Source organism: Variovorax sp. RCC_210, assembly GCF_041355175.1.
Taxonomy (GTDB): Bacteria; Pseudomonadota; Gammaproteobacteria; order Burkholderiales; family Burkholderiaceae_C; genus Variovorax.
Map to the genome: position 1 here is coordinate 55488 of NZ_JBFUPJ010000022.1, position 54839 is coordinate 110326.

The window sequence follows — 54839 nt, forward strand, 5'->3', positions numbered from 1 at the left end:
CGATGTGTTCCAGTCCGCGGCTCTGGGCCTCGTGGGCGCAGAGCTGCATGCAGGACCGCACGGCCATGGCCACCAGGGCCGGCAGGCGGCCTGGCGAGAGTTCGGCCGGCGTGCGGCAGTCGTCGATGGCGTGGCGCAGCAGCGCGTCCGGTGACGGCGCGTGGCCGGCGCCATGGGTTCGAAGGACGATGCGCGTGTTGCGCAGGCCGGCGGTGTGGCGGATGAAATCCGCGAGCGCCAGTGTCGGTGCCAGCGCGGCATCGACGGCGGCACCGCTTGTTTCCACGCCGAGGATGACGACGGCCAGGTCGGGCGCATCGAGCACCTGCACGCGTGCCTCCTCGTTCGAGCGCGCATGCGCGAGCACCACGGGCCGTCCGAACAACGCAAGCCCCTGCAACGCGCCGCGCGCTTCGGCGTGCACGCGCTCGTCCTCGTCCACCACCAGCACGCGCCAGTCGGGCGCGCGGCCGTGCAAGCGCCGGCCCGTCTCTGCCTCGGGTCTCATGCGGCCTGGGCGTGCGCGGTGGCGGGTGCGCCGTGCGCCCCATGACCTGGGGCCTGGCTCGCAGCGATCGCCACCTGGTTGCGTCCGCCGCGCTTGGCCACGTACAGCGCCTCGTCGGCCAGGCCGTAGGCGTCGTCGAAGTTGCCGCCGCAGGGCATCCAGCTCACGCCGAAGCTGGCGGTCACGCTGCTGCGGTCGGGCAGGTCGAAGGCGTAGGCCTCGATGGCGCGGCGCAGCGCGTGCGCCACCTGGCCGCTGGCGCTGCCGTCCTGCCCCGGCAGCACCACGGTGAACTCCTCGCCGCCGACGCGGCCGATCTGCGCGGCGTGCGGCACCTCGGCCTTCAGGCAGTTCACCACGCCCTGGATCACGCGGTCGCCCATGGGGTGGCCGAAGCTGTCGTTGATGCGCTTGAAGTGGTCGATGTCCAGCACGATCAGCGCGAGGTCGTGGCGCACGAAGTGGCGGTTCACCAGCTCGATGATGGCGGCCCGGTTGAGCACGTCGGTCAGCGAGTCGTGCGTGGCGCGGTACTCCAGCTGGGCGGCCAGGTCCTGCAGGCGCAGGTTGAGCTGGTTCATTTCCAGCTCGGCCCGGTCGCTGCGCCGCACCAGCCGCCGCGTTTCGCGCAGCAGCCGCTCGTACACGGCCAGCAGGTCGCCCAGCGCCTGGCGGCAGGGCACCGCCGGCGCGGTGGCGCACATGCCATGGGCGCCACTGGCTCCATATGCGACTTCATGGGCGTCGTACGCCGCGCGCGCGGCTTGCAGCGCCTGGTGCTCGGCATCGAACAGGTCGGGCAGCGGGGCGGTGTCCATGTCAGCTCGCCTTCACGGGGTGGCTGGCGAAGTCGATCGCGGGAAAGTCCTCGCTCAGCTCCTGGCCGAACTCGAGGATGGTGTCGTCCTCTTCGTCGTGGTACCAGTTCAGCGCCACCTTGTTGCCCGCTTCCACGGCGTCGTTCAGCGCCGCGATCAGGTTGAACAGCATCTTGGTGCTGGAGCTGTTGAAGTAGGCCAGCGCGATGTGCACGTCGATCTGGCTGCCGCTTTGCTGCGCCAGGTAGTCCTTCAGCCTGGCGATCACTTCGCCGTAGAAGGCGGCGGCGTTCTCGGGGTAGGACTCGCCTCGCAGGCTGAGCGTGCGGGTGTCGAACCTGAAGTCCACCTGGGGGGAACTGGGCGTCGGGGCGATGTAGAGGTTTTCCATCTGTGATCTCGATTCGTTGCCGGGCCTGCGCGGGGTCAGATCGCCGCCTTCAGGTAGAACACCGAAGCGCCGCCGGCGCTGTCGGCAGCGTCGAAGTCGAACTCCAGCGGCTCGCGGGCGTCGCGAGCGACCGTGAGGAGTCCCATGCCCGCGCCTTTGCTGCCTTCGGGCGTTTCCTCGCGCAGCGTCTGGCGGTAGGCCTGCTTGATTTCTTCCAGCGTCATGCTGCGCAGCGTCTCCAGCTTCATGCGCAGCGCGTCCGCGATGTCGGGCGCCACCGGGTTCGCGCACAGCAGCAGAAAGCCGCCGTCGCTCTCGCGGCGGATGCACACCGAGCCGTGGCGCAGCTCGCCGCTTTCAAGGCTGGCCGCGGTGAGCGTGTCGGCCGAGTAATGAATGATGTTCTGCGCCATTTCCACGAACGACGAGAACAGCTTGCGCCGCGTGGGGCCGGCCACGCCGGCCACCTCCAGCTGCAGCTTCACGGCGTCGGACATGGCGGCCACGATGTGCTGCGAGAAGTAGCCCACGTAGTAGAAGATGACCTGGTGCTGGCGCGCCAGGTTGAAGAAGGAGCCGTACTTGTCGGCGAGAGGGGGGCAGGGCATGGGCGGGTTCCCGTGTCGTGGCGGTCGGGCTTCAGTTGGGTTCGGGCGGGTTCGGTTCGGGCGGTTCGGCGGTTCAGGTGCGGAAGCAGAAGAAGGTCAGGTCGTCGCGGCGGTGGTGCTCGCCCTGCCAGGCCTGCAGCGCGTCGAGCACGGCCTGGTTGACCTGCGCGGGGCTGCGCTCGCGCTGCTCCAGCAGCAGCTCGCGCACGCGGCGCTTGCCCATGGCGATGGCACGCGGGCCGCCGACCTGGTCGATGAGCCCGTCGGTGCTGACGAACACCAGCGTGCCCGCGGGCAGCAGCAGCTCCTGGTTGTGCCAGCTGAAGTCGAACTCGCTGTCCATGTAGCCCACGCCCTTGCGCTGGCCTTCGACCAGCTCCACGGCCTCGGCACCGGGGCGCAGCACGAACAGCGACAGCCGCGCGCCCGCGAACACCAGCCGGCCCTGCGCGGGCTCGAACCAGAAGCAGGCGGCGTCCATGCCGTCGTCGGAGCCGGGCGTTTCGTCGTGCCCGTCCATCTGCCCGAGCATCTGCTTGATGCTGCGATTCACGCTGCCCAGCAGCCGCGCCGGGTCGCGCGCGCCATGCTGCTCGATGGCCTGGGTCAGGCTCGACGACGCGATCAGCGTCATGAACGCGCCCGGCACGCCGTGGCCCGTGCAGTCGGCCACGGTGGCGAACCAGCCGTCTTCGGCGGTGCTGAACTGGTAGAAGTCGCCGCCCACCACGTCGCGCGGTTCCCACACCAGGTGGGCCTCGGGGCAGGCGCGGGCCAGCGCGTCGAGCGAGCTGCGCAGGGTCGAGCGCTGGATCACGCTGGCGTACTCGATGCTGTGCATCACCTGGCGGTTGCGCGAGGCCTGCAGGTCGGCCACTGCGCGCATGAGCTGCAGGCCGTTGCCCACGCCCGCGAACTCGCCGTCGCGCGTGATGATGAAGCCGTCGGACAGCGCCTTCTCGCCGTACGCCACGGTCTTGAAGGTCAGGGCTTCCAGGTCGAGCGCGGCGTCGACCACCAGCGGGTCCTTGTCCATGAAGGCGATGCAGCTCTTGCGGCCGTACAGCTCCACGCGAAACGGCTTGCTCATCTGCGACAGGAAGATGTTGCGGTTGATCAGCCCGATGGGCTGGCCCGCCTCGACCACCGGCAGGCTCACCAGTTCGCGGTGCCGGTTGAAGACGTCCATGACCTTCTCGTTCGTTTCCTCGGTCGTCATGCACGGCACGGCCGTGCACAGGTCGGCGGCGCAGGGTTGACGGAAACGGGGCCGAAAATCGCTCAAATACTCGGAGGTTTCGGGCATGGAAGCAGCAACTGCAGAATAAATGTGTACTTATGTTATGTTTTTAACGTTTCGTATCCATGACAAAGCAGTGACGAAGTCAGGTCCTTGCGGGGCCCTGCGCAAAAAGCCATAAACCGCCCGCGCACCCGGTCTTTGACGGAAGGGCAAAGTGCCTGCACCCCGCCCCCGCCGGACGCTTTTTACTCAAGGTATCCGGGCGCGGACCCAAGATCCAAGCCCCCCTCCCGCAAAGCACCTCCATGAAGAAGATCGGATTCCTGTCGTTCGGCCACTGGACGCCGTCGCCCCAGTCACAGACACGCTCTGCGGCCGACGCGCTGCTGCAGTCCATCGAACTGGCCGTGGCGGCCGAGGAGCTGGGCGCGGACGGCGCCTACTTTCGCGTGCACCACTTCGCCCGGCAGCTCGCCGCGCCGTTCCCCTTGCTGGCCGCCATCGGCGCCAAAACTCGCCGCATAGAGATCGGCACGGGCGTGATCGACATGCGCTACGAGAACCCGCTGTACATGGCCGAGGACGCGGGCGCGGCCGACCTGATCGCCGGCGGCCGCCTGCAGCTCGGCCTGAGCCGGGGCTCGCCGGAGCAGGTGATCGAGGGCTGGCGGTACTTCGGCTACGCGCCCGACGAAGGCCGCACGCACGCCGACATGGCGCGCGAGCACACGCTGGCGTTCCTGGACGTGCTGCGCGGCGAAGGTTTCGCCGAACCCAACCCGCGGCCGATGTTCGCCAACCCGCCCGGCCTGCTGCGCGTGGAGCCGCATGCCGAAGGCCTGCGCGAGCGCATCTGGTGGGGTTCCAGCTCGGACGCGACGGCGGTCTGGGCCGCGAAGCTGGGCCTGAACCTGCAAAGCTCGACGCTCAAGACCGACGAGACCGGCGAGCCCTTTCATGTGCAGCAGGCGCGCCAGATCCGCGCCTACCGCGCGGCCTGGAAAGAAGCCGGCCACGCGCGCACGCCGCGCGTGTCGGTCAGCCGCAGCATCTTCGCGCTGGTGAACGACCAGGACCGCATGTACTTCGGGCGCAGCGGCCAGGAGGGCGACACGGTCGGCTTCATCGACGAGCAGACGCAGGCGATCTTCGGGCGCAGCTATGCGGCCGCGCCGGAGCTGCTGGTGAAGCAGCTGGCGCAGGACGAGGCCATCGCCGAGGCGGACACGCTGCTGCTCACCGTGCCCAACCAGCTCGGCGTGGCGTACAACGCGCACGTCATCGAGACCATCCTGACCCAGGTGGCGCCGGCGCTGGGCTGGCGTTGACCCGACTTCTCTGGCTCGCCTTGCGAGCCGCCACGATTCGTGGCACAAGCTGACGTCCTATGTGTTCCTATTCCTAAAGAGGTAAACAACCGTGTGTGATCTGAACGACCAGGAAGAACTCAAGAAGTACACCCGCCGCGACTTCGGCACGTGGGCCGCATCCGCCGGCCTGCTGACCGCGCTGCCCGGCGTGGCCAATGCCGTGGCCGTGGCCGAGCGCGAGGTGAGCATCACCACGCCGGACGGCACCTGCGACGCCTACTTCGTCGCGCCCACGGCGGGCGCGGCACCCGGCGTGCTGGTGTGGCCCGACGTGTTCGGCCTGCGTCCCGCCTTCAGGCAAATGGGCCGGCGGCTGGCCGAGTCGGGCTACAGCGTGCTGGTGGTGAACCCCTTCTACCGGCAAAAGAAGGCGCCCACCGCGGCGCAAGGCGGCCAGACGCCCATCGCCGAGGTGATGCCGCTGATGCAGGCGCTGACGCCGGCCATGCACCTGAGCGACGGCAAGACCTTCGTGGCCTGGCTCGATGCGCAGAAAGAGGTCGACAAGGCGCGCAAGCTGGGCACCACCGGCTACTGCATGGGCGGCCCGATCGCGGTGCGCACCGCCACCGTGGCCCCCGGCCGCGTGGGCGCGGTCGGCACCTTCCACGGCGCCGCCATGGTTACCGCGGCGCCCGACAGCCCGCACCGCCTGGTCGCGCAGACGCAGGCGCGCTACCTGATCGCCGTGGCCGAGAACGACGACACCAAGGATCCGCAGGCCAAGGCCACGCTGCGCGCCGCGTTCGACAGCGCCAAGCTGCAGGCCGAGGTGGAGGTGTACCCGGCCGCGCACGGCTGGTGCCCGCCGGACACGCAGGTCTACGACGCCGCCCAGTCCGAACGCGCATGGGCGCGGCTGCTGGCCACGTTCGGCACGGCACTGGCCTGATCGCGGGCCGCGGCGGCAAGCCGCTCAGCCGTTGCTTGCCGCCGCCACCGCCACCACCTGCGCCACCACCCGGCGCACCTCGCTCGGCAGAAAGGGCTTCTCGATCACCGGGCGCCCGCTGGCCGACACGAACTCGTTCAGCACCGCCGACAGCGTGTCGCCAGTGACGAACACCACGCGCCCGGCCTGGTCTGGCCAGCGCCGCTCGATCTCCCTGTACAGCGCCCGGCCGTCGAGGTCGGGCATGCGCATGTCCGTGAGGATCGCGTCGTAGGGCTCCTGCGCCATGTGGCGCAGCGCGTCCCGCGCCGTGCGCACCGCCACCACGCGGTGCCGGGTGCCCGCGAGGATCTGCGCCAGCGTCTCGCGCACCTCCGTCTCGTCGTCGACGATCAGGATCTTGTGGCGGCGCATGCTCGCCTTGGCCTTCACAGGCGCCGGGGCCACGGCTCCGGCCCCGGCCGCCGTCTCGTGCGGGTCGCCCACGGACAGCGCCATGTCGAACACCGCGCCGCCGCCCGGCGGGCTGTCGACGGTGAGTTCGCCGCCGTGCGCCTCCACGATGCCCAGGCTCACCGCCAGGCCCACGCCGGTGCCGATGCCCGTGGGCTTGGTGGTGAAGTAGGGCTCGAACACGCGGGTGCGCAGCGCGGGCGGAATGCCGGGGCCGTTGTCCGACACCGTCACGCGCACCCTGTTCGCCGTGGCGTCGTGGCGCGTGCGCAGCCGGATGCGGCGCGGCGGCGGCTGGTCTTGCAGCGCCTGCTGCGCGTTGATGAGCAGGTTCAGCAGCACTTGGTGGATCTGGTCGGCGTCCGCGAGGATCGGCGGCAGGTCCCCGGCCTCGTCGAGCACCACCTCGACACCGCTGGTGCGCATGGCGTAGGCCGTCATGTCGAGCGCCGCGGCCACCACCTCGTGCAGCGCCACCGGCCCGCGTTCGGGCGGCTGCTGGCGCGCCATGCCGAGAAAGCTGCGCACGATGCGCGCGCAGCGCTCGGCCGCCACGCGGATCTTGGCCGCCATGGCCCGGGTGTTGGCATCGCCCTGTTCCTCCAGCAGCACCGCGCGCGCCACCACCACGGCCAGCGGGTTGTTGAGCTCGTGCGCCACGCCGGCCAGCAGCGAGCCCAGCGCGGCCAGCTTCTCGCGCTGGTGCAGGGCCTCGCGCTGGCGCGCCAGCTCTTCGGCCGAGCGCTTCTTCTCGGTGATGTCCGTCGAGATGCCGCACACCGCATACGCGTTGCCGTTGGCGTCGTGCAGCGGGAACTTGATGGAAATGTAGGTGTGCAGCCCGTCGTCCAGCGGCGCGGTTTCCTCGAACTCGACGAGCGCGTTGCGCTCCAGCACCGCGAGGTCGTTGCTGCGCGAGTCGCCCGCGCTGGCCTGCGGCAGCAGCTCGGCCTCGGTGCGCCCGAGCACCTCGGCCTGCGGCAGGTGGAACAGGTGCTCCCACTGCCGGTTGACGAACAGGAAGCGGCCGCTGGTGTCCTTCACCGACACCACCGAGGTGGTGTTGTTCAAGATCTGCTGCAGCCGCGCCTCGCTGTTCTGCAGGGCCTGCTGCACGCGCGCGCGTTCCGCGATGTCGTGGCGCAGCCGGTTCTGCGTGCTCGCGACTTTTTCGGCCATCGCGTCGAAGGCGCGGCTCAGCCGGCCCAGCTCGTCGTTGCCGCGCAAGCGGCTGCGCGCCGACAGGTTGCCTGCGGCCAGTTGCTCCGCCGCATGCACCAGGCGCGCGGTGCGCCGCGTCAGCAGGAAATGAAACACCAGCCACATGGCCAGCGCCAGCGCGGTCACGCAGCCGGCCCAGTACAGCGACTGCTGCACCACCTGCGCGCGCGCCTCGGCCTTGGGGCCTGCGAGGTCGTAGGCCAGGAACAGGCTGCCGCGCTGCGAGGGGCGCAGCTCTTCGCGCTCGCGGCTGCCCATCAGGATGCCGGCGTAGGCCAGCAGCTCTTTGCCCGTGGCGTCGGTCGTCACGCGAGCGCGGTGCTCGCGCATGGCGCCCGCGGCCTGCACGAAGTCGAACTCCGGCAGCACCTCGGCCACCGGCCGGCCCAGCCACGCGCGCCGCGTGGCGGCGACGACCACGTTGCGCTCGTCGGTCATGGCCGCGAGCACGATGTCGTGGTTGTGCGCGAGCACCGCGATCTCGTGCTGCGCCGCGACCAGGTCGCCGCGCAGCGACAGGTATTCGAGCGTGCTCTGCAGGCGCGACATTTCCTGCGCGATGCGTTCGCGGCTGCGGTCTTCGGTGGCGCGCTCGGCCTGCGGCACGTGGTACAGGAGGATGAAGGTGCTCAGCATGGCCGCGAACCCCAGCAGGATCAGCGGCACCGTCACCTTGAGCGACGTCGACAGGCGCAACTTCACGGCGGCAGGCTCTGCAGCGGCGCGGGCGCCAGCACGTCCTCGATCTTCAAGGGGGAGGGCAGCAGCCTGGCCTGCAGCATCAGGTCCATCAGGCGGCGCCCGGTGGGCACCAGCTCGGGCGCGCTGCCGCCGAGCATCCTCAGGTTTTCGTCGCGCGACGGAATGTGCAGCCCGCGCAGCGCGGCCAGGTACTGCTCGCCCGTGGTCTGCTGGCGAATGCCCATGCGACGGGCCGCGTCGGCGGGGTCGCGCTGCAGGTAGTCGATGGCCTTGAACCAGCCCGCGAGCAGCGTCTGCGTGGTCTTCGGGTGCTTGTCGAGCACGCTCTGGCGCACCGCGATCAGGTCGACGATCTCGCCCGGAATGCGCGTGCTGTCGAACAGCGTGGCGGCGCCGTGCGCGAGCATCTGCGCGCGGTACGGGTCGAAGGTGACTGCCGCGTCCACCTGGCCCTTTTCGAAAGCGCCGGGCTGCTCGTTGGACTCCATCTGCACCACCGTGACGTCGCTCGCCTGCATGCCGTTCAGCGCGAGCGCGCGGCTGAGCACGAAGGCGCCCAGCGCGCCGCTTTCCACCGCCACGCGCTTGCCGCGCAGGTCGGTCATCGAGGCCGTGCCGGGCCGCCCCACGATGGCGTCGGCGCCGTGCGACACATCGACCACCAGGATGGCGCGCGGCGCCATGCCTTCGGCCGCGAGCCCGAAGAGCTCGTCCAGGCTGATGACCATGCCGTCGATGGCCTGGTTGCGGAACGCGCGCAGCACCTCGCTGGCCGAGGGGTACTCCAGCAGCTGCACCGACTTGGCCGGCAGGTGCCCGAGGTCGCGCGCGAGGTACAGCGGCTCGCTGCCGATCCACACGTTGGTGCCGATGCGCAGCGGCGATTCGGGCTCGCGCGAGCAGCCGGGCAGCACCAGCAGCACGGCCATCGCGATGGCCAGCAGCAGCGTGAGCAGCTTGTCGGCAAGGGTTTTCAAACGGGGGGTCATGCAGGCCTCGTTCGGGTGTCATCGTCCGTCGGGAATGAAGACGTAGCCCGCATTGCGCAGCGTGCGGATGTACTTCGGATGCTCCGGGTCGGGCTCGACCTTCTTGCGCAGCCGCATGATGCGCAGGTCCACGCTGCGGTCGAAGGGCGCCAGGTCGCGCTGGCCGTGCGAGCTCAGGATGCGTTCGCGCGACAGCGGCCGGTTCGGGTGCTCGGCCAGCGCCTTGAGCAGGTCGAACTCCAGCGGCGACATCGGCACCTCGGTGCCCGTGTCGTCGCTCAGGCGGTGGGCCGCCAGGTCGAGCACGCAGCGCCCGATGCGCACGCGCTGCGCGCCCAGCTCCGCGCGCCGCGCGGGCGCGGTGCGGCGCAGCACGCTCTTCACGCGCGCCAGCAGCTCGCGCGGGTCGAAGGGCTTGGGCACGTAGTCGTCGGCGCCCATCTCCAGCCCGACGACGCGGTCGGTCACGGTGTCGGCCGAGGTGAGCATCACGATGGCCACGTGCGCGTAGCGCTCGCGCAGGTGGCGCGCCAGGCTCAGCCCGTCTTCGCCGGGCATGTGGATGTCGACCAGCGCCAGGTCGACCAGGTGCTCGGCCGCCAGCGCCCGCGCGGCGTCGGCGTTGGCGGCGCCGAGGGCGCGGTAGCCGTGGGAGACGAAGTACTCCTCGATGACTTCGCGGATCTCCTGCTCGTCGTCGACGACCAGGATGTTCGCCTTCGGGGTCATGAACCCTCCTCTTGCTCGCTCGCGCTCCCTGGCCACCGCGAAGCGTAGACCGGCAGGCCCGCCAAGGCCCTGCCGCACGTGAAACAAACGAAACAAGAAGGGCGCGCCGCTGAAGCAAAACGAACGCACGTGCTTTTCAGAATCCATTGCATCCCAGCCGCGTTGCGCTGGTACGCACCGGAGTCCACACATCGTGAGTTCGCAACTCTTTGCTTTGGCCATCTGCGTGTGGCCGTGGGTCAAGTCGGCATGGCGGTCGGGCGAGGCGCCATGGGGGCCGTTCGCACTGCTCGCCAACGCCCTGCGGAATACGTTGCGCCGGGTTTCACATCGTCACATTCATTGAAGGAGCACACCATGCAATCGCTGTCTTACCTCTCGCTGGACAACCAACGCCAGCCCCTGCCGCAGGCCGCGGCCGATGCCTTCGCGGCGCAGGTCGGCGGCGGCGTGCTGCGCCGCGGCGACGCGGGCTACGACGACGCCCGCAAGGTCTGGAACGCCACGGTCGACCGGCACCCCGCGCTCATTGCGCGCTGCCTCACGGTGGCCGACGTGCAGGCGGCCGTGCGCTTCGGCGCCGCGCACCGCATGCTGCTGAGCGTGCGCGGCGGCGGCCACCACATCGCCGGCAACGCGGTGGCGAACGAGGGGCTGATGCTCGACCTGTCGGGCATGTCGGGCGTGCGCATCGACGCCGCCGCGCGCACCGCGCAGGTCGGCCCCGGCGCGCTGCTGGGCGACCTCGACCGCGCGGCGCAGGCCCATGGGCTGGCCGTGCCGCTGGGCATCAACTCGACCACCGGCGTGGCGGGTCTCACGCTCGGCGGCGGCTTCGGCTGGCTCACGCGCCGCCACGGCATGACCATCGACAACCTGATCGGCGCCACCGTGGTCACGGCCGACGGCGCCGTGCACGAGGTGTCGGCCAGCGCGGAGCCCGAGCTGTTCTGGGCCCTGCGCGGCGGTGGCGGCAACTTCGGCGTGGTGACCTCGTTCACGCTGCGGCTGCACCCGGTCGGGCCCGAGGTGTATGCGGGGCTCGTGGTGTACCCGTTCGCGCAGGCGCGCCAGGTGCTGCGCGCGTGGCGCGACTTCAGCGAGGGCGCGCCCGACGAGCTGAGCGTGTGGGCGGTGATGCGCAAGGCGCCGCCGCTGCCGTTTCTTGCCGAGTCAGTGCACGGCACCGAGGTGGTCATCTTGCCGCTGGTGTACTGCGGCGATGTCGCGAAGGGCGAGCAGGTGGCGGCACCGGTGACGCGCTTCGGCACCCCGCTGGCCGTGGCGCTGGGGCCCACGCCGTACGCGGCTTTTCAGACCGCGTTCGATCCGCTGCTGGCACCGGGCGGGCGCAACTACTGGAAGTCGAACAACTTCGCCGCGCTGAGCGACGCGGCGCTCGACGCGGTCATCGCTTCGGCCTCGCGCTTGCCGGGCCCGGAGTGCGAGGTGTTCCTGGCGCAATTGGGTGGCGCGATGTCGCGCGTCGCGCCCACGGCCACCGCCTTCGTGGGGCGCGACGCGCGCTTCATCATGAACGTGCATGGCCGCTGGTCCGATGCGAAGGACGACCAGCGCGTGCGTGAATGGGCACGCCAGGCCTTCGAAGACGCCGCGCCGCACGCCACCGGCAGCGGCTACGTCAACTTCCTGACGGAGGACGAAGGCGAGCGCGTGGCCGCGAGCTACGGCGCCAACTACCCGCGGCTGCAGGCGCTGAAGCGGCGCTACGACGCGGGCAACCTGTTTCGCATGAACCTGAACATCGTGCCGGTGGTCGAGGCCGAAGCCGGTGCGCTGGGGGAGGGCGCGTCATGAGTGCGGCATCCACATCGGCATCCTTGCAGGCAGCGTTCCAGGTGGGTGAGGCCAGCCCGACCCCCACCCCGACCCCCACCCTGTACCTCACCGGCGCCACGCCCGCGGCGCTGGCCGCCTACGACAGCGCGCTCGCCGCCGTGCTCGCCTGGCGCAGCGGCGCCGGGGCCCTGCTGGAGCAGGCGCTGGCGCAGGCGCCCGGCTTCGTCATGGCGCATGTGCTGCAGGCCTACACGCTGCTGTGCAGCCGCGACCGGCGGCGCGTGCAGGCGGCGCGGCCCGTGCTGCATCGCGCGGCGGGGCTCGCCGCCAACGAGCGGGAGGCCGCGCACCTCGCGGCCATCGCGAGCGTGCTGGCGGACAACTACGACTTCGCGCGCGAGACGCTCGGCGAGCTGCTGCAGCAAGACCCGCGCGACGCGCTCGCCGTGCACGCGGCCCATGCGCTCGACTACCTCACCGGCGACGCCGAGCGCATGAACACCCGGGTGGCGAGCCTGCTGCCGGCCTGGTCGCCCACCGTGCCCGGCTACCACGCGGTGCTGTCGATGCACGCCTTCGGCCTGGTCGAATGCGGCGACAGCGAGGGCGCCGAGCGCGACGCCCGCGCGGCGCTGGCGCTGAACCCGCAGGACGCGCGGGCGCACCACGTGATGGCCCACGTCTTCGAGATGACCGGGCGCGCCGACGAAGGCCTGCGCTGGCTGCACGAGCACCGCGCCTGCTGGGCCGACCACAGCGCGGTGGCCACGCACTGCTGGTGGCACCTGGCGCTGTTCCTCATCGAACGCGGCCAGGCCGCGGCGGCACTCGACGTGTACGACCAGCGCGTGCGCGCGGACCGCTCGGGCGCCATCGCCGACCTCATCGATGCCTCGGCGTTGCTGTGGCGGCTGCAACTGCGCGGCCACGACGCCGGCGCGCGCTGGGAAGAGCTCTGCGACGCGTGGGAGGCGCACATCGCCGACGGCTTCTGCAGCTTCACCGACGTGCACGCGATGCTGGCCTTCGTGGGCGCGCGCGACTGGGCCCGCGCGCGGAGCCTGGAGCGCGCGCTGGCCGTCAGCGAAACGCGGCCCACGCGCCACGGCAAGACCACGCGGCAGCTCGGCCTGCCGGCCTGTCGCGCGCTGGTGGCGTTCGGCCACGGCGACCATGCGCGCGCCATCGGCCTGCTGGCCGGCCTGCCGGCGCTGGCGCACCGCCTGGGCGGCAGCCATGCGCAGCGCGACGTGCTGCACCTGACGCTGCTGCAGGCCGTGGAGCGCGTTCGCCGGCCGGTGCGCCGGTCGGTGGAGCGCATCCACACGGTGCCGTCGCCCGGCAGCCGTTTCGCAGGTTCGCCAATGCACGCGGCTGCGCCCGCGTCCGCGTCTGTGTCCGCATCTGCATCCGCTTCCGGAGGTTGACATGTACCACTTGCTGAGCTGTCTCTACGACGCCGTTCACCACGCCTGCACGCCGCGCTGGCCCGCGCTGGCATGGCGCCGCCTTGCCGATGCGCTGCGGGAGCGTCACCGCCGCGCCGTGGCGCGCCGCGAGCTGCGTGCCATCGACGAGCGCACGCTGCAGGACATCGGGCTGTCGCACCGCGCGGCGGCCGAGTGGCCTCGGCCGCGCGATGTGTGGTGAGGCGTGGCGAGGTTGGGCCATGGCACGCATGCACTTCATCGCGCCCGCCGGTACGCGGCCGCCCGGAAAGCGGCGTTCCGGTGGGTTGTGGATCACCTTCGCCGCTGCCATGGCGGCGGTGGCGGGCGCGGTCGTGATCGTCGCGATACCGCAGCCGCTGGCCTCGGCGATGCCTGCGCCGCTCCCGGCATTTGCCAGCACCGCGCAGCGATAGCACCGCAGTGCCGCGCACGCCCGAAGGTCAAGGCGCCCGGTCGCGCACGTACACGATGGCTTCGGCCCGCGTGTGCACGCCCAGCTTGTCGAAGATGCTCGAGAGCTGGTTGCGCACCGTTTTCTCGCTCTTGTGCAGCTGCCGTGCGATGGCATGGTTGTCCAGGCCCACGGCCACCAGGCGAAGCACCTCGCGCTCGGCCGGCGTCAGCGCTTCATCACCGGCGTCGGCGCCGCCACCCACATCGGCCGGGTCGGTGCCCAGGAAGGCACGCAGTTCGGCGAGGAAGGTGGCCCACGCCGGTTCAGTGTCCAGCAGCACGTGGTTGTCGCTGTCCAGCGGCACGAAGCGCGCCCCCGGCACCAGCGCCGCCAGACGCAGCCCCTCGTCGAAGGGCACGCGCGCATCGCCGCGCGCATGCAGCACCAGCGTGGGCACCCGCACCTGGCGCGCCAGCGCGGTCACGTCGATGCGGTGGAAGGCCTCGAGCGTGCGCGCGGCGTTCTCGGGGCTCGCCGTGAGCCGCTCGAGCTCGTTCCACCACTGGTGCTGCGTGGGCGTTCCGCCCGGGATGAACTGGTTGGTGAACACCTGTCGGAAGGCGGCATTGTTGCGCCCCCAGCCCAGCCGGATCAGGTTGACCAGGGTTTCGGCCTCCAGGCGCTCCGCATCGGCAGCATCGCCGGTGCTGCCGGTGCCGCGCCGTAGCGCGCCGCGCGCGTAGGCGCCGGGCAGCACCAGGTGCGACACCTTCTCGGGGTGGCGCACCGTGAAGGCAATGGCCACCGCGCCGCCCTGCGACATGCCGATCAGCGAAAAGCGGCGCAGCCCCAGGCTGTCGACCACGGCTTCCAAATCGCCGACCCACGCGTCCAGCGAGAAATCGGTCACCGCGCTGTCCGACAGGCCGCAGCCGCGCTGGTCGTAGCGGATGTACCGGTGGTCGCGCGAGAGCTCGGCCAGCCACGGCCGCCAGACCGGGCTGTGCAGGTCATGCTCGACGTGGCTCAGCCAGTGCGCGCAGCGCACCAGCGGCGCGCCCGCGCCGATGGAGGCGATCGCGATGCGGGTGCCGTCGGCCGCGGTGCAGAAGCGCAGGCTCTGGCGGGGGAGCGAAGGTGAACCGGATGCACCGGGCATGCCCGATTGTCCTGCGGCTGGGCCACGAGTCCCAGCCCGCGGCGCGGGGGATTTGTCACAGCCGAAGACATGGGACAAGCGCCCCATGCGCAGCGGCCCGCGTGGGTGGATTCTTCGTGCACGTCGATCCGACGGACCCACGCCAAAGGAACTGCCATGCAAAACCATCCTGCTGCCCTCGACGTGTCCCGCTACGCCAAGACCATCGAAGTTTCCAAGCGCATCCGCTGGGACATCGACCGCGACGTGATCCGGGGCCGCACCTTCGACCTGTCGCACACCTTCCTGCCCGACGGACTGTCGCTGGCCGACGAACTGCCCTTTCTGAGCCCGGCGCAGCACCGCTTCATGAGCCAGGTGCAGGGCCGCACCTACGCCAACATGTTCGGGCTGGTCGAGCGCTTCATCGGCGCCAAGATGCTGGAGGTGAGCCGCGACCACTGGCTGGGCGACCAGACCGCGCTCGAAGCCATCGTGCGCTTCACCGACGAGGAGCTCAAGCACCAGGCGCTCTTCAGGCGCATCGAGCAGCTGGTGGCGCGCGACATGCCGGCGGGCTACACGTTCGGCGTGTCGCCCAACGACGTGGCCGCGTTCGTGCTGGGCAAGTGCACCTGGGCCGTACTGGCGCTCACGTGCCACATCGAGCTGTTCTCGCAGGCGCACTACCGCGCCAGCATCGAGGCGGCCGAGGGCCTGTCGCCGCTGTTCAAGGACGTGTTCCTGTTCCATTGGCGCGAAGAGTCGCAGCACGCCATCATCGACGAGCTCGAATGGGAGCGCGAGGACGCCAAACTCGCGTTGCAGGCGCAGCGCGACGCTGCGGTGGACGACCTGATCGCGCTCGTCGGCGGCGTCGACGGCATCCTGCAAGGGCAGGCCAAGGCGGACGCGGCTTACTTTTTGCAGGCCAGCGGAATGGCCCAGGACGGCACGCACGCGGAGCAGGTGAGCGCCACGTTGTTGAAGGCCTACCGCTGGCAATACATCGTCTCCGGCACGCTGGAGCCGCGCTTCCAGAAGCTGCTGGGCAAGCTGGTCAGCGAGGCGCAGATGGTGCGCATCCAGGCCGCGCTCGCGCCGCTGGGCTATGCGGTGCCGGCGCATGGGGTGGCTGGCGCGGTGCCTGCCGAGATGCCTGCCGACATGCCTGCCGACATGCCTGCCGAGTGAAAGCCGATACACGTTCTTACGCGCACGGCGTCCGATGGAGCCGATACGTCAGCGTACCGTAGGCATTGGCAGATACAGTCGGCGGGCGCTGCGCCTGCATCGGGGTGCGCGCACAGCTTGACCGGAAGATTTGAGGTGGTGGGTGGGTAGTGCTTGGAATTTTGAGGCGCACATGGGCGCGGAGACCCTGCAGGGTCGCGAGCCCGGTGCGTCACCGCTCGCGCCGGGCATCGCCCGCGTGCGCAGCGCGACCGGTGGCAGCGGCGTGACCGAGCCCTACCCGGTGCACGAGGCATTTTTGGTCGTGCTCCGGCTGCAGCCCTACCGTGTGGCGGACCTGTGGGCCGACAACCGACGGGTGCCCCACGACGCCGTGAGCGCGGGCACCTTGTCGATCTACGACCTCGACCGCTTGTGGGTCGCGAACATGGATGCGCCGTTCGACTGCCTGCAGCTCCACGTGTCGCAAGACAGCGTCGACCGGGTCGCGGACGAGACCGGACGGCGCGCGGGGCAGCGCCTGCACTGCCCGCCGGAACACAGCGTCGTCGATCCGGTCGTGCAGCGCCTGGGCCTCGCGATGGCGCCGGCGCTGGAGCGGCCCGGCGAGTTTCCGCGGCTCTTCACCGACCACCTGACGCTGGCCATCCACGCGCACCTGGTCGGCCGCTACGCCACGGGCGCGTCGCAAAGGCGCGTGGCGAACGTGCAGCAGCTCGCGCCCTGGCAGAAGCGCCGCGCCATCGACTTCCTGGGCGCCAAGCTGGCGAAGGACGTGTCCATCGAGGATGTGGCGCGCGAGTGCAGGCTGTCGCGCAGCCACTTCATCCGGGCGTTCAAGGCCAGCATGGGGCTGCCGCCGCACCAGTGGGTGCTTCTGCAACGGATTGAACGCGCGAAGCAGCTGATGCAGGTCACGGCGATGACGCTGGCGGACATTGCCGTCGAGGTGGGGTTCAGCGACCAGAGCCACCTGACCCGGCGCTTTCGCCAGGAGGTGGGGACGACGCCTGGGGCTTGGAAAAGGTCGCGGTAGGTTGCAGCTTCGAAGGACCGTGTCGACATGGCTTTTCTACCAAGCGCTCAAGCGGTTTCCTGCGACGAGAACTGTTGTAGAAGGCAAGGTTCAGCCTTGGAGCCAACTCATGCCGGCCAACTGTTTTGCAGCACGCGCACAACGGTGCCCGGTCGGTTCTCCATCAAGCACTCAACGGCCCGAAGCAATGCGAAATTCATCCACCTTCCTGTTCGCCGCACTTTCGCTTCTTCATCTGAGCGCCATCGCTGAACCGAGCCTGTGCACGCCGGGTGAAACCACCGAGTGGTCCTGCACGGCGAAGAGAAAAACCTACGCGCTGTGCGCGTCCAAGGACCTTGGTGCCGAGACGGGCTACATGCAGTACCGCGCTGGCAGAGGCTCGAAGACGGAGTTCGTGTTCCCCGAGCGACGAGAGCATCCGAAGGGAAACTTTCGCCTTGTCCTGCAAGCGAAGGGCGTCATGTTCAGTTTCTCGAATGCCGGCTATGAATACGCCATCTATGAGCCGCTGGCAGGGGCTACCCATATCGACGTCACCAACAGCCAAGGAGCCCATGCAGCGGACGTGACGTGCGATTCGGCCACCGATACGCTGACGTTGACCACCACGATGCAGCGCTTCGAACGCCTGGGCATCTATCGATGAGCGAGCCGGCAAGCCGGAAACCTTCTGCCGCCCGACCGCACCGCCGACAAATCAGCGCCGCGGTGCGCGGGGGCGCTTCGCAGTGACCGCCGGCGCTGCCGTGGAAGCGCCGTCATGTGGGGACGGCAGCGGCGACGGCGAGGGCAACGGCAGCGGCGGCGGCTCGCCGGTGGCCAGCCACCCGTCGTAGAAGGCGATCTTGCCGTCGATGAGTTCCAGCGCCTGCCGCCACTGCGCGATGGTCGCCTCGGTCCGCGCGCGGTGGGCCTCCAGCAGCTCCTTCCTCTGGCGCAGGCTGCTGCGGCCTTGGCGCACCAGCGCGGTGTACTCGCGCATCTCGGCGATCGACATGCCGGTGCGGCGCAGCCGGTCCATCAGCTCCAGCCAGCCCAGGTGCATCGGGTGGTACACGCGCCGCCCGGCGGCGTCGCGCGACACACCGGGCATCAGCCCCTGCGATTCGTACCAGCGGATGGTATGCACGCTGCGCGCGCTGCGTGCAGCCAGCTCGCCGATGCGCAGGCCGCCGTTGCTCATGTGCCCGACCTTGCGGGCGGCGTCAGCACCGCCTCGGCGAGTGCGGTGTCCATGTACTCGGTCAGCTCCTTCAGCTTGCCGTCTTCGAGGCGGCAGACATAGCAATACTGGTTGTGGTACGGCTGCCCCGCCTTGGTGGTGACGCGGCCCTGGCACTCGACCACCACATGGTCGCCCTCGGCGATGAAGCGCTGCGCGGTGTTGGTGTAGCGGTCGGCGAACTGCGCCATGAGCGGCCCGAGCAGGTCATCGAGCACGGCCTGCTTGCCGCGGTAGCTGCCGCGCCACGGGCCGGTGCTTTTGAAGCGCCAGCAGAAGTCGTCTGCCATCGCGTCCACCAGCGGCCGGCCGTTGCCTGTCGCCAGTTCGGAAAAGATCGCTTGCATGAGTGCTTTGTTTGCTTGCATGGTTCGGCTCCAGAACTGAAAAGTGATTGGAGTCGCGATTGGGCGAGCTAGAGTGCACTCGACGTCAAGTGGCGGGTGCGCCACAGTCGTGGGCGGCAGTGACGCGGCCGCCCTGACTTGTCGACCGTGTTCCTGCGCAAGGCATCCGACCCCGCGGCGTGATCGCCTGCACCGCACCCCTCGGCCACACCCCTCGGCCACACCCCTCAGCCACGCGCCTGAATCATCTTCCACCCATTGCCCGAAGGATCGCGAAACCCCGCGTCCACCGTCCCGTAGCGCTCCACCGGCTCCTGCGTGAACTCCACGCCCAGCGCCTGCAGGCGCGCATGCGCCGCGCGGCAGTCGCTCACGCTCAGCACCAGCGGCGGCATGGCGCCCTTGGCGACGATGGCGCGCACGGCCTGCGCGGTGGCCTCGTCGAGCACGGGCGGCCCGGGCTTGAACAGCCCGAGCTGGAAGCCCGGCTGCTCCGGGTGCTGCACCGTGAGCCAGCGGTAGTCGCCGTTGCCCACGTCGGTGTGCACGCGGAAGCCGAGTTTGTCTACGTAGAAGGCGAGTGCTTCGTCCTGGTCGCGGACGTACAAGCCGACGGTTTCAATGCCCTGTGTCATGGAATCTCCTGTGGTTCGGGCTCGTTTGTACCGTCGGCGGCCTGGCGCCGCTTCTCCGAAACTGCGGTGGCCAGTTGCGGGCGCCGTGCGGCGTTGACCACGCACACGGGCACGCGGCCGAGTTGGTGCGCGGTCGCCCGCCCGCGCGCGCGCACGGCGCTCGGGCTGTCGCCGGTGATGTCGCGAAAGGTGCGCCCGAAGGTGCCCAGGCTGGCCCAGCCGGTGTCGAAGGCGATGTCGGTGATGGGCATGTCGGTTTCGCGCAGCAGCGTCATCGCGCGTTCGATGCGCCGGGTGAGCAGGTAGCGGTGCGGGGGCGTGCCGAAGGCCTGCTTGAACGAGCGCGCGAAATGCGCCTGCGACACGCCGCTGACCTGCGCGAGCCGCTGCACGGGCCACTCTTCGTGCGACGCGGCGTCCATGCGGTCTTTGGCGCGCAGCAGGCGGCGCAGCAGTTCGGGGTCCTGTTCGGGCGTGGCATCGCTCATGCGCGGATTATGGAACGGTGATGCGCGGGAACGGCTGCGGCCCCAGGCGCCGCTGTCGCCGCTTTCCTCGCGTCACGCCAGGCCGTCCACCAGCAGCGCCTGCAGCACGAAACGCCTGTTGTCCCCCTGCGCCACCTCGTCGCCCAGCGCCTGCGCCATGCGCGCCGACGGATGCGCGTCGGCCGCGACGTCGTCGTACACGGGCACACCCGCGGCCTGCGCAAGCTGCCGCACCAGCGCGGCCGGCATGCCCTGGCAGACCACCGCGTCGTAGAGCCGGCCGAGCATGCGGCCGGTGTGCTGCACCTCGTGCGGCCTGTGGTCGTTCGAAGCACCTGAGTCGGCCGAATTACCGGAGGGGCTCCAGCGCACCGTCGCCATCTGCGCGCCCAGCTCGCCCGCGGCGCGCAGCAGCGGCGCGGGGTCTTGCGCGCTCGCGGCGCCGCACAGCAGGCCGATGTTCTTGCCGCGCAGCAGCCGCGGCAGCGCGCCCGCGCGTGCAAGCTGCCGCAGGCGCAGCGCGAGCGCCACCAGTTCGGCTTCACCCGGCTGGGGCAGCAGCTGGGGCTGGTGAGGCGGCGTTTGCAAGGAAGCGTGATCGGAAGGCGGGAGCATGGCGCGGCGGTGGTGTGACGCCGGCAAGGCTAGTGCGCCGCTGCGTGCGCGGCTTGATGCGCATCAAGGCCCGGTCGCGGCGCCCGCGTTGATACACGCCGGACACAAAGCATTCACCGAGCGTTACCGGCCGATGCCGAGCGTTGTCACTGCGTTGCCTCGCGCTTCCTAGCATCGGTTCATCGACGGACGCGGCACCAGCCGCGCACCCGTCCCGCCCCAGCTACAACGGTTTTTCCCAGGAGTTCCAGATGCGCGATGTCGCCACCACAGAAAGTGCCACCGAAAGCACCACCGACACGCTCAAGCGGCTGGCCGGGCAACTGCAGCCGCAGCGCCGCCTGGTGCGCACCGGCGACGTGGTCTACCAGGCCGGCGAGCGCTTCGACAACCTGTACATCCTGAACTCGGGGTTCTACAAGATCGTGAACCTCACGGCCGACGGCCGCGAGCAGGTGGTGGGCCTGAAGTTTCGCGGCGACTGGCTCGGCTTCGAGGGCATTGCCGGTGGCTGCTACGGCTGCGACGCGGTGGCCATGGACACGGGCGAGGTCTGGGTGGTGCCGTACGACGCGCTCATGGCCGCCTGCCGCGTGCACCCGGGGTTGATGCAGGTACTGCATGCCGCCATGAGCCGCGAGATTGCCAACGACCGCGACTCGCTGATGTCGGTGTGCACGCTGCCGGCCGATGCGCGCGTGGCCGACTTTCTGCGCTACTGGGCCGAGTCGCTGGCCGAGCGCGGCATGCGCACCGACCAGATCACGCTGCGCATGACACGCGCCGAAATCGGCAACTACCTGGGCATGACGCTGGAGAGCGTGAGCCGCGCGCTGTCGCGCCTGGCGCGCGACAAGGTCATCGGCTTTGCCGAGAAGGGCCGGCGCGACGTGCAGATTCCGGATGTGGGGGCGCTGTCGGCCTTCGTGCAGCGCTGCCTGGCACCGGTGCCGGTGCCGGTGGCCGTGCCGGCTCCGGCGATGCTGCAGTAAGGCCCGCGGGCGTTCAGCCCAGCAGCCGAGCGATGGCGCGCGCCAGCTCGGCGCGCGTGTAGGGCTTGGGCAGCAGCTCCCAGCTCGCGGGCATGTCACGGTCGGCGTCCAGCAGCTCCGACGAGAAGCCCGACATCAGCAGGATCGCCAGGCGCGGAAAGAGCTGCTGCGCCTCGGTCGCCAGCTGCGTGCCGCGCATGCCGGCGCCCAGCGCGATGTCGCTCAGCAGCAGGTCGAAGGGCGCAGAGGCTCCATGGGCCTGGGCCTCGGCCCGCATGCTTGCCAGTGCCTGCTCGCCGTTGGCGGCGGCCTCCACCGTGCACCCGAGCGTGACCAGGAAGGTGTGCGCCACCTTGCGCACCTCGGCGTCGTCTTCGACCAGCATCACGCGCAACCCCGGGGGAAGGGGCGCGTCGGCGCGTTCGTCTTCCGCTGCGGGTGACGCGGCGCGGCCGCTGTCCTCGAACCGTGGGAGATAGAGCGTCACCGTCGTGCCCGCGCCCGGCTGGCTCTCGATGGCGATGGCCCCCTTCGACTGCTTCACGAAGCCGTACACCGTGCTCAGGCCCAGCCCCGTGCCGCGACCGGCTTCCTTGGTGGTGAAGAAGGGCTCGAAGGCGCGCTCCTTCACGTCGTCGGCCATGCCGCAGCCGGTGTCGGTGATCGACAGGGCGATGAAGCTGCCCTGCATCTGGGCATGCATCTGGGCCTGCACCGCGGCCGGCAAGGCCCCGCACTCTTCCGCGCGAAAGTGCAGCGTGCCGCCCTCGGGCATGGCGTCGCGCGCGTTGATGGCAATGTTCAGCAGTGCCGACTCCAGCTGCACCGGGTCGGCCAGCACCGGCGGGCAGTTAGCCGCGGTGTCGATGGCGATGTGGATGCGCTGGTCGAGCGTGCGGCGCAGCATGTCGGCCAGCGAATGGAGCAGGGCGCGAGTGTCGACCACGTCGGGCTGCAGCATCTGCCGGCGCGAGAACGCCAGCAGCTTGCCCGTGAGCTCCGCGCCGCGCCGGCTCGCGCGCAGGGCCGCCGCCACCAGCTGCTGCGCGTGCGCGTCCTGCGCCAGCGCGGGCAGTTCCTCGAGCACCTGCAGGTTGCCCTGGATCACGGTAAGCAGGTTGTTGAAATCGTGCGCGATGCCGCCGGTGAGCTGGCCGACGCTCTCCAGCCGCTGCGCGTGGGCCAGCGCCTCTTCGGTCTGCACGCGCTGCAGGCTGGTGGCCAGCAGGTTCGACAGCGACTCCAGAAAACGCAGCTCCTCGTCGCCGAAGCGCCGCGCCTCGCGCGAGCGCACCGACAGCATGCCGATCACGCGGCCCCGGTCCGACAGCGGCACCGCCAGCGCGCTGACCAGCCCCGCGTCCAGGTAGTGCGGCGGCACGGCGAAGCGGCGCTCCTCGCGGTAGTCGGCAATCACCACCGGGCGGCCTTGCGACAGCACATAGCCGGGCGGCGTGTCGGGGCGGTTGGCAATGTGCGCGCCAATCTCCTCGCCCGCCACGTTGCCCACGCCACTGGCCACCCGAAACGCCAGGCCGTTGTCTTCCAGCAGCAGCACCATCGCCACCTCGACCTGCAGGCCCGCGGCGGCAATGCGCGGCACCTGCTCGAGCACCACGTTCAGGTCGCGCGTGTCCACGGCCAGCCGGCCCAGTTGCGCCAGGTGGTCGCTGTAGCGCGCGCGTTGCAGCGCCTGCTTCACGCGCGGGTAGGCGCCGATGTCGCGAATGGCGGCCACCACGAAAGGCAGGCCGTGGTCCTGCAGCGGGCTGAGGGCAATCTCGACCATCACCTCGCTGCCGTCCTTGCGCTTGGCCACCAGCTCCATGTCGGTGCCCATGGGGCGTGGGCGCGGCGCGCGGCCGTAGGCCTCGCGGTAGGCGGCATGGCGCGGGCGGATGCTGTCGGGCACCAGCACGTCGACGTTCAGGCCCGCGAGCTCGCCCGCGTCGTAGCCCAGCAGCGCCGCGGCCGACGGGTTGGCCAGCACGATGGCGCCGGCCTGGTCGACCAGCAGCAGCGCGTCGGGGTAGGCGATGAACAGCGAGCGGAACACGCTGCCTTCCTCGATGCCCGAGGGCAGCGAAAGCGCGGCCAGGTGGCGCGCCGCGTCAGCCATGGGACACCGGCGGCACCAGGATGTAGCCCGCGCCCCGTACCGACTTGATGAGCTGCGGCGCGTCCGCATCGGCCTCGATCTTCTTGCGCAGCCGGCCGACCTGCACGTCGATGGTGCGGTCGAAGGGGGCGGCCTCGCGACCGCGCGTCTGCTCGAGCAGGAAGTCGCGCGACAGCACGCGCCCCGGATGCCGCGCGAAGGCGCGCAGCAGGTCGAACTCGCCGCCGGTCAGCGGCACTTCGTGGCCCTGCGGGTCGGTGAGGCGGCGCGCGGCGGTGTCGAGCAGCCAGTCGGCGAAGCGCAGCTTCTCGGCGGCGCTTCCAGGCGTGGCGTGCACGGCGGGGGAGGCCGCGGCCATCGACGGCTCGGGCGCCATGCGCCGCAGCACCGCCTTCACGCGCGCCACCAGTTCGCGCAGGTCGAAGGGCTTGGTCACGTAGTCGTCGGCACCCACCTCGAGGCCGACCACCTTGTCGACCGGGTCGCCCCGGCCGGTGACGATGACCAGCCCGCAGCGCCAGCTTTCGCGCATGCGCCGCGCGATGGAAAAGCCGTCCTCGCCGGGCAGGCCCAGGTCGAGCAGCACCAGGTCGGCCGGGTCGCTGGCCATGAGCGACATGAGCGCGCGGCCGCTGTGCAGCTGGGTCACGCGAAAGCCGTGGCTCTGCAGGTAGGTGGCCAGGAGTTGCGTGATGTCGACTTCATCGTCGAGCACCGCGATGTGGGGTGCGGGTTTCATGCGAGCAGGGGGAGCAATCCGGAATCCGGGGGAGCGTAGCACGCGTGCCTCCGGAAACATGCCGGCGGCGGTGCCCCGAAAGCTGCTCGCCCCACCGCAGCCGTGTTGCGTTTGCCTCGCTTGATGTGGCGCAAGGGCGCGGCCCGGTGCGCTTCGGAAAATGACCGTTTTCGTCATTCAGAAGCCCTAGAGGCACGCATGCATTCACTGCTTTTTTCCGGAGTCCTGGACCTTCCCTGGTGGGGCTGCGTGCTCGTCGCGCTGGCGCTCACGCACGTCACCATCGCGTCGGTCACCATCTTCCTGCACCGCCACCAGGCGCACCGCGCGCTCGAGCTGCACCCGGCCGTGAGCCACTTCTTTCGGTTCTGGCTCTGGCTCACAACCGGCATGGTGACCAAGCAATGGGCCGCGGTGCACCGCAAGCACCACGCCAAGTGCGAGACGCCCGACGACCCGCACAGCCCGCAGGTGTACGGCCTGCGCCGCGTGCTGTGGGGCGGCGTAGCGCTGTATGCACGCGAGGCGTCCAACAAGGAAACGCTGGCGCGCTACGGCCACGGCACGCCCGACGACTGGATCGAGCGCCGGCTGTACACCCGCCACCAGGTGCTGGGCATCGTGCTGATGGGCGTGATCGACATGGCGCTGTTCGGCGTGCTGCCGGGCGCGCTCATGCTGCTCACGCAGATCGCGTGGATTCCGTTCTGGGCCGCCGGCGTGGTCAACGGCATCGGCCACTACTGGGGGTACCGCAACTGGCCCGCGGCGGACGCCAGCACCAACCTGTTTCCCATCGGCATCGTCATCGGCGGCGAAGAGCTGCACAACAACCACCACGCGTTTCCCACGTCGGCCAAGCTGTCGAGCAAGTGGTACGAGTTCGACATCGGCTGGCTCTACATCCGCACGTTGCAGGCGCTGGGCCTGGCCCGGGTGAAGCACCTGGCGCCCCGCCCGCGCATGGTGGCGCCGCGCGACACCATCGACCTGGACACGGTGCAGGCCGTCATCCGCCATCACTACGACGTGCTCTCCAGCTACACGCGCTCGCTGAAGACGACCTGCGCGCGCGAGTTCGGCCGCCTGCGCGACCAGTCGCCGCAGCAGGCGCGCGCATTGCGCGGCGTGAAGCGCTGGCTGGGCAAGGACGAGCGCGCGCTCGGCGAGCCGGGCCAGGCACAGCTGCTGGCGGCGCTGAGCGCCTCGCACGCGCTGGCCACCATGTACGCCATGCGCCGCGAACTCACCGTGCTGTGGGCCCGCTCGGGCGCCACTGGCGAGCAGCTGGTGCACCGCCTGCAGGACTGGTGCGAGCGGGCGGAAGACAGCGGCATCGCCGCGCTGGCGGATTTTTCAGCGCGGCTGCGGTCCTACGCCTGAGGCGGCTGTGTGGGTGGTGTCACGGTGCGTCGATGCCGCCGCCTTCATCGCCTTCATCCGCTGGCCGGGTGCCTTGCCGCGCACGTGCGCGCTGCACCAGCAGCCCGATCAGCAACGCCGCCGCCGCTGAACTCGCCAGCCCGCCGGAGTTGGCGAGCAACTGCGCCAGGCTGTCGACCGTTTCCACGCTGACCTGCTGCGCGTGGTGCACGAGCGCCACCACGTCGGCCGAATGAATGCCCTGCAGGTCGTCCATGCGCACGCTGAGCTCCTGGCCCGCGTTGCGAAAGCGCATCTTCGCGAAGATGCCATTGGCAATGGCCACCAAGGACAGCACGCCCAGCGGACGCAGCAGCGTTTCCACGAGGCGGCGCCGCTCGGCGCTCGGGGCGGCTTCGTAGACCTGCGCCACCAGGGTGGGAATGGTCATCTCGGACGCGAGATCCGCGGGGGAGGGAGACGACGGGATCGAGGTCTTGGCAGCGGAGGTCCTGCGGCCTTCGGCTTGCGATGCATTGGATGCCATGCGTGTTCTTCCTTTGCGTCATGCGGCCCGGCGGCGCTGATTCAAAAAAAGATCGACACGAAATGAATTTGCATGTCAGCCACCGGGAACCCCGATGGTGAAACCGCCGTGCCCGTGCCTTGATGAACGCACGGTAAAGCCGGCGTGACTTTACGCAACGGAAGGTGGCACGTTCCGGTTAGCGAAATGGCCGCAATGCCATCACAAGCCGGGGCGGAACCTTGCCGTTCATGTCGAACGGCAGTCGTTCGGTCTTGAGGATGGCGCGCCGTGCGGCCTCGTCCCATGCCGGATAACCGCTGGGCTTTTCGAGAACCACGCGGATGATGTAGCCGTCGGGCATCAGCTCTACATTGAATTCCGCGGCGGGATTGCCCTGGATGCCGTCGGTGGCGAAGGTCACATGCGGGCGCACGGCGGCTGCGATGCGCGCGGCATAGTTGTTGGGGTCGCCGGGAGCATTTCCGGGCGTGGTGTTCGCGGCGCCATTGCTTCCCAGCCGGTAGTCGATGGGCACCATGACGCTGGCGGGCGCAGCCCTGCCGCTGCGGGTGCGGGCCGGTGTGAACTGCATTCGCAGCACCGCAGTGGTGGCCGCATCGTCGAGCACCGCATAGCCTGAACTTCCCGCAACGGTCACGAAGGCGGGGATGCCGTCCGCACCGACCCTCGCGCGCAGCAGAACCTTGCCTTCGTAGCCACCTCGGCGTGCGGCGTCGGGGTATTCGACCGGCGGCGCAGCGACATAGCTCGCCTGCGTGTGGATGGGGTCGCGCTCGCGCGCATCGTCGGCCTCCATGGCAGCCTTGGCGCTGGTCCGAAGGGTTGCGGCGTCGCCCGTGTTGCCCCGGCGATCCTCGATGTCGGCCAGCAGCTCTGTGCTTTGTGCGAGACCCAACGCATCGCCGCGCAGAAACTGTCTCTTCAGTTCGAGCGCGCGCGTGGCTGTCTTTCGCGCACCCTCGGCATCACCGGCAGCCAGCTGGATCTGTGCCTTGGCATGCAAGGTGCGAGACAACGAAGCGTTGTCGGTGGAGGCCGGCACGTCGAGCATCTGCAGCGCGCGCTGCACGGTCTCGTCCGCGGCGCCTGGGCGGCCTGCGGCCACCTGCGTGACAGCGATCTCGGTGAGCACGAAGCCGATGAACGGCGTAGGCATCGGGGTCTGGCGCTCAGCAGCTTCCAGCGCGCGGTTGAGATATCGCAGCGCGCCGTCGAAGTCGCCCCGGTCACGGCGAACCGTGCCGAGCAAGCGCAGCACCTGGGCCATGCGAAAAGACTGTTCGCCCGGCGGCAAGGCCTCGAAGCCTGCGAGCGAGCGCTCCAGCAGCGCCTGGGCGCGCGGCCAGTCCTTCATGACCGAGTACATCACCGCCTGCTCGTACTGCAGGCGAAGCTGCATCGAGCGGCTTTGTTCGCCCGGCATGGCGTACAGCGCGAAGGCGCGTGCGTAGAGCGCCTCGGCCTCTTCGACGCGCCCCTCCCTGGCACACAGGTTGGCCAGCGCCGCGACGACCGATCCTTGTGCCGACACGTCGGGTGCCGGCATGCGGTCCATGATCGCCAGCGCGCGACGAAGCAGCGGCTCCGCACGCTGCGGTTCGCGCTGTTCGTGATACAGCAGGCCCAGCTTCCATGCGCTCACGGCCTGCATCGGGTGCAGCGGCGGTGCGGCGCGGGCCGCGAGGTCGTTCATGCGCCTTGCCATCTGGAGGGCTTGAGACGTCTGGCCGTTGACGTAGTAGCCGCGCACGGCTTCGTGAAGTTGCTCCCATTCGGCCACGTTCGCCTGCCAGGTGGCGGACGCCGGCTGGGCTTGCGCGGGGGATGACACGAGCCCGCCGGCCAAAGCCAAGGCCAGGGCCGATACAAGCACAAGCGCGCCAGCGGTGCCGGGCCGCGGCAGACGCCGTGCGAAGCGGCCGGCCCGGCGCTCAGCCGCGCTCACCGTATCTCCTGGCAGTTGCCGGCGACGCAGCGAAGGACGAGTGCATACCCGTTGTCGCAGGGCACGGTGAAGGTTTCTTCCGCCGGGCCCTTGCCGACGAGGCTGGCCTGGGGCTCGGCAGCGCAGCGTCGCTGTCTGGCGAGACGCTCCGCGCCGGCGGCGTTTGGCGAAAACACCGGGGAAGGGGCCGAGGCGACGCGCTGGACTTCCGTAGGCACGCTCACAGGACGCGACGGCGCGTCGGGCTTCACCACGAATGCGGGCAGCGTGGGCGTCGACGGGCGCATGCCGGACGCTGCCGTCGTCGCTGTTCCGTCCTGCTTGAAGCGGGCCACGGCCGACTGTCCCCGCTCGGGCACTGCACGGATCCACTCCGCCGGCCGCGCAAAGTTCAGGTTCTGGGCGCCGCCTCCGATGATGGCCGTCGTGATGCCGATGAGCCGGCCCCGGTCATCGAAGAGACCGCCACCGCTCGAACCCGGTGAAATGGGCGCGCTGATCTGGATGTACTCGACCTCGCCCGCGGGATCGCGGCGCAGCGAAGAAATCAGGCCGTCGCTGAGGCTCTGCTCCAGGCCGCGCGGCGCGCCGATGGCGTAGACCTTCTGGCCCACCCGCAACGAGGCGATCGAAGCGATGTCTTGCGACAAGGCCGGCAGCCGCTCCGCTCGCAGTTGGCAGAGGTCGCGTTCGGCGTCCGGAAATTCCAGCCGGGCCGGGACCTCTTCGCGATCGCGCCGCAGCGTGATGGACGTGGCCTGGCGCAGTACGTGGCAGTTGGTGATCGCGCGGCCGGGCGAAATGACCACGGCGCTGCCGCTGCCGAGCACGCGCGCGCTCTCGTCCCGCGCCAGCACCACCCACACGGAGGGGGAGGCCTGCCGGAACAGGTCCTCGGGTGCCAGTGCCTGTGCGGCGGCCGGCTGCCACGCGCCCATGACCATGCCCAGCGCCAGGCTGGCAATCTTGATGTTCATCTGGACTCCCTCGGAGGTCGGCGGGGCTACTTGGCGATCAGGCCGCGCAGGTCGTTCATGTCGACCCGCCCGGCATTGCCGCCGGACCAGGGCACCGCAGGCGGTTGCAGGTCCGTGGGATTGGGCTTGAGGGGAACAGCGCGCTTCGCGAGTTCGGCGACCGTCATGGCTCCGCTGCGCCCCTGGCTGGCAATGAAGGGCGCGAGCGCCTCGGTCACCGCCTTGGCGCGCAGTGCGAAGCGCGCGCCCGGCTCGGACAGGTCGTTGAACATCATGACCGTGGCGCGGCTGGTCCACGTCGTGATCGTGACCACGCTGCCGGGTACATAGACGTAGCCGCCACCACCGCCGCCTCCCTTGGCTTCGGTCCATTCCAGCGGCTGCGCATCGCCCGCGGCTACAGCGAACCGGGGCTGTGCGCCGATGTCCGCGGGCGCCTGCGCCGTGTCCTTGGGCATCACTGTGAAATAGGTGAACCCCTTTTGCTGGGTGAGGTCGGCACAGCGGTAGATCCAGTAGTTCCAGACCTGGTCCTTCGACGTGTTGCCATTGCCCGAGAACTCGACGATGTATGTGTTGGCCGTGATCCGCGTGTCGGTGTAGCCCCCGGTCGCCCCCTTGGGCTGGTAGACCGTGGTGCATGCCGCCATGGACACAGACAGCGCCAGCAGTGCAAGCGGCCTCCCGATGCGTCGCCAATGGAGATTCATGAGTCTCTTCGTCTTCTATGGGTGTTGTTTTCACAGAAGATACGCAGAGACCGAAAATCCTGCAACATAAAGTTGCATTTGCAAACCGCCGTGCGTGAACGGCGTATCGGTTTGGCAACCGTCAGTTAGACGCGACCAGTTCCGCGGGTGTCCGCACCGCCGTGCCGGCACCCGCCGCCTTCGCCGCCGACCCATGCACCGGCCGCTGCAACCCCAGGTGCTCGCGCAGCGTGCGCCCTTCGTACTCCGTGCGAAACAAGCCGCGCCTGCGCAGCTCGGGCAGCACCAGCTCGATGAAGTCGTCCAGGCCGCCCGGGAACCACGGCGACATGATGTTGAAGCCGTCCGCGCCGCCTTCCTCGAACCACTGCTGCAGCTGGTCGGCAATGCTTTGCGGCGTGCCGACCACCTGCTGGTGGCCGCGCGCACCGGCAATGCGCAGGTACAGGTCGCGAATGCTCAGGTTCTCGCGCCGCGCCAGGTCGACCAGCAGGCGCTGCCGGCTCTTGGGGCCGTTGGTCTCAGGCAGCTCGGGCAGCGGGCCGTCCACCGGCAGGTGAGAAAAGTCGAAGCCGCCGATCACGCCCGACAGCAGCGACACGCCCACCACCGGGTGCACCAGGTCTTGCAGCTGCGCGAACTTTTCCTCGGCCTCCGCCTGCGTGCGGCCCACCACCGGGAAGATGCCCGGCATGATCTTCACGCTGTCGGGGTCGCGGCCGTAGGCGGCCGCGCGGCGCTTGATGTCGCTGTAGAACGCCTTGGCCTCGTCGAAGGTCTGGTGCGCCACGAAGATCACCTCGGCCGTGCGCGCCGCCAGGTCGCGGCCGGCCTCCGACGCGCCGGCCTGCACCACCACCGGGCGGCCCTGCGGCGAGCGCGACACGTTGAGCGGCCCGCGCACCGAGAAGTGCTTGCCCTTGTGGTTGAGCACGTGCAGCTTGGCTTCGTCGAAGTACTGGCCGCTTTCCTTGTCGCGCACGAAGCTGTCGTCTTCCCAGCTGTCCCACAGCCCGGTTACCACGTCATGGAATTCGGCCGCGCGCTCGTAGCGCAGCGCATGCTCGAAGTGCTCGTCGCGATTGAAGTTCTGCGCCTCGCCGGTGCCGCTCGAGGTGACCAGGTTCCAGCCCGAGCGTCCGCCGCTGATCTGGTCGAGCGAGGCGAACTTGCGCGCCACGTTGAAGGGCTCGTTGAAGCTGGTCGACACGGTGGCGATGAGCCCGATGCGCTCGGTGAGCGCCGCAATGGCCGACAGCAGCGTGAGCGGCTCGAAGTGGTCGCTGCGCGCGGTGCGCGACAGCGAGGGCAGGTTGCTGCTGCGCACGCCGACCGAGTCGGCCAGGAACACCGCGTCGAACTTGGCGGCCTCGGCCTTTTGCGCCAGCGCGACGTAGTGCCGAAAGTTGCTGCCCGCATCGGCCTGCGCGTCGGGGTGGCGCCAGGCCGCGATGTGGTGGCCCGTTTGCATGAGGAAGGCGCCGAGCTTGAATTGGCGGGTCGATGAGGCCATGAGGACAGTCCGTTGGAGGTGGGGGGAACGCAGCCGGGCCCGCAGGTTAGAGGCGGCGCGCGCCGGAGCGAAAGAAGGCTTTCGCGTTTGCTTAGGCGGCTTGCGCATAGAGATGGAAATGCGCCATGCGCGGCCATGGCCAGGCGGCGCGGCACATAAGCAAGCACGTATTGATTCGTTCACGCCACGCGCGGCGCGCCCTATCGTCGTGTGCTTTCGTTTCTCGCGGTCGTCCCCTTGCATCTCTTGTTCCTCAACGCCCAACCGGCGTCGCGCAGCGCGCCACTGCTTTCCCCGCAACCCTCACCGATCTCGCGCCGTGTTCAGCATTGAACTCGTCGAGGCCTTGCGCGAGGTGGCGCGCCACGGCAACCTCACACGCGCCGCATCCGCGATGGATTTGTCGAAGTCCACCGTCAGCAAGTACATCACCGAGCTCGAAGCGCAGGTCGGCGTGCAGCTCCTGCAGCGCAGCACGCGCACGGTGCTGGTCACCGACGCGGGACGCCATCTGCTCAAGCGCAGCGTGGCGCTGGTCGACCTTGCGAGGCGCATCCAGTCCGAACTCGACGCGCACGGCGCATCGGCCCGCTGACCGCTCAGCGCCCCTTCATCGCCCCTTCATCACACCCTTATCGTCCCTCGATCGCGGCATGCACCGGCTGCTGCAAGCCCAGGTGCTCGCGCAGCGTGCGGCCCTCGTACGCCGTGCGCACACGCCCGCGCGCCTGCAGCAGTGGCACCACCTGGTCGACGAAGTCTTCGAGCCCGTCGGGCAGCGAGGGCGCCATCAGGATGAAGCCGTCGGCCGCGCCCGCGTCCACCCAGCGCTCCAGCGAGTCGGCCACCTGCTGCGGCGTGCCGATGAAGTCCGACAGGTCCATCGAGCCCGTGAGCATCGAATACAGCGCGCGCAGCGTGGGGTTCTGCTGCGCCACCAGCGCGCGAAAGCGCCGGAAGTCGGCGCGCGCGTCGGTCGATTCGTGCAGGCCCAGTTCCACTGCGCGTGCATCGAGCGTGGCGTCGGCGAAATCGTGGCCGCCGAAGTAGTCCGACAGGAACTGCAGCGCCTGCTCGCGCGTGATCAACGACTCGAGCGCCGCGAGCTTTTCCGCCGCGGCCTCGCGCGTGGGCGCGAGCAGGGGCGAGATGCCTTGCAGCACGCGCACCTGCGACGGGTCGCGCCCGGCCTCGGCCACTTTCTGCTTGAACGCACGGTAGAACGCCTGCCCCGCCTCCAGGTTCTTCTGGATCACGAAGATCACCTCGGCCGCGCCCGCGGCAAACGACTGCCCTTCGTTCGACGAGCCCGCCTGCACCAGCACGGGCTGCCCCTGCGGCGAGCGCGCGATGTTCAGCGGCCCCTCCACCGAAAAGAACTCGCCGGTGTGCCCGATGCGGTGCAGCTTGGCCGGGTCGAAGAAGCGGCCGCTGGCCTTGTCGCGCACGAAGGCGTCGTCTTCCCACGAGTCCCACAGGCCGCGCACCACGCGCACGAACTCGCCGGCGCGGCGGTAGCGCAGGCTCAGCTCCAGGTGGTCGGTGCCGTTGAAGTTGCGCGCGGTGTTGCCCGACAGGTCGCGCGTGGTGACGATGTTCCAGCCCACCCGCCCGCCGCTGATGTGGTCGGCCGACATGAACTGCCGCGCCAGGTTGAATGGCTCGCTGTAAGACGTGGATGCGGTGGCCACCAGACCGATGCGCTCGCTGGCGCCGGCCAGCGCCGACACCAGCGTGATCGGCTCGAAGCGGTTCAGGATGTTCGGGTGCGAGGCCTCGTTGATGGCCAGGCTGTCGGCCAGGAAGGCCATGTCGAAGCAGCCGCGCTCGGCGGTGCGCACGAGGCGGCGGTAGAAGTCGAGGTCGATGCTGGCGTCGGCCTGTGCTGCCGGCTGGCGCCACGAGGCGATGTGCATGCCGGTGCCCACAAGGTAGGCGGCCAGCGCGATGCGGGACGATGAAGACATGAAGAACCGAGAGAAAGTTGAAGGCCGGAGCGCAGGCGTGGCGCGGCGCTCAGGTGTACGGCAGCACCCGCGGATGCCGCCCGTTCAGCGCGTACTCGCCCACCTCCAGCACCTTGTAGGCCACGGGGTCGTGCAGGCTGTGGATGCGCAGGTCGCGCCAGAAGCGGTCGAACAAATTGCGGTTGGAGGTGGCGCGCGCACCCGTGCTGTCGAAGATGCGCGTAGTCACGTCCAGCCCGGTGCGAATCGCATGCGTGCGCGCCGCGGCCACGTCGATGGCGGCCTCGCCGCGCTGCGCGGGTGTCCAGTGCTCGGGGCCGGCGTCGATCAGCGCCTGCACCTTGCCGGCGGCGCGGTCGGTGAAGGCGATGGTGGCCTGCAGCGCGATCCACAGTTCGCCGAACTGCGAGATGACCAGCGGGTCTTGCGATGCCTTCTCGGCCGGCGACAGGTGCCATGCGCGGGTGGTGGTCTGCACATAGTCGCGCGCGGTGCGCAATGCGCCCAGTGCGAAGCCCACGTAGTAGTTCGCGAACATCGAGTGCACGAGCGGCGTGCGCAGGCTGGCGCCGAAGTCGGTGTCGTCGTAGACCTTCACCGGGCCGACCTCGTGCGCCTGGGCGACCACGTCGGTGAGCGTGAAGCTGCCGCTCTCGGTGCGGCCCAGGCCCAGGTGGTCCCAGTCTTCACCGAAGGAAATGCCCGCGCGGTCGGCAGGCAGCCAGGCGGTGAGCGTCTGCCCGTCGGGCGCGCGGCCGTAGGCCACCAGCCGGTCGGCGAAGCGCGCGCCGGTGCAGAAGGTCTTGCGGCCCGACAGCCGCCAGCTGCCGTCGGGCTTCAGCACGAAGTCGATGTCGTCGTCGCGCGAGTTGGCCAGGCCGGCCACCCACAGCTTGTGCTCGACGATCTGCCGCGCACGCTCGGGCAGTCGCATGTTGGCGGTGCTGATGAGGTGGTAGCCCAGCAGCACGCCGAGCGAGCCGTCGGCCGCGCACAGCTCGCGCACCACCTCCAGCGCCGTGAGCCAGCGCGCGCCGCCGCCGCCGAATTCGCGCGGAATCAGCAGCGTGCTGAAGCCTTGTGCTTTCAGCAACTCGATCTGCGCGAGCGGCGGCGTGTTGGCACGCTCGCGCGCCACCACGGTGCTGGCGAGTTCGGCCGCCAGCGCGCGGGCGCGTGCCACCCATTCGTCGTGGCCCGGGTGTTGCGAAGGGAGCGTCATGTGAACGGCCCCTGCGTCAGAAGGCCGGCAGCAGCGTGCCCTTGAACCTGGTCTCCAGCAACTGGCGCACCTCGTCCGACTGAAAAGCGCGCACCAGCTTCGGCACCCAGGGCTGGTCGCGGTTCTTTTCCTGCACGGCGATCACGTTGGCGTACGGGCCGCCGGGCGGCTCGGCCGCGATGGCGTCGCGCGCCACCAGCAGGCCGGCCTGCGAGGCCTGCGCGGTGATGACGGCGCCGGCGTCCACGTCGGCCAGCGAGCGCGCGAGGATGAGCGAATCGATTTCCTTGATCTGCACCTTCTTCGGGTTCTCGACCACGTCGAGCAGGGTGGCGTTCTCGCCCTTGCTCACGTCGAGCGTGGGGCGCAGCTTGATGACGCCGTAGTGCTGCAGGATGAGCAGCGCGCGGTTGCGGTTGGTGTCGTCGCCGGGAATGCCGATGACGGCCTTGTCGGGCAGCGCGGCCAGCGACTTGTAGCGCGTGGAGTAGATGCCCAGCGGCGCGCTCAGCGTCTTGCCCACCGGCACCAGCTTGTAGCCGAAGGCCTTGATCTGCCCGTTGAGGTAAGGCTGGTGCTGGAAGGCGTTGGCATCTATGTCGCCGTCGTTCAGCGGGCCGTTGGCGTTGATGTGGCCGCTGAAGACCACCGGCTGCACCTTGAGCCCTTCGCGCGCGGCGGCCTTCTGCACGGCCTGCACCACCTCTTCCATCACGCCGCCGCTGATGCCCAGCTTGATGGTGGTCTTGTCTTGTGCATGGGCGGCGTGGGCCAAAGAAAAAGCGGCCACGCAGGCCGCCAGCAGATGTGCGAGTTTCATTGCGCTCGGGAGTCCCCGGAGAAGGGGAGGGAAGAGAAGGAAGGCCATGAATCTAAGGCTGCGCGCGCCCCGGCCATCGACGCATTTCGGCTTTGCATATGCGCGAAAACGATTTGGCCGCAGGCGGTGCGGTCGATAGCATCCGTACCCTTTCAGCCGGTTCCGGCTTGGCAGAAAGAGCCGCATCGCATGACAGACCTGTCGGACATTCACCGGGTGGCCGAGCCACCCGATTCACTTGAGCCACTTGACCCGTTTGAGGCACTGGCGCCCCCGCTTGTCTTCGAGCGGCTCGGCAAGCAGTACCAGGGCGCCACCGGCACCGTGGTCACCGCGCTGCAGGACATCGACCTGCGCGTCGAGCACGGCGAGGTCTTCGGCATCATCGGGCGCAGCGGCGCGGGCAAGTCGACGCTGCTGCGCACCATCAACCGGCTGGAGCGCCCGAGCGCGGGCCGCGTGCTGGTGCAGGGCATCGACGTGAACACGCTGGCCGAGCGCGAGCTGGTGCAGCTGCGCCGGCGCACCGGCATGATCTTCCAGCACTTCAACCTGCTGTCGTCCAAGACGGTGTGGCAGAACGTGGCGCTGCCGCTGCAGGTGGCCAGGCTGTCGCCGCACGAGGTGGCCAAGAAGGTGGCGCACCTGCTCGACCTGGTGGGCCTGGGCGACAAGAAAGACGTGTACCCCGGCAAGCTCTCGGGCGGCCAGAAGCAGCGCGTGGGCATTGCGCGCGCGCTGGTGCACGACCCCGAGCTGCTGCTGTGCGACGAGGCCACCTCGGCGCTCGACCCCGAGACCACGCAGTCCATCCTCGCGCTGCTGCGCGACATCAACCGCCGGCTGGGCCTGACCATCGTGCTCATCACGCACGAGATGGCCGTGATCCGCGAGATCTGCGACCGCGTGGCCGTGCTGGAAAAGGGCCGCGTGGTCGAGCTGGGCGAGGTGTGGCGCGTGTTCGGCGACCCGCGCAGCGAGGCCACGCGCGCGCTGCTGCGCCCGCTGCTGCACGACGTGCCGCAGGAGCTGCTCGAAGGGCTGGGCAAGGTCGACGACGCGACGCGGCTGTCGCCCGCGCGCAGCCTTTTACTGGCGTTGAACTTCACCGGCGAATCTCGCCAGGAGCCCGACCTGGGCCGGCTCGCGCAGGTGCTGCAGGGCGGCGTGCAGCTGCTGCACGGCGGCATCGACCGCATCCAGTCACGCCCGCAAGGCCGCTTGCTGGTGGCCGTGAGCACCGCCTTGCCCGACGTGGTCGCCGTGCGCGAAGCCGTTCGCGGCGTGGCGGACCGCATCGAAATCATGGGGGTGCGCGATGGCGCTGCTTGACCTGTTCATCGCCGCCATCGGCGAAACCTTGACGATGGTGTCGGTCTCGGCGCTCATCGTGCTGTTCATCGGCCTGCCGCTGGCCGTGCTGCTGGTCACGACCGCGCCCGGCGGCATCTACGAGGCCGCGCGGCTGAACCGCGTGCTGGGCGCGGTCATCAACATGTTCCGCTCGACGCCTTTCATCATCCTGATGGTGGCGCTCATTCCGTTCACGCGGCTGGTGGTGGGCACCACCATCGGCGTGTGGGCGGCGGCGGTGCCGCTCACGGTGGCCTCGGCGCCGTTCTTCGCGCGCGTGTCGGAGGTGAGCCTGCGCAGCGTAGACAAGGGCCTGGTCGAGGCCGCGCAGGCCATGGGCTGCCACCGCCGCGACATCGTGCGCCACGTGCTGTTGCCCGAGGCGCTGCCGGGGCTCATCGCGGGCTTCACGCTCACCGTGGTGGCCATGATCGGCTCGTCGGCCATGGCCGGCGCGCTGGGCGCGGGCGGCCTGGGCGACCTGGCGATCCGCTACGGCTACCAGCGCTTCGACACCAGCGTGATGCTGATGGTGATCGTGCTGCTGATCCTGCTGGTGAGCCTGGTGCAGTTCGTGGGGGAGTCGCTGGCGCGGCGGTTGACGCGCTGAACTCACCGAAGCGAGCCAGCCGCCGCCGCGCGCTCAGCGCCCCGGGTGCCCGACGGCCTGTGCGCTGGCCTTCGCGGCAAGCCAGCGGTGCGCCAGGATGCTCTCGAAGCTGGCCTTGAAGATGGCGTCCGCGTCGCGATGCTCGTAGCGATAGACGCCGGGGTTCTTCGCTTCGTAGCGGATCGGGTTGCCCACATGGCTGTAGATGCTTCGCATGGCCGGCGACAGCTTCGACAGCAGCCAGGCCAGCCACTGCGGCGCCACGCGTGCCCGTGGGCGAAAGCCCAGCGCGCCGAACTGCCGCGCCACGCTGCGCGTGAGGTCCGCGAAGCTGGCCTGCGTGGCAAACGAGAACTGGCGCCTGCCGTCGGTGGACGCATCGGCCATCACCGCGACGTGCATGCGCGCGCAGTCGCGCACGTCGACCATGTGAACGGTCATGTCCACCAGCAGCGGCATTTTTCCGGTGGCGATGTCGCTCAGCAACTGCAGGCTGAAGCGCCCCCAGGGCACGAGCGAGGGCCCGAGGATCAGGCAGGGGTTGACCGTGGCCAGGGGCACCTTTCGCGGGTTGACGCGGGCGTCGGCGGCCAGCTCCCAGGCCAGGCGCTCGGCCAGCGTCTTGCTGCGAAAGTAGTCCGCGCCGGCGCCCACCTGCGACAGGTCGGTCCAGTCGTCTTCGCTCACGCTGCGCTGGCTGCGCGGGTGCCCGTAGGCAATGGCGGCCTCCGAGCTCGTCACCACCACTTTGCGCACCGAGGGCTCCGCGAACGCGGCGCTCAGCAGGTGGCGCGTGCCGCTCAGCGCGCCGGCGGTGCGTTTCCGCTCCGCCTTGACCGCCTGCGGGCTCGCCACGTGGAAGACCCAGGCACACCCGGCCACGGCCTGCGTCCACCCGTCTTCTTGCCGCAGGTCGGCGGCCACCAGCTCGATGCCGGGAAGCAGCCGCGCCAGGGTCGCGGAGCGCTCTGTGTCCGCCAGCGAGCGGACGGTGCCGCGCACGCGAAAGCCGCGCGCGAGCAGGTCCTTGGCAATCCACGATGCCAGGTAGCCGCTCACGCCGGTCACCAGGCACAAGTCACCTGGGTTCATGAGAGTTGTTCCTTGTCGAAGGCGGTCATTTCTTCAGTTCCTTCGCCCGTGCAAACGAGCGTTCCATGTCGATGGAGCGGACTCTAGGCGGGCCTCATTGATTCGACTAGATCCATAATTTGGCACAGCTTGATAAGCCAAGCTGAACAATGGAGCGTGCATGAAGCGAAACGGCCTGTCTGAACTCGATGGCGTGGTGGCCGTGGCGGCGCACCGCAGTTTTCGCAAGGCGGCGGCCGAGCTGGGCGTTTCGCCCTCTGCGTTGAGCCAGTCGGTCGCGGGGCTCGAAGCACAGATGGGCGTGCGGCTGTTCCACCGCACCACGCGCAGCGTGGCGCTGACGCAGGCCGGAGAAGACTTCCTCGACAGGGTGCGCCCCGCGCTGCGGCAGCTGGCCGCGGCCATGGACGCGACCAACGCCTTTCGCGAGAAGCCCGTGGGCACGCTGCGCATCAACACCTCGGAGGGCGCGGCGCGCCTGGTGCTGGTGCCCGTGGTGGGGGAGTTCCTGCGGCGCTACCCCGACATGGCTGTGGAGCTCGTGACCGAAGGGCGGTTGGTCGACATCGTGAAGGCGGGCTTCGACGCCGGCATCCGCTTCACCGAGAACGTGCCGCATGACATGATCGCCGTGGCCTGCAGCCCCCCGTTGCGCCACGCGGTGGTGGCCTCGCCCGCGTACTTCGAGGGGCGTTCGCGGCCTGCGCATCCGGACGACCTGGCCGCGCACAGCTGCATTCGCGCGCGGCTCGCCGCGGGGGCCCTCTATCGTTGGGAGTTCGAAAGGAACGGGGAGGTCTTCGAGGTGGAGGTGCCCGGCGCGCTCACGCTCGACAACCAGACGCTGATCGTGCGCGCCGCGGTCAACGGCATGGGCATCGGCTACGTGCCCGACTGGGCGGTGGCCGACCACCTGGCTTCAGGGCGGCTGGTGCGCGTGCTGCAAGACTGGACACCGCCTTCACCGGGCCTGAGCCTGTACTACTCCGGCCACCGCCACGTGCCCGCCGGGCTGCGCGCGTTCGTGGACCTGGTGCGCGAGCTGACGCCTTCGGCGCGCTGAGGCCTCAGCGGCCCGCCGCGGCCGCCGCCGGATGCGCCGGCCGCTTCAACCCCAGGTGCTCGCGCAGCGTGCGGCCTTCGTACTCGCTGCGGAACAGCCCGCGCCGGCGCAGCTCGGGCAGCACCAGCGCAATGAAGTCGGTGAGCCCGCCGGGCAGCGTGGGCGCCATGATGTTGTAGCCGTCGGCGCCGTGGTGCACGAAGCGCTCTTCGAGCTGGTCGGCGATCTGCTCGGCCGTGCCCACCAGCTGCCAGTGACCGCGCGCGCCGGCCACGCGCTGGTAGAGCTGGCGAATGGTGAGGTTCTCGCGCCGCGCCAGGTCGATCATCAGCTGCTGCCGGCTCTTGCTCGCGTTGGTGTCGGGCAGCTGCGGAATGGGCCCGTCCAGCGGGTACTCCGACAGGTCGAAGCCGCCCGTCAGCCCTGAGACCAGCGCCAGGCCGACCACGGGGTCGATCAGCGACTGCAGTTGCTCGAACTTCTCCTTCGCCTCGCCCTCGCTGCGGCCCACCACCGGGAACACGCCCGGCAAAATCTTCAGGTCTTCCGGCGCGCGGCCGTACTTGCGGAGCCGGCTCTTGATGTCGGCGTAGAACGCCACGGCGTCTTCCAGCGTCTGCTGTGCGGTGAACACGGCTTCGGCCGTGCGCGCGGCCAGCTCCTTGCCCGCCTCTGAAGAGCCCGCCTGCACCACCACCGGGTGGCCTTGCGGCGGGCGCGACACGTTCAGCGGCCCCTGCACCGAAAAGTGCTTGCCCTTGTGCTCGAGCACATGCCGCTTGGCCGGGTCGTAGAAGCGGCCCGAGGCCTTGTCGCGCTGGAAGGCGTCGTCTTCCCAGCTGTTCCACAGGCCGGTGACCACGTCGGCGAACTCGCCGGCGCGCTCGTAGCGGTCGGCGTGCGCAAAGTGCGTGTCGCGGTTGAAGTTGCGCGCCTCGTGCTCGCTCGACGAGGTCACCAGGTTCCAGCCCGCGCGCCCGGCCGAGATGTGGTCGAGCGACGCGAACTTGCGCGCCACGTGGTACGGCTCGTTGAAGCTGGTCGACGCGGTGGCCACCAGGCCGATGCGCTGCGTGACCGCGGCCAGCGCCGACAGCAGCGTGATCGGCTCGAACTGCGCCTGGTAGCTGTGCGCGGTGCGGCTCAGAAAGTCGACGTCGGTGCCGCGCGTGCCCACGCCGTCGGCCAGGAAGACCAGGTCGAACTTCGCGGCCTCGGCCGCGCGCGCGAGCTCGACGTAGTGATGAAAGTCGATGCCCGCGTCGGCCTTCGAGTCGGGGTGGCGCCAGGCCGCGATGTGGTGGCCGCTGGGATAGAGAAAGGCGCCCAGGCTGAAGGGGCCCTTGCGTTGGGTCATGACGGTCGGTCCTGAAGAAGAGAAAAGACGAAGAGGAGGTGTCGCTCACCACGCCAGCTGGAGACCGGCGGGCAGGCCCGGCACCGGCACCGGCACCGGCAACCCGCCTTGCGGCTTGTGCGGCGGCGAATGTCGTGCAGCCCGCGCGTCGGCCCCGCTGTCGATGAAGTCGCCCAGCACGTCGTCGCGCAGGCGAATGAACTCGGGGTCGCTGCGGTTGCGCGGGTGCGGCAGGTCGATGTCCACCGTGCGGCGGATGCGCCCGGGTGATGGCTGCATCACCACCACGCGGTCGCCGAGGAACACGGCTTCTTCCACGTCGTGCGTCACCAGCAGCATGGTGATGCGTTCTTTCTGCCAGATGCGCTGCAGCTCGTTCTGCAGGCGCGAGCGCGTGAGCGCGTCGAGCGCGCCGAAGGGTTCGTCCAGCAGCAGCACGCGCGGCCGGTTGACCAGACCGCGCGCGATGGCCACGCGCTGCGCCATGCCGCCGGAAAGCTGGTGCGGCCACGAGCGCTCGAAGCCTTCGAGGCCCACCAGCGCCACATGCTCGGCCACGAGCTCGGCCTTTTCGCGCGCGGTGTACGGCGCGTTGCGCAGGCCGACCGCGATGTTCTGCGCCACCGTGAGCCAGGGGAACAGCCGGTGGTCCTGGAACACGATGCCGCGCTCGCGCCCCGTGCCCGAGATGGGCTGGCCGCCGAGCAGTATCCGGCCTTCGTACTGCGTGTCCAGCCCGAGGATGAGCCGCAGCAGCGTCGACTTGCCGCAGCCGCTCGCACCCACGATGCTCACGAAGCGGCCTTCGGGCACGTGCAGGTCGATGCCTTCGAGCACCTGGATCTCGCCGCTGGTGGCCTGCGCGTGGGTGTAGCGCTTGCCGAGGCCGCGAATGTCGAGCTCGTTGGAGGCCGGGGGGTTCAGGGGAGTGCTCATGGGGTGACCGTGGGTGACCGTTTGGAGGATGCCGGGAATGTCGGGGGTGCCGGGGATGTGTTGTGTCAGTTCGCGCGGCCGGTCCAGCGCGCCAGCCGGCGCTCCAGCGCGCGTGCGGCGGCGTTCATCAGCCAGCCGACGGTGCCGATCACGACCATGCCGAAGATCACCAGGTCCATCTGGAAATGCTCGCTGCCCTCGATCAGCGTGTTGCCGATGCCCTTGCCGGCCACCAGCAGGTATTCGGCGCCGATGGTCGCGAGCCACGAATAGATCAGCGCCAGGTACACGCCCGTGAAGATGGCCGGCAGCGCCGCCGGCAGCACCACCTGCGTGACGGTCTGCCAGCGCGTGAAGCCGTACACCCGCGCCACTTCCAGCAGCCCGGGCGGCACGGTGCGGATGCCGTCGCAGGTGTTCACTACCACCGGCACCAGCGCGGCCAGCGACAGGAACACCACCTTGGCCACGTCGCCCAGCCCGAACCACACAGAGATGAGCGGAATCCACGCGAACAGCGAGATCTGCTTGAAGGTGTTGAAGCTCGGGCCCACGATGCGGTTGAACAGCGGCGACAGGCCCAGCAGCGCCCCCAGCAGCAGGCCCGCCAGCGTGCCGATGGTGAAGCCAGTGGCCTCGCGCAGCAGGCTGGCGCTCAGCGCACGCCAGAGCCGCCCGGTCACGACCTGGTCGACGGCGGTGTCGAACACCTTGGCCGGCGACACCAGCAGCGCCGAGTTGGCGATGTCCAGCGACGACAGCAGCCACCACAGCGCGATGGCCGCCACCGGCAGCACGAAGCCGCGCCAGCGGCTGCTGTCGGCCGGGCGCAGCGGTTGCACCGCGGCCAGCTCTGCGGCGTCTCTTGCACTATCGCGCGGGGTGCCGCTCATTGCGCGCCTCCGGGCCGGTGCCGGTTCGCCACCGCCTCGAGGCGGTCGAGCAGCCGGTCGATGGCATAGCCGATGGCCCCCACCACGATCACCGCCGCCATCACCAGGTCGAGCTGGAACAGCTGCCGGCCGTACACGATGAGGTAGCCCAGCCCTTCGCTGGACGCCACCAGCTCCACCACCACCAGCGACAGCCAGGCCTTGGTGAAGCCCAGCCGCACGCCCGTGAAGAGCGTGGGCACCGCATGCGGCAGCACGATTTCCAGCACCTGCTGGCGACGGCTGTAGCCATACACCTGGCCCACCTCGCGCAGCGCCACCGGCGTCTGGCGAAAGCCCTGCAGCGTGTTGAGCGCCACCGGCACCATCGCGGCCTTGGCGATGAGGATGTACTTCAGCGGCTCGCCGATGCCCACGATCAGCAGCACGAAGGGCAGCCATGCCAGTACCGGTATCTGCACCAGCGCGTTGAAGCTGGGCAGCAAGTAGGCCTCGACGCTGCGCGACAGGCCCATGGCCGAGCCCAGCAGCAGCCCCAGCGAAGTGCCGATGGCAAAGCCCACGCCCACGCGCGTGAAACTGGTGCTCACGTGCAGCCAGAGGTCGCCGTTGAGCGCGAGGTCGCGCAGGGTCTCCCACACGAACTGCGGCGGGGGCAAGACCTGCGGGGAAATCCAGCCTTGCTCGGCGCCGGTGAACCACAGGGCGACGAGGGCGAGGGGAAGGAGCCAGGGGAGGGCGGTGTCGACGGTGCGGGCGGCGATGCGGCGCCAGGGCAGCGGGGGGCGCGTGGGTGGGGCGTTGTCTCGCTCGAGGACGGCGGACAGTTCGGCCTCGGCGCTCATGTGTCTTGCTCCGTTCGCGGCAAGTGGGACGGAGGCACCGCGCAGTCTTGCTCCCTCTCCCGCGAGCGGGAGAGGGCTGGGGTGAGGGTCAGCGGCACGCGCCGACGCGGTGCTTGTGCGAAGGCCCCGGCCCTCACCCTAGCCCTCTCCCGCAAGCGGGAGAGGGAACAACGCGAGGGGCCCCGCCCGAGCTTGAGAGGACCAAGCAACAACGCGCTCATTTCGCCGCGACCGACTGGCCCGTCTTCGCCTGCCCCTTGGCATCGAACGCCGTCCAGTAGTTCTCCAGCCCCTGCTTCTTCAACGCCGCTTTCAAATACCGCGTGTCGAACCAGTCGTCCACCGTCACTTCGCGCCGTATCAGCTTGAGCTTCAGCGCGTCCGCCACCACGGCCTTGTAGCGTGCCACGATGAACTCGTCGACCAGCGGCGAGTTGCGCACGGCCAGCGGCTGCTGGTCGAACTCGGCCGCCCACGAGGCCACCGGCGTGCCGCTGCGCGCCCAGATGCGGAACAGCTCGTCGCGGTTCTTTTCTTCCGATGACCAGTGCGCCGCGCGCACGAACACATCGACCACGCGCTGCACCTCGGCCGGGTTCGCCTGCTCGAACTCGCTGCGCACCAGCAGCGAGGCCTGGCGCGTGAGCGCCGGGTTCTTGCCCTGCGTGGAATAGACCACCTTGGCCAGCCCCGAATCGCGCACCTTGAACCACTCGTAGCCGCCGAAGGCCGCGTCCACGCCGTTGGACACCAGCGCGGCCTGCGCGCTGCCCGCGTCCAGGTTCACACCCTTCACGTCGCGCTCGGCCAGGCCCGCCTCGGCCAGCACGTTGATGGCCACCAGGTGGCCGTTGGTGCCGCGAAAGATCGACACGTTGCGGCCCTTCAGGTCCTTCACCGATGCGATGTCCGACTTGGGCGGCGTCACCAGGTACAGGTTGTTGCGCGCGCCGCTCACCATCAGCAGCTTGGTCTTCAGCCCGTTGGAGCGCCCGACGATCTGCGGCAGGTCGCCCTGGTAGGCGAAGTCGATCTGCTTGTTCGACAGCGCCTCGTTCACCGCCGGCCCCGCGCCTTTGAAGAACAGCCACTCGACCTTGATGCCCGAGGCCTTGAACTCGTCCTCCAGCCAGTTGTTGCTGCGCGCCACGCCGCCGGGCGAACCGCCGAAGGTGACCGGGTCGCCGCCGCCGGCCGAGGCCACGCCGATGCGGATGGTGTCGGGCGCGGCATGGGCCGACGCGGCGAGGGCCGATGCGGCAAGGGCCAGTGCGAGCGTCGCGGCCCAGCGCGCGAACCGTGTGGTGCCGTTCATTTCGCTTCCTTCAGCGCCAGCTTGCGGCCGACCTCGGTGCCTTCGAAGAAGCGCGGGTTGGCCTCGGTGTAGAAGCGGTGGGGGTTGCCGAAGACGAAGGCCTTGAAGTCCTCCGGCGAGATCACGCCCTGCTGCACCAGGTCCCAGGTTTCGGCGAGGGGCTCGGTGAACTCGGGCACGTCCCAGTGGCCCACGTCCGAAGACCAGATGGCATTGATCTTCACGCCCAGCGGGTTCACCCGCGTGTTGAAGGCGGCGGCCACGGTGCGGTCGTCGGCCTCGGAGCCGAAGTAGAAGTTGTTCACCCAGCGGTCGCGAATGTCTTCGACCTTCTCGATGCCCGCGAGCGCGAAGTCGTCGATTTCGGATTCGTTCGGCTCGCGGCTGTGCGGCAACGCCGAAATGCCAAGGCTGTCGCGCAGCAGCGTGGTCTTGTCGAGCGTGCGGCCCTTGACGAAGTCGCCGCCGTACTGCTCGAAGAGCGAGGCCAGCAGCTCGATGTCGGCCTCGGCCGGGTCGTAGTTGCGCACCGCGTGCTTGTTGCGCTTTTCCCAGCGGTCGACCAGGTGCGTGTACACGTGCGAACCCCAATCGGCCCCGCCTTCGAGCAGGCCCACGCGCAGGCCCGGAAAGCGTCGCGTCACGCCGCCGAAGAACAGCGCCTTGGCAAAGGCCTGCGAACCGTCGGCGAAGTGGCCGATGTGGTTGTTCATGTAGTTGCTGGTCGACTGCCGCCCGGTCCAGCCCTGGCTGCCGTAGTGCGTGGTCACCGGCACGCCCAGCTCCACCACCTTGGCCCAGAAGGGGTCGTAGTCGTGCTCGCTGTCGATGCCGTAGAAGTCGATGTAGCCCACCTGCTTCGCGATGTCGGGGTGCTCGGCGGCCGGGTACTTCTCGGCGATGGCGCGAATGGGCCGGCGCACGCCGCCGGCGATGTTGATCACCTTCAGCCCCAGCGTCTTCACCGCGAACTCCAGCTCCTCGATGCCTTCTTGCGGCGTGTGCAGCGGAATGCCCGCCACCGGCGTCAGGCGGTCCGCGTAGGGCCGGTACTGGTCGGCGTGAAAGTGGTTGATGGCGCGGTGCAGCGGCTGGCGATACTCGCTGCCGGCCGCGGCGGGCGAGAGCACGTCGTTGGGGAAAAGAATGGAGTAGTCCGAGCCCTGCTCGCCCAGGCGCTCGTGCAGCAGCGCGGGCAGGGTGTAGGTGGCCAGGTCGTAGGTGTTGCGCGTCACGCGGGCCCACCAGGGCGCGCGCAGCGTGCGATGGAACTGGCGCTCCTCGGCGCTTTGCTGGTACCAGTCCTTGCCGCCGCCGTTGCGCGTGACGAAGCGCCCGCCCAGCGCCTTGCGCAGCGCGTCGACCAGCCTGTTGCCGCCGTACTGCGCCACGTAGTCTTCAAGTACAGGCGCGAAGTCGTTGACGTGGACATCCGTGTCGATCACGGGATGGTCGAGGCCGGCCTTGACGGCGGCGGAGCGCGAGGCGTGCACGCGGTTCAATCGATCGTTCATCTGCGGGTTCCTTGGTGTTCGACGCGGTGGAAGAAGGAACGCCGCAGGCTACGCGCGGGCCGCGGGCTTGCCAAAGAAGGGTTTGGCTGTTGCTTATGCAGGGCTCGCACTAGGCACACCCGCAGGCACTGGCACGCACCAGCAAGCGCTAGGAATTCGCACGCTCTGGAAAGCGCGGAATCGCCGCCGCCAGCGCCGCGGTGTACGCATGGCGCGGCCGGTCGAGCAGTTCGCGCGCCGGTCCCTGGTCGACGATGCGGCCTTCGCGCATCACCAGCACGCGCTCGCACAGCAGGCGCACCACGCCCAGGTCGTGCGAGACGAACACGATGGCCAGGCCCAGCTCGCCCCGCAGCCGGTCGAGCAGCGCCAGCACGCCGGCCTGCACCGACACGTCGAGCGCCGCGGTGGGCTCGTCGAGTATCAGGAGCTCGGGTTCGGGTGCCAGCGCCCGCGCGATGCCCACGCGCGCGGCCTGCCCGCCGGAAAGCTCGTGCGGGCGGCGCTGCAGCAGGTCGGCGCCCAGCTGCACGCGCTGCGCCACGTCGAGCACCCGCTGCCGCAGCGCGTCGCCCTTCAGCCCGCGCAGCGAACGCAGCGGATCGGCGATGGCATCGAACGCGGTCTTGCGCGGGTCCAGGCTGTCGTGCGGGTCCTGGAACACCATCTGCACGCGGTGCCGCCACGGCGCTTGCGCAGCATGTGCTGCAGGGTGGTCGGCCAGCTCGATGCCGTCGAACACGATGCGCCCCGACACCGGGTCGGCGAGCCGCGCCAGCAGCGACACCAGCGTCGACTTGCCGCAGCCCGATTCGCCGACCAGCCCCACGGCCTCGCCGCGCGCGAGCGTGAAGCTCACGCCGTCGACCGCCTGCAGCCAGCGCCGCTGCGTGACCAGCCCGCCGAACGACGGCACGCCGGGCAGTGCGTAGCGCGCCACCAGGTCGTGCACTTCCAGCAGGGGCCGCTGCGCCATGCGGGTGCCTTCAGCGCAGGCCGATGCGCTGGGCTTGCAGCGCCTCGACCAGCCGGTGGCGTCCGCGCAGTTGCTCGGGGCCGCGCAGGCGGGCCAGCGAATGCTCGCTCCAGCGCGCGACCGGCATGCCCTGCGCGGCATAGAAAGACTGCATGGTGTCGTCGTAGCGCCGCACGTGCTGCTGCGCCTCGGGCTGCGCATAGCGCTCGCGCGAGAGCACCGCGCTTTGCGGCAGGCGCGGCTTCACCGCGGCGGGGCGCGCGGCGTCGGGCCGGCCGATGCACAGGCCCACCACCGCGAACACGCCGGGCGGCAGCCCCAGTTCCTGTGCCACGCGCTCGGGCTGGTTGCGAATGGCGCCCAGGTACACCGTGCCCAGCCCGAGCGATTGCGCGGCGACCACGGCGTTCTGTGCGGCCAGCACCGCATCGATCACGCCCATGAGCGACGAGTCGAGGTAGTCCGCGCCCTCGATGGGCACCTGCGCCTGTTCCGCCAGCCCGCGCAGCCGCGCCAGGTCGGCCAGCCACACCAGCACCAGCGGCGCCTCGCGCACCTGGCGCTGGTCGCCCGCGAACTCGGCCAGGCGCGCCTTGCGCCCAGGGTCTTCCACGGCGACCACGCTCCAGGTCTGCAGGTTCGACGAGCTGGGCGCCGACTGCGCCGCGGCAACCAGCCACTCGAGCGTGCCGGGGTCCAGCGGCGCAGGGTCGAAGGCGCGCACGGAGCGGTGCGCGAGCAGCGCCTGCAGCACCGGGTTGGGCGCGGCCGGCGGCGCGGGCGCGATGCCCTCGCCGTAGCGTGCGCGCCAGAGGCCGGCAAAGCCGGGGTCGGTGTCCGAGCCGGTGTCCGAAGGGGTGAGAGGGTGGGTCATGCGGCGATGGGAAGCGGTGGGTGAAAGACTTGAACCGGATGCCAGCAGGCCAGCGCGTGCGGCGCGCCGAAACGCGTGCTGAGGTGCGTGCTGAGGCGCGTGAGCGGTGCGGCCTGCGCGCCGCAGCGCGCTTCGGCCCTGTCGCAGCGCTCGGCGAAGCGGCAGGCGGGCAGGTCGTTGCGCGTCAGGTCGGGCAGGGTGCCGTCCACGCTGCGCAGCGCCTCCAGCGTGGCGGCCGACTGCGGTGTGGCGCGCAGCAGCTGGCGCGTGTAGGGGTGGGCGGCGCCGTCGCGCAGGCCGGCGGAAGGCAGCGTCTCGACCAGCTGGCCCGCATGCATCACCGCGATGCGCGCGCAGCGTTGCGCGGCCAGCGCCAGGTCGTGGGTGATCAGCAGCGTGGCCAGGCGCCGCTCGCGCGCGAGCCCGGAAAGCTCCGCGATCAGGTCGAGCACGCGCGCCTGCGTGCTCACGTCGAGGCCGGTGGTGGGCTCGTCGGCAATCAACAACTCGGGCTCGCCGGCCAGTGCCAGCGCGATCATCACGCGCTGGCACTGGCCGCCCGACAGCTCGTGTGCATGGGCCTTGAAGCGGCGCGCCGGGTCGCTCAGGCCTACGCGCTCGATCCACGCGAGCGCCTCCTGCCGCGCCGCGGCCGGCTTCAGGCCGCGGTGCACCTGCAGCACCTGCTGCAACTGCGCGCCGATGGGCCTCAGCGGGTGAAGCGCGCGGCGTGAGCTCTGGAACACGAAGCCGATGCGGCGCCCGCGCAGGCCTTGCCATGCCGCCGGGTCGGGCTCGCCCCCGCTGTTCAGCAGGTCGCGCCCCTGAAAGCGCAGCGTGCGCGCCTGCACCTGCGCGCGCGCATCGAGCAGGCCGGCCAGCGCCAGCGCGGTGACCGACTTGCCCGAACCGCTTTCTCCGACCAGCCCCAGCGTTTCGCCGGCCTGCAGCGTGAAGCCGACGTTGTCGAGCACGTTCACCAGGCCCGAAGGCGTGCGAAAGCGCAGCGTGAGGCCGTCGACCTCGAGCATCGGCGCGCTCATGCCGCGGCCTCCGCGGCGCCGCGCGGGTCGAGCAGGTCGCGCAGCGCATCGCCCAGCAGCGTGAAGCAGCCCACCGCCGCGAACAGCGCCAGCCCGGGGAAAAAGGCCAGCCACCATTGGCCCGTGATGATGTACGGCGCGCCTTCGCTCACCAGCACGCCCCATTCCGCCGTCGGCGGCCGCACGCCCAGCCCGATGAACGACAGGCCCGCGCCGTTCAGCAGCGCCCACCCGAGGTTGATGGAGCCCTGCACCGCCAGCATCGGCAACACGTGCGGCAGCAGCACGCCGAACAGCAGGCGCGGCGCTGTCGCGCCACCGAGCCGCGCGGCCAGCACATATCCCGCGTTGCGCCGCACGCCCACCTCGCTGCGCGCCAGCCGGATGTAGAAGGGCAGGTTGATGAGCGCCGTCGCGTAGACGATGTTGGCCACGCTGTTGCCCCAGGCCGCGACCAGCGCCATGGCCACCACAAACAGGGGGAAGGCCATCAGCACATCGACCAGCCTGCCGGTCCATCGGTCGAGCCGGCCGCCGACAAAGCCGCACCACGCGCCGATCGCGCTGCCCGCGAGCAGCGACAGCACCACCGCGCCCGCCGCCATGCCCAGGTCGAGCCGCGTCGCCACCAGCACACGCGAGAACAGGTCGCGCCCCAGCGCGTCGGTGCCGAACCAGTGCGCGGCGCCGGGCGGCTGCAGGCGCGCGATGACGTCGGTCGCCAGCGGATCGAAAGGCGCCAGCGCCGGCCCGAGCAGCGCCGCCAGCAGGAACAGCGCGAGCAGCAGCAGGCCGAGCACCGCATTGGCATGCGCCCATGGCCGCCGCGCCCTCATGCCTGCGCCCCCGCGCGCGGATCGATGCGCGCGTGCAGCAGGTCGATCGCCAGGTTCACGCCGACGAACAGCAACGCCACCAGCAGCACGAAACCCTGCAGCGGTGCGTGGTCGGCGGCCAGCAGCGCGTCGAGCGCATAGCTGCCGATGCCGGGCCAGGCGAAGACCTTCTCGATCACCACGTTGGCGCTCAGCATGTAAGAGAACACCATGCCTGCCCCCGTGACCACCGGCAGCAGCGCCAGGTGCAGCGCGCTCGCCAGCACCGCGCGGCGCGGCAGCCCGAGCGCACGCGCGGTGCGCACCGGGTCGCTGCGCAGCACGCCGAGCAACGACGCGCGCATGAGCCGCGCCACCGGCGCCAGCGAGAACAGCGCCATCGCCACCGCCGGCAGCAGCAGCCGGCCCGCGGCCGACGCGAGCGCCTCCCACTGGCCCGCGAGCGTGGCGTCCACCAGCAGAAAGCCCGTGACGGTGGGCGGCGGCGCGAGCATGGCGTCGATGCGCCCGGTCGGCTCCGGCGCCCAGCCCAGCAGGAAGTAGAAGACGTACACCAGCAGCAGCGCGATGACGAAGGTCGGCATGCAGCTGCCGCCGACCGTGAGCAGCGTGCACGCCCGGTCCCACACCGAACGCGGGCGCAGCGCCGCGGCCGCGCCCAGCGGCAGCGCGACGGCCAGCGTGAGCGCGAAGGCCACGAAGGTGAGCTCCAGCGTGGCGGGCAGGCGCTGGCGCAGGTCGGTCCACACCGGCTGGCCGGTGGTGTGCGACTGGCCCCAGTCGCCCTGCGCCAGCGCCAACAGGTAGTGCCACAGTTGCGTGGGCAGCGGCTGGTCGAGGCCCATGCATGCGCGGATCTGCGCGATTTCTTCAGGCCCCGCGCTCGGCCCCGAAGCGAGGAACGCCGCCGGGTCGCCGGGCAGCACGTGCGTGAGCAGGAAGGTGAAGACGACCGCGCCCAGCAGCACCGGCAGCGTCGCCAGCACCCGGGCGCCGATGCGCGCCGCGAAGTTCGCTCCCGTGGCCACGCCGATGCTCATCCGCGCGCGAGGGGGCGGAAGTCCACCTGCCCGTGGATGTAGTAAGTGAAGCCCTGCAGGTCGGGCTGCAGCGCCGCCTCGAAAGACGGCAGCCACAGCGGCACCAGCGGCACCTGGTCGAACGCGATTTCGATGGCGCGCTGGATGGCGCGGTCGTACCTGGCGCGGTCGGTTTCCCAGCGCGCCTGCTCGACCAGCTTGGCCAGCTCGTCGTTCTTGAACGAGCCGAAGTTCCAGCGCCAGTCGCCCTGGAAGAAGATGCGGAAGAAGTAGTCGGGGTCGTTGAACCAGGCCGACGAGCTGTCGATGAAGAAGGGCAGCTTCTTTTCTGTCTGCAGCGTGCCCCATTGCGCGCCGGGCACTTTCTCGATGCTCAGCTCGATGCCGATCTTGCCGAGCGCCTCCTGGATCAGCAACGCGGCGGGCTCGGCCAGCGTGGCGTCGCCCACGTTGTAGCTGAAGCTGGTCTTGAAGCCCTTGGCCAGTCCGGCCTGCGCCAGCAGTTCGCGCGCACGCAGCAGTTGTGTTTCGTAGGGATAGGGCTGTGGAAAGCGGCTGCCCGTGGGCTTGGCCGACTTTGCGCCGTACAGCGGCTCGCCGCGGCCCAGGTTGGCGCCGCGCAGCAGCGAGGTGTAAGGCAGGGCGTAGGCAATGGCCTGGCGCACGCGCACGTCGTCGAAGGGCTTGGCCTGCGTGTTGAAGGCCACGAAGCGAAAGCTGGTGGTCACTGGCACCGACACGACCTTGGCGCGCGTGGTGTCGGTGAGCGCATCGAGGTCCTTGGGCGGCAGCTGCAACGCGACGTCGGCATCGCCCTTCAGCAGCGCGGCCACGCGGTTCGAGGCAGATGGCACGACCTGGAACACCGCCCGGCGCACCTGCGGCAGCGCGCCGCTCTTCCAGCCGTCGAAGCGCGCATAAATGACCTGTTGCCCCGGCGTGAAGTTCTCGACGCGGTAGGCACCTCCGCCCGCCGCATTGGCCTTGATCCACTCCGCAGCCCAGGGGTCGGCCGCGGTGGCATGCGAGCGCGCGAGTTCAGCGTTGAGCACCGACGCGAAGAACAGCGCCAGGTTGGGCAGCGTGTAGCGGTCGGCGCGCGGCAGGGTGATGCGGAAGGTGTGCGCATCCACCACGCTGAACTGCGCAGGGTTCTCCAGCGAGCCGGTGGCCAGTTGCCGTTTGCTGGCCGGCAGGGAGACCGCACGGTCGAGCGACCATTTCACGTCGTTGGCGGTCACGGGCTTGCCGTCGTGAAAGGTCGCATCGCGGCGCAGCTTGAAGGTCAGCGTGCGGCCGTCCGCCGACTGCTCGAAGCTCTCGGCCAGTTCACCGCGAAAGCGCCCATAGTCGTACTTGAAAACCCCCGGCGACACCTGCACCCGGTCGAAGTTGATGAGCCGGTCGTACACATTGGTGAAAAGTCCCAGCGATTCGCGGCTCACGCCTTCGCCATGCGGGTCTTGCGAATTCGGCGCACCTTCGGCCAGCACGCGCACGGTTTCCTTTCGTGACTGTGCGAACGCCGAAAGCGGCAGGCCCAGGCCCGTCGTGGCGATGGCGCCGGTGGCGCCTACCGAGACGAAGGCGGTGCTCTGTTGGATGAAGCTGCGACGGTCCATTTGGAACTCTCTTTGGAAACTGTGAATTGGGTTTTGGGGTTCAGCGCTGTTGTTCAGGGCGTGTGAACAGGCCGCCGGGTACTTCCCTCCGCGAATGTCCCCCGGGGCTGCGCCCCTCCTCCTTAATTTCGCTGCGGGAAGCACCCGACGCCCTGTTCACCTGGGCACGCAGCGGGTGATCTGTAATCAACGACCGCACCGCACAACGATCACGACGGTGGGGTAGCCCTTTTCGAGAAATTAAGGAGGAGGCCGAAGGCCGGGGGACATTCGAGAAAAGGGCTGCCCCGCCGTCGTGATCGCGCCCCGAACAACAGACGTCAAAGAACGAGCACATCACAAAGATGCGTGCCGCTGAGGCGTAGCACCGTTCAACCAGTGGTTGCCGATGGCATGCGGCTTCCATCGAACAGGGTCATGAACCGTGTGCGTGCGCGCATTGCGCCAATGGCGGTCCAGGTTGTGCTCGGCCAGCGTGGCCTGCGTGCCACCCAGCTCGATCAGCGTCGTGGCTGCGCGCAACGCGAACTCGGTCGTCACCACCTTGGCCTCCGCCACGGCAATGGAGGCCTCTGTCACGCGCTCGGGCGTGCTGTGCTCGCGTGCCGAGTCGAGGTATCGGCCGCTGCGCTCCAGCAGCGCCTCCGCGGCGTGCTGCCGGATGACGAGTTCGCCTAGCTTGGCCAGCGTGAGCGGGTCGTCCGCCGCGCGTGCCACGCCGCTGTCCGGCCAGGGGCGCGCACGGTCTCGCACCCATGTGCGCAGGTCGGCCATGGCCGCGCGGCCGATGCCCAGGTCTATGGCGGCATGGAGGATCTGGGCGAAGGGGCCGTGGATGGTGGGCGGGTCGAACAGCTGCGCGCGGGGGAAGACCTGCAGTGCGTCGACCGCCACGTTCTCGGCCGTGACCGTGCCGCTGGCGGTGGTGCGCTGGCCGAAGCCGCTCCAGTCGTCGATCACTTCCAGCCCTGGGGCGTTGCGTCGCACGTAGACCAGCACCTGCTGGTCTTGCTCGTCCTTGGCCGCGACCGGCACCCAGTGCGCGAACAGCGCGCCCGTGCAATAGAACTTGCGGCCGTTCAGGCGCAAGCCCTCCGGTGTTTTCGTCAGGCGCGCGGTCACGACCTTGGCATTGGGCGTGCCGCTTTCCGACACGGCATTGCCGAAGCGCTTGCCTTCCAATGCTTCGCGAAAGAAGAAGTCTTGCTGCGCCGGGTTGCCGATGAGGCGCACCGCATCGACCAGGCAATGGTGGTTCTGCGGAATCTGGCCGAGCGCGGGGTCGGCTTCGGAAATCAATGCGATGACCTCCGCCAGCGTCACGTGCGACACCGCCGCGCCACCGAAGGCGCGCGGCACCGCGATGCCCCACAGGCCGCTGGCCGAGAAGCGCTCGACCTCGGCATGCGGCAACCGGCGCTCGCGGTCGCGCTCGGAGGCGGTCGGCGCGAACTCGGCGGCCAGCGCGCGGGCGACGTCGAGGGCTTCGGCGTCTGTCTTGATCAGGTGGGCGCTCATGGCGGGGTGGGTTGCTGTTTGACCGACTGAACGGCGGGCGGGCGCACGCTGGCGCGCCCGAAGATCTTTTCGCGCCAGCTGCCTTCGGCATAGGCGCGCTTGTGCAGGCCGCGGCGCTGCAGCTCGGGCACGACGAGGTCGACGAAATGCTCGAGGCCCTCGGGGCTCACCGTGCGCACCAGGTTGAAGCCGTCCACGCCGGCCTCCTGCACCCAGGCCTCGATCTCGTCGGCGATCTGCGCGGGCGTGCCGACCACGGGCGTGTGGCGCCCGCCCAGCGGCATCTGCGCGAGCAGCTGGCGCACCGTGAGCGCGGCGCTGTGCCGCTGCAGCGAGGCGACCGAACTCTGGATGGCGTCGGCGCTGCCGCCCGTGACCGGGTCGTCCAGGCCGTGGCGCGACAGGTCGGTGCCGATGGCGCTGGAGAACTGCACCAGCCCGGCCTCGGGGCGGGCGTAGCGGCGGTAGTCTTCGTAGCGTTCGCGGGCTTCGCTTTCGGTGCGGCCGGGCACCACCTGCAAGGTGGTGACGAAGCGCACGCTCGATGCATCGCGGCCGGCCTCGGCCATCGCGGCCTTGAGCTTGTGCACGACCGCGGCGGTCGCCTTCAATCCCTGGTTGGGCACGAACACCACTTCCGCATGGCGGGCCGCGAACGCGGTGCCGCGCGCCGAGGCGCCGGCCTGGAACAGCAGCGGCGTGCGCTGCGGCGACGGCTCGCAAGGGTGCACCGCATCGAGCTTGTAGAACGCGCCTTCGTGGTGAATGGCGCGCACCTTCGCCGGGTCT

At 69.8% G+C, this 54839-nt stretch carries 54 protein-coding genes (2 of these 54 cut by a window edge); 15 read left to right on the forward strand and 39 right to left on the reverse strand.

Annotation, left to right across the window (positions count from 1 at the left end; all coding sequences use genetic code 11):
* The 5 genes from AB6807_RS36765 to AB6807_RS36785 all read right to left on the reverse strand — a co-directional run.
* On the reverse strand, window positions 1-508 hold the start of the coding sequence (locus tag AB6807_RS36765) for a putative bifunctional diguanylate cyclase/phosphodiesterase (RefSeq protein WP_371088442.1). The gene continues 1802 nt to the left of window position 1, outside the view; only the first 508 of its 2310 coding nucleotides appear in the window; the start codon lies at window positions 506-508; the stop codon falls past the left edge of the window.
* Window positions 505-1326, reverse strand: coding sequence for a GGDEF domain-containing protein (locus AB6807_RS36770; protein WP_371088443.1), 822 nt, complete (start codon window positions 1324-1326; stop codon window positions 505-507). Before AB6807_RS36770 ends, AB6807_RS36765 begins: the two co-directional genes overlap by 4 nt.
* A gap of 1 nt (window position 1327) precedes the next feature.
* The gene (locus AB6807_RS36775; RefSeq protein WP_371088444.1) at window positions 1328-1717 is read right to left on the reverse strand and encodes a DUF1987 domain-containing protein; all 390 of its coding nucleotides are present in this window, start codon (window positions 1715-1717) and stop codon (window positions 1328-1330) included.
* A gap of 35 nt (window positions 1718-1752) precedes the next feature.
* A complete protein-coding gene (locus tag AB6807_RS36780) occupies window positions 1753-2325 on the reverse strand; it encodes a SiaB family protein kinase (RefSeq protein ID WP_116913716.1) in 573 nt (190 codons plus the stop codon).
* A 73-nt stretch (window positions 2326-2398) separates the two neighbouring features.
* Window positions 2399-3631 carry a SpoIIE family protein phosphatase gene (locus AB6807_RS36785; RefSeq protein ID WP_286516503.1) on the reverse strand — a complete coding sequence of 411 codons (1233 nt, stop codon included), beginning with the start codon at window positions 3629-3631 and terminating at the stop codon, window positions 2399-2401.
* Between the two features lie 242 nt (window positions 3632-3873).
* On the opposite strand from AB6807_RS36785, the gene AB6807_RS36790 reads away from it, so the two are divergent.
* Both AB6807_RS36790 and AB6807_RS36795 read left to right on the forward strand, forming a co-directional pair.
* On the forward strand, window positions 3874-4896 hold the full coding sequence (locus AB6807_RS36790) for an LLM class flavin-dependent oxidoreductase (protein WP_371088445.1): 1023 nt from the start codon (window positions 3874-3876) through the stop codon (window positions 4894-4896).
* A gap of 91 nt (window positions 4897-4987) precedes the next feature.
* Entirely contained in the window at window positions 4988-5830 is an 843-nt protein-coding gene (locus AB6807_RS36795) for a dienelactone hydrolase family protein (protein ID WP_116913719.1), read from the forward strand.
* 24 nt (window positions 5831-5854) lie between these two features.
* On the opposite strand, the gene AB6807_RS36800 is transcribed toward AB6807_RS36795, so the two are convergent.
* Genes AB6807_RS36800 through AB6807_RS36810 form a run of 3 tightly spaced genes read right to left on the reverse strand, consistent with a single transcriptional unit; the run spans window position 5855 to window position 9924 of the window.
* Complete coding sequence (locus tag AB6807_RS36800; protein ID WP_371088446.1) at window positions 5855-8206, reverse strand: ATP-binding protein; 2352 nt, start codon at window positions 8204-8206, stop codon at window positions 5855-5857.
* Window positions 8203-9195, reverse strand: a complete 993-nt coding sequence (locus AB6807_RS36805) for an ABC transporter substrate-binding protein (RefSeq protein ID WP_371088447.1) — start codon at window positions 9193-9195, stop codon at window positions 8203-8205. Before AB6807_RS36805 ends, AB6807_RS36800 begins: the two co-directional genes overlap by 4 nt.
* 18 nt (window positions 9196-9213) lie before the next feature.
* A complete protein-coding gene (locus AB6807_RS36810) occupies window positions 9214-9924 on the reverse strand; it encodes a response regulator (protein WP_116913723.1) in 711 nt (236 codons plus the stop codon).
* Between the two features lie 357 nt (window positions 9925-10281).
* Between AB6807_RS36810 and AB6807_RS36815 the strand changes: the two genes are divergently transcribed.
* Genes AB6807_RS36815 through AB6807_RS36830 form a run of 4 tightly spaced genes read left to right on the forward strand, consistent with a single transcriptional unit; the run spans window position 10282 to window position 13588 of the window.
* Window positions 10282-11742, forward strand: a complete 1461-nt coding sequence (locus AB6807_RS36815; protein WP_371088448.1) for an FAD-binding oxidoreductase — start codon at window positions 10282-10284, stop codon at window positions 11740-11742.
* Entirely contained in the window at window positions 11739-13151 is a 1413-nt protein-coding gene (locus tag AB6807_RS36820; RefSeq protein WP_371088449.1) for a tetratricopeptide repeat protein, read from the forward strand. Before AB6807_RS36815 ends, AB6807_RS36820 begins: the two co-directional genes overlap by 4 nt.
* A gap of 1 nt (window position 13152) precedes the next feature.
* On the forward strand, window positions 13153-13374 hold the full coding sequence (locus AB6807_RS36825; protein ID WP_116913726.1) for a DUF1127 domain-containing protein: 222 nt from the start codon (window positions 13153-13155) through the stop codon (window positions 13372-13374).
* A gap of 19 nt (window positions 13375-13393) precedes the next feature.
* Window positions 13394-13588, forward strand: a complete 195-nt coding sequence (locus tag AB6807_RS36830) for a hypothetical protein (RefSeq protein WP_371088450.1) — start codon at window positions 13394-13396, stop codon at window positions 13586-13588.
* Window positions 13589-13615: 27 nt separating this feature from the next.
* Here the strand turns inward: AB6807_RS36830 and AB6807_RS36835 are convergent, their stop codons facing one another.
* Window positions 13616-14728, reverse strand: coding sequence for an alpha/beta fold hydrolase (locus AB6807_RS36835; RefSeq protein WP_371088451.1), 1113 nt, complete (start codon window positions 14726-14728; stop codon window positions 13616-13618).
* A 156-nt stretch (window positions 14729-14884) separates the two neighbouring features.
* On the opposite strand from AB6807_RS36835, the gene AB6807_RS36840 reads away from it, so the two are divergent.
* The 3 genes from AB6807_RS36840 to AB6807_RS36850 all read left to right on the forward strand — a co-directional run bounded on the left by AB6807_RS36840 (window position 14885) and on the right by AB6807_RS36850 (window position 17586).
* Entirely contained in the window at window positions 14885-15901 is a 1017-nt protein-coding gene (locus tag AB6807_RS36840) for a hypothetical protein (protein WP_371088452.1), read from the forward strand.
* Window positions 15902-16073: 172 nt separating this feature from the next.
* Entirely contained in the window at window positions 16074-16937 is an 864-nt protein-coding gene (locus AB6807_RS36845; protein ID WP_371088453.1) for a helix-turn-helix domain-containing protein, read from the forward strand.
* Window positions 16938-17124: 187 nt separating this feature from the next.
* Complete coding sequence (locus AB6807_RS36850; protein WP_371088454.1) at window positions 17125-17586, forward strand: hypothetical protein; 462 nt, start codon at window positions 17125-17127, stop codon at window positions 17584-17586.
* Between the two features lie 51 nt (window positions 17587-17637).
* Here the strand turns inward: AB6807_RS36850 and AB6807_RS36855 are convergent, their stop codons facing one another.
* The 5 genes from AB6807_RS36855 to AB6807_RS36875 all read right to left on the reverse strand — a co-directional run bounded on the left by AB6807_RS36855 (window position 17638) and on the right by AB6807_RS36875 (window position 20247).
* Window positions 17638-18123 (reverse strand): MerR family transcriptional regulator, encoded by a 486-nt coding sequence (locus tag AB6807_RS36855; RefSeq protein ID WP_371088455.1) that lies wholly within the window; start codon window positions 18121-18123, stop codon window positions 17638-17640.
* The gene (locus tag AB6807_RS36860; RefSeq protein ID WP_371088456.1) at window positions 18120-18530 is read right to left on the reverse strand and encodes a nuclear transport factor 2 family protein; all 411 of its coding nucleotides are present in this window, start codon (window positions 18528-18530) and stop codon (window positions 18120-18122) included. The genes AB6807_RS36855 and AB6807_RS36860 overlap by 4 nt, the downstream gene beginning before the upstream one ends.
* A 206-nt stretch (window positions 18531-18736) precedes the next feature.
* The gene (locus tag AB6807_RS36865) at window positions 18737-19144 is read right to left on the reverse strand and encodes a VOC family protein (RefSeq protein WP_286516490.1); all 408 of its coding nucleotides are present in this window, start codon (window positions 19142-19144) and stop codon (window positions 18737-18739) included.
* Window positions 19141-19632, reverse strand: a complete 492-nt coding sequence (locus AB6807_RS36870; RefSeq protein ID WP_371088457.1) for a helix-turn-helix domain-containing protein — start codon at window positions 19630-19632, stop codon at window positions 19141-19143. Before AB6807_RS36870 ends, AB6807_RS36865 begins: the two co-directional genes overlap by 4 nt.
* A gap of 72 nt (window positions 19633-19704) precedes the next feature.
* The gene (locus AB6807_RS36875; RefSeq protein WP_371088458.1) at window positions 19705-20247 is read right to left on the reverse strand and encodes an ornithine carbamoyltransferase; all 543 of its coding nucleotides are present in this window, start codon (window positions 20245-20247) and stop codon (window positions 19705-19707) included.
* Between the two features lie 251 nt (window positions 20248-20498).
* On the opposite strand from AB6807_RS36875, the gene AB6807_RS36880 reads away from it, so the two are divergent.
* Window positions 20499-21239: a Crp/Fnr family transcriptional regulator gene (locus tag AB6807_RS36880; protein WP_371088459.1), complete on the forward strand. Its 741-nt coding sequence runs from the start codon at window positions 20499-20501 to the stop codon at window positions 21237-21239.
* 13 nt (window positions 21240-21252) lie between these two features.
* On the opposite strand, the gene AB6807_RS36885 is transcribed toward AB6807_RS36880, so the two are convergent.
* Together AB6807_RS36885 and AB6807_RS36890 are read right to left on the reverse strand one after the other, a co-directional pair.
* Window positions 21253-23358, reverse strand: coding sequence for a PAS domain S-box protein (locus AB6807_RS36885; RefSeq protein WP_371088460.1), 2106 nt, complete (start codon window positions 23356-23358; stop codon window positions 21253-21255).
* Window positions 23351-24097, reverse strand: a complete 747-nt coding sequence (locus AB6807_RS36890; protein ID WP_371088461.1) for a winged helix-turn-helix domain-containing protein — start codon at window positions 24095-24097, stop codon at window positions 23351-23353. The genes AB6807_RS36885 and AB6807_RS36890 overlap by 8 nt, the downstream gene beginning before the upstream one ends.
* 198 nt (window positions 24098-24295) lie before the next feature.
* Between AB6807_RS36890 and AB6807_RS36895 the strand changes: the two genes are divergently transcribed.
* Window positions 24296-25480: an acyl-CoA desaturase gene (locus tag AB6807_RS36895; RefSeq protein ID WP_371088462.1), complete on the forward strand. Its 1185-nt coding sequence runs from the start codon at window positions 24296-24298 to the stop codon at window positions 25478-25480.
* Between the two features lie 19 nt (window positions 25481-25499).
* Here the strand turns inward: AB6807_RS36895 and AB6807_RS36900 are convergent, their stop codons facing one another.
* The 5 genes from AB6807_RS36900 to AB6807_RS36920 all read right to left on the reverse strand — a co-directional run bounded on the left by AB6807_RS36900 (window position 25500) and on the right by AB6807_RS36920 (window position 31154).
* The gene (locus AB6807_RS36900; protein WP_371088463.1) at window positions 25500-26006 is read right to left on the reverse strand and encodes a hypothetical protein; all 507 of its coding nucleotides are present in this window, start codon (window positions 26004-26006) and stop codon (window positions 25500-25502) included.
* Between the two features lie 178 nt (window positions 26007-26184).
* Window positions 26185-27954 (reverse strand): TonB family protein, encoded by a 1770-nt coding sequence (locus AB6807_RS36905; protein ID WP_371088464.1) that lies wholly within the window; start codon window positions 27952-27954, stop codon window positions 26185-26187.
* Complete coding sequence (locus tag AB6807_RS36910; RefSeq protein ID WP_371088465.1) at window positions 27951-28931, reverse strand: trypsin-like peptidase domain-containing protein; 981 nt, start codon at window positions 28929-28931, stop codon at window positions 27951-27953. The genes AB6807_RS36905 and AB6807_RS36910 overlap by 4 nt, the downstream gene beginning before the upstream one ends.
* A gap of 26 nt (window positions 28932-28957) precedes the next feature.
* Window positions 28958-29641, reverse strand: coding sequence for a hypothetical protein (locus AB6807_RS36915; protein WP_371088466.1), 684 nt, complete (start codon window positions 29639-29641; stop codon window positions 28958-28960).
* Between the two features lie 121 nt (window positions 29642-29762).
* Window positions 29763-31154 (reverse strand): LLM class flavin-dependent oxidoreductase, encoded by a 1392-nt coding sequence (locus tag AB6807_RS36920; protein ID WP_371088467.1) that lies wholly within the window; start codon window positions 31152-31154, stop codon window positions 29763-29765.
* Between the two features lie 319 nt (window positions 31155-31473).
* Between AB6807_RS36920 and AB6807_RS36925 the strand changes: the two genes are divergently transcribed.
* Complete coding sequence (locus AB6807_RS36925; RefSeq protein ID WP_165840527.1) at window positions 31474-31749, forward strand: LysR family transcriptional regulator; 276 nt, start codon at window positions 31474-31476, stop codon at window positions 31747-31749.
* Window positions 31750-31786: 37 nt separating this feature from the next.
* Here AB6807_RS36925 and AB6807_RS36930 read toward each other — a convergent pair whose 3' ends face one another.
* The 3 genes from AB6807_RS36930 to AB6807_RS36940 are packed head-to-tail and all read right to left on the reverse strand — an operon-like array spanning window position 31787 to window position 35163.
* Window positions 31787-33121 carry an LLM class flavin-dependent oxidoreductase gene (locus tag AB6807_RS36930; RefSeq protein WP_371088468.1) on the reverse strand — a complete coding sequence of 445 codons (1335 nt, stop codon included), beginning with the start codon at window positions 33119-33121 and terminating at the stop codon, window positions 31787-31789.
* A 49-nt stretch (window positions 33122-33170) separates the two neighbouring features.
* On the reverse strand, window positions 33171-34343 hold the full coding sequence (locus AB6807_RS36935) for an acyl-CoA dehydrogenase family protein (RefSeq protein WP_371088469.1): 1173 nt from the start codon (window positions 34341-34343) through the stop codon (window positions 33171-33173).
* Window positions 34344-34359: 16 nt separating this feature from the next.
* Window positions 34360-35163: a MetQ/NlpA family lipoprotein gene (locus tag AB6807_RS36940; RefSeq protein WP_116913754.1), complete on the reverse strand. Its 804-nt coding sequence runs from the start codon at window positions 35161-35163 to the stop codon at window positions 34360-34362.
* 189 nt (window positions 35164-35352) lie between these two features.
* On the opposite strand from AB6807_RS36940, the gene AB6807_RS36945 reads away from it, so the two are divergent.
* Together AB6807_RS36945 and AB6807_RS36950 are read left to right on the forward strand one after the other, a co-directional pair.
* On the forward strand, window positions 35353-36495 hold the full coding sequence (locus AB6807_RS36945) for a methionine ABC transporter ATP-binding protein (protein WP_371088470.1): 1143 nt from the start codon (window positions 35353-35355) through the stop codon (window positions 36493-36495).
* The gene (locus AB6807_RS36950; RefSeq protein ID WP_286516467.1) at window positions 36482-37126 is read left to right on the forward strand and encodes a methionine ABC transporter permease; all 645 of its coding nucleotides are present in this window, start codon (window positions 36482-36484) and stop codon (window positions 37124-37126) included. Before AB6807_RS36945 ends, AB6807_RS36950 begins: the two co-directional genes overlap by 14 nt.
* A 33-nt stretch (window positions 37127-37159) precedes the next feature.
* On the opposite strand, the gene AB6807_RS36955 is transcribed toward AB6807_RS36950, so the two are convergent.
* Window positions 37160-38218, reverse strand: coding sequence for an NAD-dependent epimerase/dehydratase family protein (locus tag AB6807_RS36955; protein WP_371088471.1), 1059 nt, complete (start codon window positions 38216-38218; stop codon window positions 37160-37162).
* Between the two features lie 160 nt (window positions 38219-38378).
* On the opposite strand from AB6807_RS36955, the gene AB6807_RS36960 reads away from it, so the two are divergent.
* Window positions 38379-39281, forward strand: coding sequence for a LysR family transcriptional regulator (locus AB6807_RS36960; protein WP_371088472.1), 903 nt, complete (start codon window positions 38379-38381; stop codon window positions 39279-39281).
* Between the two features lie 4 nt (window positions 39282-39285).
* On the opposite strand, the gene AB6807_RS36965 is transcribed toward AB6807_RS36960, so the two are convergent.
* From AB6807_RS36965 to AB6807_RS37030, 14 genes are all read right to left on the reverse strand, one after another.
* Entirely contained in the window at window positions 39286-40638 is a 1353-nt protein-coding gene (locus AB6807_RS36965) for an LLM class flavin-dependent oxidoreductase (RefSeq protein ID WP_371088473.1), read from the reverse strand.
* Window positions 40639-40683: 45 nt separating this feature from the next.
* Window positions 40684-41574 (reverse strand): ABC transporter ATP-binding protein, encoded by an 891-nt coding sequence (locus AB6807_RS36970; protein ID WP_371088474.1) that lies wholly within the window; start codon window positions 41572-41574, stop codon window positions 40684-40686.
* 65 nt (window positions 41575-41639) lie between these two features.
* Window positions 41640-42467: an ABC transporter permease gene (locus AB6807_RS36975; protein ID WP_371088475.1), complete on the reverse strand. Its 828-nt coding sequence runs from the start codon at window positions 42465-42467 to the stop codon at window positions 41640-41642.
* Window positions 42464-43312 (reverse strand): ABC transporter permease, encoded by an 849-nt coding sequence (locus AB6807_RS36980; protein WP_371088476.1) that lies wholly within the window; start codon window positions 43310-43312, stop codon window positions 42464-42466. Before AB6807_RS36980 ends, AB6807_RS36975 begins: the two co-directional genes overlap by 4 nt.
* A 217-nt stretch (window positions 43313-43529) precedes the next feature.
* The gene (locus AB6807_RS36985) at window positions 43530-44627 is read right to left on the reverse strand and encodes an ABC transporter substrate-binding protein (protein ID WP_371088477.1); all 1098 of its coding nucleotides are present in this window, start codon (window positions 44625-44627) and stop codon (window positions 43530-43532) included.
* Window positions 44624-46141 carry an amidohydrolase family protein gene (locus AB6807_RS36990; RefSeq protein ID WP_371088478.1) on the reverse strand — a complete coding sequence of 506 codons (1518 nt, stop codon included), beginning with the start codon at window positions 46139-46141 and terminating at the stop codon, window positions 44624-44626. Before AB6807_RS36990 ends, AB6807_RS36985 begins: the two co-directional genes overlap by 4 nt.
* Window positions 46142-46289: 148 nt before the next feature.
* Window positions 46290-47117 (reverse strand): ABC transporter ATP-binding protein, encoded by an 828-nt coding sequence (locus AB6807_RS36995; RefSeq protein WP_371088479.1) that lies wholly within the window; start codon window positions 47115-47117, stop codon window positions 46290-46292.
* A gap of 10 nt (window positions 47118-47127) precedes the next feature.
* On the reverse strand, window positions 47128-47991 hold the full coding sequence (locus tag AB6807_RS37000) for a nitroreductase family protein (protein ID WP_371088480.1): 864 nt from the start codon (window positions 47989-47991) through the stop codon (window positions 47128-47130).
* Window positions 47988-49034 carry an ABC transporter ATP-binding protein gene (locus AB6807_RS37005; RefSeq protein WP_371088481.1) on the reverse strand — a complete coding sequence of 349 codons (1047 nt, stop codon included), beginning with the start codon at window positions 49032-49034 and terminating at the stop codon, window positions 47988-47990. The genes AB6807_RS37000 and AB6807_RS37005 overlap by 4 nt, the downstream gene beginning before the upstream one ends.
* On the reverse strand, window positions 49031-49870 hold the full coding sequence (locus AB6807_RS37010) for an ABC transporter permease (protein WP_286516452.1): 840 nt from the start codon (window positions 49868-49870) through the stop codon (window positions 49031-49033). The genes AB6807_RS37005 and AB6807_RS37010 overlap by 4 nt, the downstream gene beginning before the upstream one ends.
* A complete protein-coding gene (locus AB6807_RS37015) occupies window positions 49867-50898 on the reverse strand; it encodes an ABC transporter permease (RefSeq protein WP_371088482.1) in 1032 nt (343 codons plus the stop codon). The genes AB6807_RS37010 and AB6807_RS37015 overlap by 4 nt, the downstream gene beginning before the upstream one ends.
* 8 nt (window positions 50899-50906) lie before the next feature.
* Window positions 50907-52532, reverse strand: coding sequence for an ABC transporter substrate-binding protein (locus AB6807_RS37020; RefSeq protein ID WP_371088483.1), 1626 nt, complete (start codon window positions 52530-52532; stop codon window positions 50907-50909).
* 336 nt (window positions 52533-52868) lie between these two features.
* On the reverse strand, window positions 52869-54050 hold the full coding sequence (locus tag AB6807_RS37025; protein ID WP_371088484.1) for an SfnB family sulfur acquisition oxidoreductase: 1182 nt from the start codon (window positions 54048-54050) through the stop codon (window positions 52869-52871).
* Window positions 54047-54839: the 3' portion of an LLM class flavin-dependent oxidoreductase gene (locus AB6807_RS37030; RefSeq protein ID WP_371088485.1), read on the reverse strand. It continues 578 nt past the right edge of the window; the window shows 793 of its 1371 coding nt (coding positions 579-1371); its start codon lies beyond the right edge, outside the window — the gene reads right to left on this strand; the stop codon is at window positions 54047-54049. Before AB6807_RS37030 ends, AB6807_RS37025 begins: the two co-directional genes overlap by 4 nt.

Bases quoted from the DNA above. Each gene is read 5' to 3' on its own strand.
- AB6807_RS36865 (WP_286516490.1), bottom strand. From the start codon at position 19,144: ATGACACAGGGCATTGAAACCGTCGGCTTGTACGTCCGCGACCAGGAC.
- AB6807_RS36985 (WP_371088477.1), bottom strand. From the start codon at position 44,627: ATGAACGGCACCACACGGTTCGCGCGCTGGGCCGCGACGCTCGCACTG.
- AB6807_RS36830 (WP_371088450.1), top strand. From the start codon at position 13,394: ATGGCACGCATGCACTTCATCGCGCCCGCCGGTACGCGGCCGCCCGGA.
- AB6807_RS36970 (WP_371088474.1), bottom strand. From the start codon at position 41,574: ATGAGCACTCCCCTGAACCCCCCGGCCTCCAACGAGCTCGACATTCGC.
- AB6807_RS36825 (WP_116913726.1), top strand. From the start codon at position 13,153: ATGTACCACTTGCTGAGCTGTCTCTACGACGCCGTTCACCACGCCTGC.
- AB6807_RS36850 (WP_371088454.1), top strand. From the start codon at position 17,125: ATGCGAAATTCATCCACCTTCCTGTTCGCCGCACTTTCGCTTCTTCAT.
- AB6807_RS36790 (WP_371088445.1), top strand. From the start codon at position 3,874: ATGAAGAAGATCGGATTCCTGTCGTTCGGCCACTGGACGCCGTCGCCC.
- AB6807_RS36775 (WP_371088444.1), bottom strand. From the start codon at position 1,717: ATGGAAAACCTCTACATCGCCCCGACGCCCAGTTCCCCCCAGGTGGAC.
- AB6807_RS36945 (WP_371088470.1), top strand. From the start codon at position 35,353: ATGACAGACCTGTCGGACATTCACCGGGTGGCCGAGCCACCCGATTCA.
- AB6807_RS36975 (WP_371088475.1), bottom strand. From the start codon at position 42,467: ATGAGCGGCACCCCGCGCGATAGTGCAAGAGACGCCGCAGAGCTGGCC.
- AB6807_RS36940 (WP_116913754.1), bottom strand. From the start codon at position 35,163: ATGAAACTCGCACATCTGCTGGCGGCCTGCGTGGCCGCTTTTTCTTTG.
- AB6807_RS37010 (WP_286516452.1), bottom strand. From the start codon at position 49,870: ATGAGGGCGCGGCGGCCATGGGCGCATGCCAATGCGGTGCTCGGCCTG.
- AB6807_RS36875 (WP_371088458.1), bottom strand. From the start codon at position 20,247: ATGCTCCCGCCTTCCGATCACGCTTCCTTGCAAACGCCGCCTCACCAG.
- AB6807_RS36915 (WP_371088466.1), bottom strand. From the start codon at position 29,641: ATGAATCTCCATTGGCGACGCATCGGGAGGCCGCTTGCACTGCTGGCG.
- AB6807_RS36870 (WP_371088457.1), bottom strand. From the start codon at position 19,632: ATGAGCGATGCCACGCCCGAACAGGACCCCGAACTGCTGCGCCGCCTG.
- AB6807_RS36780 (WP_116913716.1), bottom strand. From the start codon at position 2,325: ATGCCCTGCCCCCCTCTCGCCGACAAGTACGGCTCCTTCTTCAACCTG.
- AB6807_RS36860 (WP_371088456.1), bottom strand. From the start codon at position 18,530: ATGCAAGCAAACAAAGCACTCATGCAAGCGATCTTTTCCGAACTGGCG.
- AB6807_RS36980 (WP_371088476.1), bottom strand. From the start codon at position 43,312: ATGAGCGCCGAGGCCGAACTGTCCGCCGTCCTCGAGCGAGACAACGCC.
- AB6807_RS37005 (WP_371088481.1), bottom strand. From the start codon at position 49,034: ATGAGCGCGCCGATGCTCGAGGTCGACGGCCTCACGCTGCGCTTTCGC.
- AB6807_RS36965 (WP_371088473.1), bottom strand. From the start codon at position 40,638: ATGACCCAACGCAAGGGCCCCTTCAGCCTGGGCGCCTTTCTCTATCCC.
- AB6807_RS36900 (WP_371088463.1), bottom strand. From the start codon at position 26,006: ATGGCATCCAATGCATCGCAAGCCGAAGGCCGCAGGACCTCCGCTGCC.
- AB6807_RS37020 (WP_371088483.1), bottom strand. From the start codon at position 52,532: ATGGACCGTCGCAGCTTCATCCAACAGAGCACCGCCTTCGTCTCGGTA.
- AB6807_RS36805 (WP_371088447.1), bottom strand. From the start codon at position 9,195: ATGACCCCCCGTTTGAAAACCCTTGCCGACAAGCTGCTCACGCTGCTG.
- AB6807_RS36910 (WP_371088465.1), bottom strand. From the start codon at position 28,931: ATGAACATCAAGATTGCCAGCCTGGCGCTGGGCATGGTCATGGGCGCG.
- AB6807_RS36960 (WP_371088472.1), top strand. From the start codon at position 38,379: ATGAAGCGAAACGGCCTGTCTGAACTCGATGGCGTGGTGGCCGTGGCG.
- AB6807_RS36820 (WP_371088449.1), top strand. From the start codon at position 11,739: ATGAGTGCGGCATCCACATCGGCATCCTTGCAGGCAGCGTTCCAGGTG.
- AB6807_RS36890 (WP_371088461.1), bottom strand. From the start codon at position 24,097: ATGAAACCCGCACCCCACATCGCGGTGCTCGACGATGAAGTCGACATC.
- AB6807_RS36935 (WP_371088469.1), bottom strand. From the start codon at position 34,343: ATGACGCTCCCTTCGCAACACCCGGGCCACGACGAATGGGTGGCACGC.
- AB6807_RS36770 (WP_371088443.1), bottom strand. From the start codon at position 1,326: ATGGACACCGCCCCGCTGCCCGACCTGTTCGATGCCGAGCACCAGGCG.
- AB6807_RS36930 (WP_371088468.1), bottom strand. From the start codon at position 33,121: ATGTCTTCATCGTCCCGCATCGCGCTGGCCGCCTACCTTGTGGGCACC.
- AB6807_RS37000 (WP_371088480.1), bottom strand. From the start codon at position 47,991: ATGACCCACCCTCTCACCCCTTCGGACACCGGCTCGGACACCGACCCC.
- AB6807_RS36880 (WP_371088459.1), top strand. From the start codon at position 20,499: ATGCGCGATGTCGCCACCACAGAAAGTGCCACCGAAAGCACCACCGAC.
- AB6807_RS36815 (WP_371088448.1), top strand. From the start codon at position 10,282: ATGCAATCGCTGTCTTACCTCTCGCTGGACAACCAACGCCAGCCCCTG.
- AB6807_RS36885 (WP_371088460.1), bottom strand. From the start codon at position 23,358: ATGGCTGACGCGGCGCGCCACCTGGCCGCGCTTTCGCTGCCCTCGGGC.
- AB6807_RS36855 (WP_371088455.1), bottom strand. From the start codon at position 18,123: ATGAGCAACGGCGGCCTGCGCATCGGCGAGCTGGCTGCACGCAGCGCG.
- AB6807_RS36990 (WP_371088478.1), bottom strand. From the start codon at position 46,141: ATGAACGATCGATTGAACCGCGTGCACGCCTCGCGCTCCGCCGCCGTC.
- AB6807_RS36835 (WP_371088451.1), bottom strand. From the start codon at position 14,728: ATGCCCGGTGCATCCGGTTCACCTTCGCTCCCCCGCCAGAGCCTGCGC.
- AB6807_RS36950 (WP_286516467.1), top strand. From the start codon at position 36,482: ATGGCGCTGCTTGACCTGTTCATCGCCGCCATCGGCGAAACCTTGACG.
- AB6807_RS36895 (WP_371088462.1), top strand. From the start codon at position 24,296: ATGCATTCACTGCTTTTTTCCGGAGTCCTGGACCTTCCCTGGTGGGGC.
- AB6807_RS36785 (WP_286516503.1), bottom strand. From the start codon at position 3,631: ATGCCCGAAACCTCCGAGTATTTGAGCGATTTTCGGCCCCGTTTCCGT.
- AB6807_RS37025 (WP_371088484.1), bottom strand. From the start codon at position 54,050: ATGAGCGCCCACCTGATCAAGACAGACGCCGAAGCCCTCGACGTCGCC.
- AB6807_RS36995 (WP_371088479.1), bottom strand. From the start codon at position 47,117: ATGGCGCAGCGGCCCCTGCTGGAAGTGCACGACCTGGTGGCGCGCTAC.
- AB6807_RS36840 (WP_371088452.1), top strand. From the start codon at position 14,885: ATGCAAAACCATCCTGCTGCCCTCGACGTGTCCCGCTACGCCAAGACC.
- AB6807_RS36810 (WP_116913723.1), bottom strand. From the start codon at position 9,924: ATGACCCCGAAGGCGAACATCCTGGTCGTCGACGACGAGCAGGAGATC.
- AB6807_RS36920 (WP_371088467.1), bottom strand. From the start codon at position 31,154: ATGGCCTCATCGACCCGCCAATTCAAGCTCGGCGCCTTCCTCATGCAA.
- AB6807_RS36845 (WP_371088453.1), top strand. From the start codon at position 16,074: ATGGGCGCGGAGACCCTGCAGGGTCGCGAGCCCGGTGCGTCACCGCTC.
- AB6807_RS36955 (WP_371088471.1), bottom strand. From the start codon at position 38,218: ATGAACCCAGGTGACTTGTGCCTGGTGACCGGCGTGAGCGGCTACCTG.